The organism is Lelliottia sp. 489, from assembly GCF_050435885.1.
In the GTDB taxonomy this organism is placed as follows: Bacteria; Pseudomonadota; Gammaproteobacteria; order Enterobacterales; family Enterobacteriaceae; genus Enterobacter; species Enterobacter nimipressuralis.
Window position 1 is genome coordinate 1 of record NZ_JBNDLC010000004.1, and the last position, 57,671, is coordinate 57,671.

Here is a 57,671-nt window from a genome sequence, read left to right on the forward strand (position 1 = left end):
CTGATAAATTGTTAAAGAGCAGTGCAACGCGGCTTTCGCTCACCGTTGCGAGGTGGCGTATATTACGCTTTCCTCTTTCAGAGTCAACCCTGAATTTCAGGATTTTTTCTCTTCAACCGAACCGGCTGTTTGTGTGAAGTGATTCACATCTGCCGTGTCGATGGAGGCGCATTATAGGGAGCTTCAGAGGAATGACAAGCGGAAAAATACATTTTTATTTCAACCGCTCATTTTTTCAACGTGACGCCTATTTTTGCTGCATTTTGAGCGCTTTTGGCAGGTCTGCAAGGCTATTCAGTACCAGATCTGCCGCGCTTTCAGCTTCTGGGGTAACCGGCTTACCGGTGCGAACTAATACTTTAGTGCCCACGCCTGCTGCTGTTGCCGCCTGCATATCTTCCAGTTTGTCGCCCACCATATAAGAAGAGGCCATATCAATGTGCAGGAATTCCTGCGCAGAGATAAACATCCCAGGATGAGGTTTACGGCAATCACATGTCTGGCGGTATTCTTCGACGGTCCCTTGCGGGTGATGCGGACAATAATAGATACCGTCCAGCTCTACATCCCGATCGGCCAGTGACCAGTCCATCCACTCGGTCAGCGTTTCGAATTGCGCTTCGGTAAATTTACCCCGGGCGATCCCCGACTGATTGGTCACCACCACCAGCGCATAACCCATCGCTTTAAGTTCGCGCATGGCGTCAATAACGCCGTCGATGAATTCGAACTCATCAATCTCATGCACATAACCGTGATCGACATTAATGGTGCCGTCACGATCGAGAAAAATTGCGGGTACTGATTTTGCCACGGGTTTGCTCCTGAAAAAGGCATGTGCCGCTATTATCTCATGTTTCACCGCGCAAGAAAGTGCTCATCGCGCACTGTTGGATTGATTTAGACGTCTGGATGCCTTAACATCCATTTTGTTTACGGTTGAACCCCGTATCTGGCAGAACAAAATGCCACGGCTAACTTACATACGATAAAAATAATCTAATGATTAAACTTTCCAATATCACCAAAGTGTTCCAGCAAGGAACCCGAACCATTCAGGCGCTGAACAATGTCAGCCTGCATGTTCCGGCTGGACAGATTTATGGCGTCATTGGCGCATCGGGTGCCGGTAAAAGTACGCTCATCCGTTGCGTTAACCTGCTCGAGCGTCCGACCGAAGGTAGCGTCCAGGTTGGCGGCCAGGAGCTGACCAAACTTTCCGAAAAAGAATTAACTCAGGCCCGTCGTCAGATAGGCATGATTTTCCAGCACTTTAACCTGCTGGCATCACGCACTGTTTTTGGTAACGTCGCACTTCCGCTGGAGCTGGACAACACGCCAAAAGAAGAAGTGAAACGCCGGGTAACCGAGCTGCTGGAGCTGGTTGGCCTGTCTGATAAGCATGACAGCTACCCGGCTAATCTGTCCGGTGGCCAGAAACAGCGCGTGGCGATTGCCCGTGCGCTGGCAAGCAACCCTAAAGTGCTGCTCTGCGATGAAGCCACCAGCGCACTGGATCCGGCAACCACCCGCTCTATTCTGGAATTATTGAAAGACATTAACCGTCGCCTCGGGCTGACCATCCTTCTTATTACTCATGAGATGGATGTCGTTAAGCGCATCTGCGACTGCGTTGCGGTAATCAGCAACGGTGAACTGATCGAGCAGGACACCGTCAGCGAAGTGTTCTCGCATCCGAAAACGCCCCTTGTCCAGCAGTTCATTCAGTCCACTCTGCACCTGGATATCCCGGAAGATTATCTGGCGCGTTTAAAAGTGGAATCAGCTCCTGACAGCGTTCCAATGCTGCGCATGGAATTCACCGGTCAGTCCGTTGATGCCCCTCTGCTTTCCGAAACCGCACGTCGCTTTAATGTGAATAACAACATTATTAGCGCTCAGATGGATTACGCCGGTGGCGTGAAGTTCGGCATCATGCTGACGGAAATGCACGGAACACAAGAAGAGACGCAAGCCGCAATTGCCTGGCTGCAGGAACACCATGTAAAAGTAGAGGTACTGGGTTATGTCTGAGCCGATGATGTGGCTGCTGGTTCGCGGCGTTTGGGAAACGCTGGCAATGACCTTCGTATCAGGATTCTTTGGTTTTGTGATTGGCCTGCCGGTTGGCGTGCTGCTGTACGTCACGCGTCCAGGGCAAATTATTGAAAACGCGAAGCTTTACCGCACGCTCTCTGCGCTGGTAAACATCTTCCGTTCGATTCCTTTTATTATCCTGCTGGTGTGGATGATTCCATTTACTCGTGTCATCGTGGGGACATCGATTGGTCTGCAGGCTGCCATTGTGCCGCTGACCGTAGGCGCCGCGCCGTTTATCGCGCGTATGGTTGAAAATGCCCTGCTGGAAATTCCAACCGGTCTGATCGAAGCCTCTCGTGCCATGGGCGCGACGCCAATGCAGATCGTACGCAAAGTACTGTTGCCCGAAGCGCTGCCAGGTCTGGTGAATGCGGCAACGATTACCCTTATCACGCTGGTCGGGTATTCCGCCATGGGCGGTGCTGTCGGGGCGGGAGGTCTGGGTCAGATCGGCTATCAATATGGTTATATTGGTTATAACGCTACCGTAATGAACACCGTTCTGGTATTGCTGGTTGTGCTGGTTTATCTCATTCAATTCTCTGGCGATCGCATCGTCCGGGCTGTTACTCACAAATAACGTTACACAACGCAAACTCGACGAATTAAGGATATAACATGACGTTTAAATTGAAGACCTTTGCTGCGGTAGGCGCACTGATCGGCTCCCTGGCTCTGGTGGGTTGCGGTCAGGATGAAAAAGATCCAAACCATATCAAAGTGGGCGTCATTGTTGGCGCTGAACAGCAGGTTGCAGAAGTTGCGCAGAAAGTCGCAAAAGAGAAGTATGGCCTGGACGTTGAGCTGGTAACCTTTAACGACTATGTTCTGCCGAACGAAGCGCTGAGCAAAGGCGACATCGATGCTAACGCCTTCCAGCACAAACCATATCTGGATCAGCAGATTAAAGATCGTGGCTACAAGCTGGTTGCCGTAGCGAACACCTTCGTTTACCCAATTGCTGGCTACTCTAAAAAAATCAAATCTCTGGAAGAGCTGCAGCCGGGTTCTCAGGTCGCGATTCCTAACGACCCAACCAACCTGGGCCGTTCCCTGCTGCTGCTGCAGAAAGTGGGTCTGATCAAACTGAAAGATGGCGTGGGCTTGCTGCCAACCGTGCTGGATGTGACTGAAAACCCGAAAAACCTGAAGCTGGTTGAGCTGGAAGCACCACAGCTGCCACGCTCTCTGGACGATGCGCAGATTGCGCTGGCCGTGATCAACACCACTTACGCCAGCCAGATTGGCCTGACGCCGGCAAAAGACGGCATCTTTGTTGAAGACAAAGACTCCCCGTACGTTAACCTGATCGTGAGCCGCGAAGATAACAAAGACGCGGAAAACGTGAAAAAATTCGTTCAGGCATACCAGTCTGAAGAAGTTTACCAGGAAGCCAACAAAGTGTTTAACGGCGGCGCTGTTAAAGGCTGGTAATCTGACCTTTCTGTAATATCATTCAAGACGGGCGAAAGCCCGTCTTGTCATTTATGCAGGCAACTGATTCAATAACTGACGATTTGATTATTCATTGAGGAAATATTATGCGTGCTTTACCGATCTGTCTTTTAGCACTCATGCTGAGCGGCTGTTCAATGCTAAGCAGATCTCCTGTTGAACCTGTTAAAAGCACTGCAACCCCACCGAAGGTGGAGCCAGCAAAACCAAAACCGCCGCGTCCTGCGCCGGTAAGAATCTACACCAAAGCTGAAGATCTGATTGGCAAGCCATTCCGCGATCTGGGTGAAGTCACCGGCGAATCCTGCCAGGCCAGCAATCAGGACTCTCCGCCAAACATCCCAACGGCGCGTAAACGCCTGCAGATTAATGCCGCCAAAATGAAAGCCAACGCCGTCTTGCTGCACAGCTGTGAAGTTACCAGCGGTACGCCAGGCTGCTATCGTCAGGCTGTGTGTATGGGCAACGCCCTTAACGTCACGGCTAAATGAGTGCATTTCAGTTTGAGCAGATAGGTGTTATCCGCTCGCCTTATAAAGAGAAGTTTGCCGTGCCACGCCAGCCTGGTCTGGTCAAAAGCTGCGGCGGCGAACTTCACTTAATAGCCCCTTATAACCAGGCCGATGCGGTGCGTGGCCTGGAGGCATTCAGCCATCTGTGGGTGCTGTTTATCTTTCATCAAACGATGGAAGGTGGCTGGCGCCCGACGGTACGCCCTCCCCGACTGGGCGGGAATGCCAGAATGGGGGTGTTTGCCACGCGTTCGACCTTTCGCCCAAATCCTGTAGGCATGTCGCTCGTGGAGCTACAAGGCATTCGCTGCCAGAAGGATCAGGTGATTCTGCAGTTAGGCAGTCTGGATCTGGTCGACGGCACGCCCGTGGTGGATATCAAACCCTATCTGCCCTTTGCCGAAGCGCTGCCCGACGCTCGTGCGAGCTATGCCCAGCAGGCCCCATCGGCAGATATGCCCGTTGGATTCACCGCAGAGGTCTGCGCACAGCTCCTGCATCTGGAAAAGCGTTACCCTCGCCTGAAAGATTTTATTGTAGACGTTCTGGCGCAAGATCCGCGACCCGCCTACAGAAAAGAGGAAGAGGCAGGCAAAACATACGCCGTCCTGTTGCTCGATTTTAACGTACGCTGGCGCGTCACCGAGGCAGGTTTTGAAGTCTTTGCGCTGGAAGAGCGCTAATTTTATTTTTCCTCTCTTTTGGCATCTTTGCCACACTGGTAAACTAAACCACTTTTTTTGTGTCAGTCTGACGTTTCAGCCTGGTCCAATCGTCGAAATGGAACCGTAACAACATGCGTACTAGCCAATATCTGCTCTCCACACTGAAGGAGACACCTGCCGACGCTGAAGTCATCAGCCACCAGCTGATGCTGCGCGCCGGGATGATCCGCAAGCTGGCCTCCGGGTTGTACACCTGGTTGCCGACCGGCCTGCGCGTCCTGAAAAAAGTCGAAAACATCGTGCGTGAAGAGATGAACAACGCCGGTGCTATCGAGGTGTCCATGCCTGTGGTTCAGCCCGCTGACCTGTGGATGGAAAGTGGTCGCTGGGAGCAGTACGGCCCGGAACTGCTGCGCTTTGTTGATCGCGGCGAGCGTCCGTTTGTGCTCGGCCCAACGCATGAAGAAGTGATCACTGACCTGATCCGTAACGAGCTGAACTCGTACAAACAGCTGCCGCTGAACTTCTTCCAGATCCAGACCAAGTTCCGTGACGAAGTTCGCCCGCGTTTCGGCGTGATGCGTTCCCGCGAATTCCTGATGAAAGATGCCTACTCTTTCCATACCTCACAGGAATCCCTGCAGGAAACTTACGACGTGATGTACGGTGCCTACAGCAAAATCTTCTCCCGTATGGGTCTGGATTTCCGCGCTGTACAGGCTGATACCGGTTCAATCGGCGGTAGCGCCTCCCACGAATTCCAGGTGCTGGCTCAGAGCGGCGAAGATGATGTGATCTTCTCCGATACCTCTGACTACGCGGCGAACATCGAATTTGCCGAAGCGCTGGCACCAGCCACTCCGCGCGCAGCGGCGACCGAAGAGATGAAACTGGTCGACACGCCAAACGCGAAAACCATCGCCGAGCTGGTTGAGCAGTTCAATCTGCCGATTGAGAAAACGGTGAAAACGCTGCTGGTGAAATCCGTTGAAGGTAGCGCGTATCCGCTGGTTGCCCTGCTGGTTCGTGGCGATCACGAGCTGAACGAAGTGAAAGCCGAAAAACTGCCGCAGGTCGCAAGCCCGCTGACATTTGCTACCGAAGCGGAAATCCGCGCGGTGATTAATGCAGGTCCAGGTTCGCTGGGTCCGGTTAATCTGCCGGTTCCAGTCGTTATCGACCGTACCGTTGCCGCCATGAGCGATTTCTCTGCTGGCGCGAACATCGACGGTAAACACTACTTTGGCATCAACTGGGATCGCGACACTGCGACGCCAGAAGTGGCGGATATCCGTAACGTGGTTGCCGGCGATCCAAGCCCGGACGGCCAGGGTCATCTTCAGATCAAACGCGGTATCGAAGTGGGCCATATCTTCCAGCTAGGGACGAAGTACTCCCAGGCGCTGAATGCAGCCGTTCAGGGTGAAGACGGTCGCAACCAGACCCTGACCATGGGTTGCTACGGTATCGGTGTGACACGCGTTGTGGCTGCTGCCATTGAGCAGAACCACGACGAGCGCGGGATAGTCTGGCCAGACAATATCGCGCCGTTCCAGGTCGCGATTTTGCCAATGAACATGCACAAGTCTTACCGTGTTCAGGAACTGGCTGAGAAACTGTACAGCGAACTTCGCGCGCAGGGCATCGAAGTGCTGATGGACGACCGTAAAGAGCGTCCGGGCGTGATGTTTGCGGATATGGAACTGATCGGTATCCCACACACAGTCGTCATCGGCGACCGTAACCTCGACAGCGACGAGATTGAATACAAATACCGACGCAGCGGCGAGAAGCAGATGATCAAGACTGGCGACATTCTTGATTACCTGGTGAAAGCCATCAAAGGTTAAGACATAAAAAACCCCGCCTCGGCGGGGTTTTCTTTTACGTCTGATTCAGTCTTACTTACTGTCGCAGTCTTTACCCGCCACAAACTTCGCATTCTTATCCGTTACCAGCGTTTTGACCATCTCACCGCTGTCCGGGTTCGGCTCCAGCGTGAAGTGACCGTCCACCGTCAACAGTACCGGCTTGCTGTCATTCCCGCGCGCCACGGCATAATCACGTTCCAGCTGGGCATTATTCGCCACACTCACTTTTTTGCCCGTGACACAGTCGGTGAAGACCGCTGCATCCGCCATGTAGAAATACATGCCGCGCATTGCCATTGGGGTGGACGGCAGCGCTGCTTTAACTGGCGCAAGCGTGTAATTAAACTGGGACTCGATTGGATTCCCTTCTCGATCCAGCATCTCCATGCCCTCGCCTTTGGCACGGAAATAGGTTTTCTCACCTTCAGCATCCGTCAGCACCAGCTTCTCAGCCGTGCGCGCCCATTTGCCGTAAGACGCAAAGGAAGAGGGCTCTTTCGCGCCCTGATAGCGCTGGTTCATCACCCATGAACCGTCTTTTTCCAGGAACAGAGTCGTTTCAATACCTTCACAGTCTGCGCACGGCAGAACGCCGCGCCAGCTCTGCTGCATCGGCTTTAACTCTTCCGAATGCGCCGGTTGCAGAGTCTGCATCTCGGCGCGGTTGTTACACCCTATTAATGCAAACAGTGTGGACGCGGCCAACACTGACAATATCGCTTTATTCACGATGAATTCCTTATAACAATGTAATCCTGGTACGTTATTCCTGGGGCCGACGTACTTTTCCACGCAGTGATTTTACGGTGGATTTCTGCGCTTTTGATGACAATCGGCGCTCTTTCGACGCCCGCGTCGGTCGCGTGGCCCGGCGGCTTTTCTGCACCGCCGTAAGCTCCTGTATGACCGCCACCAGCCGGGAAAGTGCGGCTTCGCGATTCAAATCCTGGCTGCGGTACTCTTGCGCCTTAATAATGATGACGCCATCGCTGGTAATCAGATGATGGCTAGCGGCCAGCAGGGCTTCTTTATAGGACTCTGGCAGGCTGGAGGCCCGAATGTCAAAGCGCAGATGAATCGCCGTTGAGGCTTTATTTACATGCTGGCCGCCCGCCCCCTGAGCCCGGATCGCGGTAATTTCAAGCTCATTATCAGGAATGGTAACGGTTCGGGACACCACAATCATGACGGGGATTGCCACGCAGTCAGATGAATTTCCAGATTATTCTGAGCATCAGACAGCCAGATTGCCCCATCCTGAATCGTCGCCTGCAGTGCCATCGTACGGGTGGCAAACGCGGTCAGTTGCGCCAGCTGTTCGTCATCCAGATACCATACCGACAGGTGCGAATACTGCGCGCATTTACGTTGGTTTTGCTGCCACCAAATCTCCGCAGCACGTTGATTATAGGCGAAAATCGCGACTTCAGCCGCCTGAGTGCAGGCCTTTTTGATACGACGCTCGTCCGGCAGACCCAGTTCGATCCACAAATCGATACCCATATGATCGTTACGCAGCCAGGCTTCCGGCTCTTCTTCAGCGCTCAAACCACGCGTAAATTGCAGGCGTTCATTGGCGTACTTAATCCACGCCAGCAGGCGTAGCATCATGCGCTCCTGCGTTTCGGACGGGTGACGGGCCAGCGTTAACGACGCATCGAGAAACTGGTTGCGGTCAAGGTCAGCTACGTTGACTACCGCTTTATAAATTGTCGCTTTCAGCGCCATGAGAGAACTCCATTCGAATCAGGTGCCCATTGTAGCGAAATTCCGGCCAAAAGGCTGTTATGCAGCGGCGAATCTCAGCAATATCAAGGCGCTGATATTGCTTGAATGAGTATGGTATAGTCACCTTGCTAAACCGAGTTTATCTTCGTAGGCTTAAGTGTATCTCACAGTAACGTCAGTGCGCTGGCAGGAGGGGATGTGGAAAATTATTGTGAGTTAATTCGCAAAAGGTATGCGGAAATTGCCAGCGGAGATCTGGGGTATATCCCGGATGCGTTGGGCTGTGTATTGAAAGTGCTGAATGAAGTGGCGTCGGACGCCAGCCTTTCAGAATCGGTCAGGGAAAAAGCGGCGTATGCTGCTGCGAATTTACTGGTGAGCGATTATGTCAATGAATGATACCTATCAACCCATCAACTGTGATGACTACGATAACCTCGAGCTTGCCTGCCAGAATCACCTGATCCTGGCGCTGGCCTTAAAAGACGGCGAGGAGTTGAAAGCAAAAGCGAGTGACCTTGTATCACGTAAGAACGTTGAATATCTGGTCGTCGAAGACGCAGGTGCAACGCGTGAACTTCGTCTCGATAAAATTGCCAGCTTTAGTCATCCGGATATCGGCACCGTCGTGGTGAGCGAATCCTAATTCCTTTTAACGGGCAGCTCACTGCCCGTTACGCTTTCCGCTCGAAACTCATACCCTGTTCCGCCCAGCCTTCCTGCGTGATAAACACGCCCGCCGCCGCAATCAACTTTTCGCCATAAAAAAGCAGAGGCGTGGAATCACGTCGCCAGGGCGGGATATGGCACTCCTGCCAGATTTTTTTCAGCTTGCGCCCGCCGTTGCGACCCACAATGTGTAAATTCCCGCTGGCCTTAAAGCGGATCGTTACCTTTTCACCCGCTTCCGGCAGCCGTACATTCCCGGCACCTTCAAGACAAACCTGGCCCGCGCCCTGCGGCAATTCCAGTGGCTCACGGATATTACTCCACGGAAGGATTTCATCGGCCAGGGACGGCTGATGCTTGATCCACCAGAGCTGCTCTTTGTAACGTCTCAGTTCAAAATCGTTAAAGCGTAAGCACGGATTGGCATCTTCGCGCGCCTGCACGACCTCTTCCCAGATGCGGTTGAGCATGTCGCGCGAGGGCATCTGGGCATTATGACCGGCCAGCCAGCGTCGCAGCAGCGCTCCACGGCGCACCGCGCTCATCGCCTGCAGCGGCGCAATGCGCAGCGCTCGCTCTTGTGACATCAGGCTTTCCAGCTCATCGCTGAGGAGTTCATCCAGCAAGCTCTCCTGCTCTGCGCATAATTTCGCACTCCTTGCCGTCGCCTCGACAAAGTGCGGCCAACGCTGAGAAAGTTCGGGCAAAATGCGCAGGCGCAGGAAGTTCCGGTCGTAGGCGTCATCCTGATTGCTTTCATCTTCAATCCAACGAAGATTATGTTCCTGCGCCCAGTGCTCCAGCGAAGCGCGGGTTTCCCCCAGCAGTGGGCGTAATAAGTGCGTACCGGCAAATTCACTGCACTCAGCCATCGCGGATAATCCTGCCGGGCCGCTGCCACGTTTGAGCGCTAATAAGAAGGTTTCACACTGATCGTCGAGATGCTGTGCCGTGACAATCGCTTCGCCGGGCAGAAGTGATTTCTCAAAGGCAGCATAGCGCGCTTTCCGTGCCTGAGCTTCAGTCCCGAGACCTTCCTCCAACAGCGTCACGCGTTCAATCAAAAGCGGGATGTTCCAGGCCAGGCAAAGCGACGCGCAGTGAGCGACCCACTCATCGGCAAAGGGACTCAGCCCGTGATGAATATGAATCGCGCGGATTTGCACGTCCGCTTCCTGTTCGCGCCATAGCATCAGTCGGTGCAGCAGGACGGTTGAATCCAGGCCACCGCTAAAGCCCACCAGCAGCTGGCGGTAAGGAGAAACTGACTGGGCAATCGCAGGTTGGGTCATAGCGGAATTCACAGTGAGACAATGCCCGGAAAATTACCGAGCATTGTCATGGATGGCAAGCTTTACTGCTGATAAAGCTCCAGCGGCAAACCGTCCGGATCGTTGAAGAACGTAAAGCGCTTGTCGGTAAAGGGATCGATGCGAATGGCTTCCCACTTCACACCATGCGCGTCGAGATGCTGCACCGCCTGCTCAATATCTCCTACGCTAAAGGCCAGATGGCGAAGCCCACAGGCTTCAGGCCTCGACGGGCGTGCTGGCGGGAAAGGAAAAGAGAACAGCTCAATCACATATTGCCCGTTCAACGCCAGGTCACCTTTCCACGAATCACGCTCGGCGCGATACGCTTCGCTCATCAGCGTGAACCCGAGAATGTCGCAATAAAATGCCTTACTTTTGGCATAGTCAGTCGCAATGATCGCAATATGGTGAACCTGTTTTAAACCCAGCATAGCCTCTCCTTTTTATGAGGAGTAAACGTTACAACCGAGCCCCCTGGCACGCAAGGGCTCAGCTATTTTTTAAGACTCGCACCCAGTAGCCGCCGTTTTCATCGCGTTTCGCCCCGTGAATATCGGTCTCAAATCCGGGATAGTGCCGCCCCACCGAGCACAGCATCAGCAGGAAATCGAGCACAGCCCGGCTTTGTTCGGTAATCATCTCGCCCGGCATCAAAAGCGGAACGCCTGGCGGATAAGGCAGGATCATATTCGCCGATATGCGTCCCACCAGATTTTCCAGCTCGATAGTTTCCAATTCCCCTTTCACCTGACGTTGCCAGGCTTTGTGCGGCGTCAGTTTCATTTCAGGTAAAACGTCAAACGCCTGCAGCATCAACCGGGGCAGATCGTGCTGGCGGATCAGCTTGTGGATCCCCTGAGCCAGATCCTGGATCCGCATATTGCGATAGAAATCAGGATCCTCGGCATACAGATCCGGCAGCATATTTTTTACCCGCAGATTAAGATCGTAGGCGCGTTTGAACTCCATCAGTCCACGCAGCAGCCCCATTGCGCGGGTTTTATCGATGCCGATACTGAACAAAAACAGCAGATTGTACGGCCCGGTTTTCTCTACCACCACGCCTCGCTCATCGAGGAATTTCGCCACCAGCGCCGCGGGAATGCCGTCATCGCTCATCGTCCCCTGCTCATCCATTCCCGGCGTCAGAATGGTGACTTTTACCGGATCGAGGAACATATGATCCGCATCGGCATCGCGGAATCCATGCCAGCTCTCGCCTGGCGCGACGGACCAGCACTCCGCTTCATCAATCTCCTCCGGCTGCCAGATATCAAAGAACCAGCCGTCGGCTTCGTCTTTGAGTCGCTGGACCTCTTTGCGGAAATGGAGCGCTCGCTCTACCGAACGATTGATCAAGCGTTTGCCCGAATTCCCCCTCAGCATCGCGGCTGCCGTTTCAATCGAGGCCACCAGCGGATAGCTCGGCGATGTGGTGGTGTGCATCATAAAGGCTTCGTTGAAGGTCTCTTCGTCGTATTCACCCTTAATGTGGATCAACGATGCCTGCGAGAACGCCGCCAGCATCTTGTGCGTCGACTGGGTTTCGAAGAACACTTTACCCGGCACCCGCTCACCGCTCATTCCGCTTTTGCCCGCATAGATCGGGTGGAAATTCGTGTAAGGAACCCAGGCGGAATCAAAGTGGATCGAGGGGACATCCAGCGTCTGCTTTATCCAGTTGGTGTTGTATAGCAGCCCGTCGTAAGTCGAGTTGGTGATCACGGCGTGAATGGGCCAGCTCGCCCCCTCAACAGATGCGACTTTTTGTTCAATGGCGGCGTGGGAAAACTCCCTGCGTGGAATGCCCCCCAGGATGCCTAACGCATTTCGCGTCGGCGACAGCCAGAGCGGGACGACATCGCTCATCATTAGCAGATGGGCCAGCGATTTGTGGCAGTTGCGATCAATCAGCAGCGTACTTCCGGCCGGTGCGGCGTACATCCCGACAATCTTATTGGAAGTCGACGTGCCGTTCGTCACCATATAACTCTGCTCGGCGCCGAAGGTGCGGGCAATATACTCTTCCGCCTCCAAATGCGGGCCGGTGTGATCCAGCAGCGATCCCAGCTCTGTGACCGAAATCGAGACATCCGCTTTCAGCGTGTTGCCGCCAAAGAAATCGTAGAACAGGCAGCCCACCGGGCTTTTCTGATACGCCGTACCCGCCATATGGCCCGGCGTGCAGAAGGTGTATTTGCCCTCTTTTACGTAATTGAACAGCGCGCGGGTGAAAGGAGGCGTGATGTTATCGAGATACTCGTGCGTGTATTGCTCGATGCGCGTCGCAATGTCGTCGGCAGCGCCGAGGGCATACTCAAAAAACCACAGCGCCATGCGCATATCGTGAGCGCTGACGTCCATCGTCGAATGGGTATTGATAAAGGCGTAGAGCGGCAGATATTCATTCAGTTGATTGATATCGCTGCACAGCTCCAGATCGTACTCATCCCAGTCGAAAACGACGCCACAGATGCGTGGATTGTGTTCGATAACCTTCAGCAGATCGGCGCTGTTGTTCGGCCAGATAAGCTGAAATCCGCGGGACTGCAGTGATTTTTCCAGCTCCTTGATGGGCTCGTCTTTATAAAAGACGCCATGTGGACCCATGATGGCAATGATGTTCATGGTCTACCTCCTTGAAAAACATTAGATAAGCATAGCCGAGGTAAACGGCAGGTATAAAAAAAGCCGCAACAGTGTGCGGCTTTTAAGATTTATGTGTGCAACTTACGCGTAACCGTAGCTCATCAGGCGCTGATAGCGACGGTTGAGCAGGTCTTCTTTGCTCAGCACATCGAGATCGGCCAGGTCAGCCAGCAGCTGCGCCTTAAGGGAAGCGGCCATCACTTCCGGCTTACGGTGCGCGCCACCCAGTGGTTCTGGGATCACGGTATCGATCAGTTTCAGCTCTTTCAGGCGTGGTGCGATGATACCCATTGCTTCCGCTGCCAGCGGCGCTTTGTCTGCACTCTTCCACAGAATGGAGGCACAGCCTTCAGGGGAGATAACGGAATAGGTGCTGTACTGCAGCATATTCACTTTATCGCCCACGCCGATAGCCAGTGCGCCACCGGAACCGCCTTCACCGATCACGGTACAAATCACCGGAACGGACAGACGCGACATTTCACGCAGGTTACGTGCGATAGCTTCAGACTGACCGCGCTCTTCTGCACCAACACCTGGGTATGCACCCGGGGTGTCGATAAAGGTCACGATAGGCATGTTAAAGCGCTCTGCCATTTCCATCAGGCGCAGGGCCTTACGGTAGCCTTCCGGCGCTGGCATCCCAAAGTTACGACGGATTTTCTCTTTGGTTTCACGGCCTTTCTGATGACCAATGATCATCACCGGGCGACCATCCAGACGTGCGATACCGCCAACAATGGCTTTGTCGTCAGCATAAGCGCGATCGCCTGCCAGTTCGTCAAATTCATCAAACGCCAGGCGGACATAATCCAGGGTGTACGGGCGCTGTGGATGACGAGCCAGCTGGGCAATCTGCCATGCGCCGAGATCGGCAAAGATTTTGCGCGTCAGTTCTACGCTTTTTTCACGCAGACGATGCACTTCTTCGTCGATGTTAATATCCAGTTTTTCATCCTGACGGCTTACCGCTGTCAAAGAATCGATTTTCGCTTCCAGCTCTGCAATCGGCTGTTCGAAATCAAGGAAATTCAGACTCATAGTATTCCTGTATTAGTCAAACTCCAGTTCCACCTGCTCCGAACCAATGAGGCCACGGAGATCGTTAAGTAAACGATCGCTCGGAGAGACACGCCACGTTGCACCAAAGCGCAACCGCGCGCGTGCATCCGCCCTCTGATAGTAGAGATGTACTGGAATGGTCCCCGATCGATGGGGTTCCAGAGACTGACGGAGTCGGTTTAAAAGCTGGTCATCAATTTGCCTGTCCGTCAGCGAGATAGCAAGCCCGCGAGCATATTTTTCACGGGCTTCGTCAATATCCATCACTTCACGGGCCATCATTTTAAGCCCGCCGCTGAAGTCATCAAAGCTGACCTGTCCGCTGACGATAAGTATGCGGTCGTTTTCCAGCAAATGCTGGTATTTTTCCAGCGCTTCGGTGAATAACATCACCTCCAGCCGCCCGGAACGGTCATCCAGCGTACAGATGCCGATGCGATTACCGCGCTTGGTGACCATAACCCGCGCAGCAATGACGAGCCCCGCCGCCGTGGTCATTTTACCACGTTCTGTCGGATGCATGTCTTTTAGCCTGTAGCCTCCGACATAACGCTCAATTTCTTTCAGATACTGGTTGATCGGATGCCCCGTCAGGTACAACCCTAACGTCTCACGCTCCCCTTCCAGCACCGTATGTTCCGGCCACGGCTGGCAGTTGGCATATGATTGCTCAATTTGCTCAGGCTCTTCTGCCAGCACGCCAAACATATCCGCCTGACCGATAGCTTCCGCTTTTGCATGCTGATCGGCGGCTTTCAACGCATCGCCGAGGGAATTCATCAGCGCTGCGCGATGCGGCCCGAGGCGGTCAAACGCCCCGGACATTATCAGTTTTTCCAGCACCCGGCGGTTCAGCTTTTTGGTGTCGGTACGGGCACAGAGATCGAAAAGCTCGCGGAAGTAACCGCCATTGTTACGCGCTTCGATAATGGCTTCGATTGGGCCTTCGCCTACGCCTTTGATGGCGCCAATCCCGTAAACAATTTCGCCGTCGTCGTTGACGTGGAAATGGTACATCCCGGCGTTAATATCAGGAGGCAGGATTTTCAGCCCCATGCGCCAGCATTCATCGACCAGGCCGACCACTTTCTCGGTGTTATCCATATCGGCGGTCATTACGGCCGCCATAAATTCTGCCGGGTAGTGCGCTTTCAGCCACAGGGTTTGATACGAGACCAGCGCGTAAGCAGCAGAGTGCGATTTGTTAAATCCGTAACCGGCGAATTTCTCTACCAGGTCGAAGATTTTTATCGCCAGCTCACCGTCAACGCCACGGCTTTTCGCACCCTCTTCAAAGGTGCCGCGCTGCTTGGCCATCTCTTCCGGCTTTTTCTTACCCATCGCACGACGCAGCATATCCGCGCCGCCAAGGGTGTAGCCGGAGAGCTCCTGAGCAATCTGCATCACCTGTTCCTGGTACAGAATAATGCCGTAGGTTGGCTCAAGAACGGGTTTCAGACACTCGTGCTGCCACTGGACGTCAGGGTAAGAGATCTCTTCGCGACCATGCTTACGGTCGATAAAGTTATCTACCATCCCTGACTGCAACGGCCCCGGACGGAACAGGGCCACCAGTGCGATCATATCTTCGAAGCAGTCGGGCTGAAGACGTTTAATCAGATCTTTCATGCCGCGCGATTCAAGCTGGAATACCGCTGTGGTTTCCGAGCGCTGCAGCATGTCGAAGCTTTTCTTATCATCGAGCGGGATGGCGGCGATATCAATCGGCTCCAGGCCCTGTTTGGCCCGGCGCGGGTTGATCATCTTCAGCGCCCAGTCGATGATAGTGAGCGTTCGCAAACCAAGGAAGTCGAACTTCACCAGGCCCGCGTACTCTACGTCGTTCTTGTCAAACTGCGTGACCGGATGTTGCCCTGATTCATCGCAATACAGCGGGGCAAAATCGGTGATTTTAGTCGGCGCGATGACCACGCCACCGGCGTGTTTACCGGCGTTACGCGTGACACCTTCCAGCTTGCGCGCCATGTCGATCAGCGCTTTCACCTCTTCGTCAGCTTCGTAGATTTCCGGCAGCTGAGGTTCCGCTTCAAAGGCTTTCGCCAGCGTCATACCTGGATCAGGTGGCACCAGTTTGGAGATGCGATCGACAAAACCGTACGGATGGCCGAGGACGCGCCCCACGTCGCGGATAACCGCTTTCGCCGCCATCGTACCAAAGGTAATAATCTGCGATACCGCGTCACGACCGTACATGTCCGCAACGTGCTCAATCACCTGGTCGCGTTTCTCCATGCAGAAGTCAACGTCGAAGTCGGGCATCGAAACACGTTCCGGGTTAAGGAAACGTTCAAACAGCAGGTCGAATTCCAGCGGATCGAGGTCGGTGATTTTGAGCGCGTAGGCGACAAGCGAACCCGCACCGGAACCACGCCCAGGGCCGACCGGCACGCCGTTATCCTTCGACCACTGGATAAACTCCATAACGATCAGGAAGTAGCCGGGGAACCCCATCTGGTTGATCACCTGGAGTTCAATATCCAGACGCTCATCGTAGGCCGGACGTTTTTCGGCGCGTTCGGCCGGATCCGGGAACAGGAATTCGAGACGCTCTTCCAGACCCTCTTTCGATTTCACCACGAGGAAATCTTCGGTGGTCATATCACCGGTCGGGAATTGCGGCAGGAAGTATTCGCCTAAACGAACAGTGACGTTACAACGGCGGGCAATTTCGACGCTGTTTTCCAGCGCTTCCGGAATGTCGGCAAACAGCTCACACATTTCGTCTTCGTTGCGCATGTACTGCTGCGACGAATAGTTACGCGGACGCTTGGGATCGTCGAGAGTAAAACCATCGTGGATGGCCACGCGGATCTCGTGCGCATCAAAGTCGCCAGGCTCAAGGAAACGCACGTCGTTGGTCGCGACGACGGGCAGACCGCGTTCTTCCGCAAGGGCCACCGCCGCATGCAGGTAGCTTTCTTCATCAGGACGACCGGTGCGGATCAGCTCAAGATAGAAACGATCCGCGAAGTGTTCTTCATAAAATGCAACGCACTGATCCACCAACGCGCTGTTGCCGCGCAGCAGGCTTTTGCCCACATCACCCAAGCGGCCACCGGAGATCAGCAGTAATCCTTCGTTCAGCTCTGCCAGCCACTCGCGATCGATCCACGGACCCGCCGCGCCGTAGCCGCGCTGGTAGGCGCGGGAAATCAGCAGCGTCAGGTTCTGGTAGCCGGTGTTATTCATGGCTAACACGGAAATCTGCGTCAGCTCATCGCCGATCAGATCGCACTGGACGTGAAAATCCGCACCGACAATCGGCTTCAGGCCGGAGCCGTGCGCCGTTCCGTAGAACTTCACCAGACCGCATAAGTTGGTGAAATCGGTGATCGCCAGCGCAGGCATGCCAAGGGAGGCCGCCTTTTTTACCAGCGGCCCGGTCTTCGCCAGCCCATCAATCATGGAGTAGTCGCTATGCACCCGCAGGTGTACGAAACGTGGTTCAGCCATCTTCAGATTCCGCGTTACTTAATTACTTGCGTATTGATTCAGGACACCAGTCCCAGTGCGCGTTTCACCGGACCAAAACTGCGCCGATGATGTTCAGTTGCGCCGTGTTCAGCCAGTCTTTCCAGATGGAAAGCGGTTGGATACCCCTTGTGCTGGGCAAAGCCATACTGGGGAAAGGTGAGGTCCAGCGCGGCCATTTCGGCATCGCGCGTGACTTTGGCAATAATAGACGCTGCGCTGATTTCAGCCACACGGCTATCGCCCTTCACCACCGCCATCGACGGCATAGGCAGCGCAGGACAGCGGTTTCCGTCGATCAGCACATATTCAGGGACAATATTCAGCCCGGCAACGGCACGCTGCATCGCCAGCATCGTGGCATGCAAAATGTTCAGCGTGTCGATCTCTTCTGGCTCGGCGCGGCCTAAGCTCCACGCCAGCGCTTTTTCTTTGATCTCATCGAACAGCGCCAGGCGGCGTTTTTCAGACAGCTTTTTTGAGTCGTTCAGCCCGACAATCGGGCGAGCCGGATCGAGGATCACGGCAGCGGTCACTACCGCACCCACCAGCGGACCGCGTCCAACTTCGTCCACACCCGCAACCAGGTGCGTGTGAGGATAAACAAATTCCATCATTTTGCTAACTCCAGCACCGCATCAGCCGCCTGCTCATCGGCATTACAGCGGATCTGCTGATGCAACTCCCGGAAAGTGTCATGCATCTGGTGGCTGGTTTTGCCGTCTGCCAGCAAGGGCAGCAGCGCATCAGCTAATGCCTGAGGCTGACACTCATCCTGCAGTAACTCTTTCACCAGCTCGCGCCCGGCAAGCAGGTTTGGTAATGAGACATAATCCGTTTTCACCAGACGTTTCGCCAGCCAGAAGGTGAACGGCTTCATGCGATAACCCACTACCATCGGACATTTCGCGAGCATGCATTCCAGCGCCGCAGTTCCCGAGGCCAACAGCGCAGCGTCGCTGGCGAACATCGCCTCGCGGCCTTTGCCATCCAGAAGGTGGATGTGAAGATCAGGGGCCACTTCGGCTTTAATACGCTCGAACTGCTCGCGGCGTTTGGCGTTTACCAGCGGCACAACGACTTCAAGATCGGGGTAAGTCTGGCGAAGGATTTGCGCCGTTTTCAGGAAATCGGCGCTGAGCATTTCCACTTCAGCACCGCGGCTCCCTGGCAACAGGGCCAGACAGTGGGCGTCGTGCGGAATGCCAAGAATATCGCGCGCCGCATTTTTATCCGGATCCAGCGGCATGGCGTCTGCCATGGTATGGCCGATAAAGCGGCAAGGAACATTGAATCTATCGTAAAACGCTTTTTCGAAAGGCAGAAAAGCAAGCACCAGATCGGTCGATCTGCCTATTTTGAAAACACGTTTCTGTCGCCACGCCCAGACGGACGGACTGACGTAATGGATCGTTTTGATACCCTGCTTTTTCAGGTTCCCTTCGAGGGTAATATTGAAATCAGGGGCATCGATCCCGACGAACACATCGGGTTTGAGATCGGTAAAACGACGGGTGAGATCGGCACGGATGTGCAGCAGGCGGCGCAAACGGCCTAGCACTTCAACAATGCCCATCACCGCCAGCTCTTCCATTTCATACCAGGCTTCACAGCCTTCGGCCTGCATCAGCGGGCCTGCCACGCCGACAAAGCGGGCATTAGGTACGCGAGCCTTGAGTGCGCGGATAAGACCTGCACCAAGAATATCGCCGGAGGTTTCTCCGGCGACCAGGGCTATCGTTAATGGACGAGTGTCGACCATTAACGGATCAGACCACGAGTTGAGCGTTCAAAGAACTCGGTGAACGCTTTCACTTCAGGATGCTGTTCTGCCAGCTCTGCAACTTCTGGCTTGGCCTCTTCCAGCGTTTTGCCGCTACGGTACAACAGTTTATACGCGTTGCGGATCGCGGTAATCGCTTCGCGGCTAAAGCCACGACGCTTGAGACCTTCAATGTTGACGCCAAACGGCGTCGCATGGTTGCCCTGCGCAATCACATACGGTGGGACATCCTGCGCCACACCGGAGCAACCGCCGACCATCACGTGTGCACCAATGATGCAGAATTGATGGACTGCGGTCATGCCGCCAATGATTGCGAAATCGTCAACCGATACGTGTCCTGCCAGCGTTGCGTTGTTGGCGAGGATACAGCGGCTGCCCACAGTACAGTCGTGCGCGATATGCGCGTTGACCATAAAGAGGTTGTCGCTGCCCACCTTCGTCAATCCACCACCCTGTACTGTGCCACGATGAATGGTGACGCTTTCGCGAATGCGGTTGCGATCGCCGATTTCCACACGGGTCGGTTCGCCAGCATATTTCAGATCCTGGTTCACTTCGCCAATGGAGGCAAACTGATAGATCTCATTATCGCGGCCAATGGTCGTATGACCATTCACCACCACGTGAGATTTCAGTACGGTACCCTCGCCAATAACGACATGGGGTCCGACAATACAAAAAGGACCAATGTGGGCGTTAGCACCAATTACGGCGCCCTCTTCCACAATGGCGGTTGGATGAATAAAGGCGGATTTATCAATCACGTATCAGGCCTCCCGGCTACGCGCACACATCATGGTCGCTTCGCAAACAACTTTGCCGTCAACCAGCGCAACGCCTTTGAAGCGCGTCAGGCCACGGCGCGTTTTTTCAAAAGTCACTTCCATGATCATCTGATCACCAGGCACGACTGGGCGCTTAAAGCGCGCTTCATCAATACCCGCGAAGTAATACAGTTCACCTGGCTCCAGTTTACCGACGCTTTTAAACGCCAGAATACCGGTAGCCTGTGCCATCGCTTCCAGGATCAACACACCCGGGAAGATAGGTTTACCAGGGAAATGTCCCTGGAAGAATGGCTCATTCACAGAGACATTTTTCACTGCGCGCAGAAAACGACCTTCTTCAAAATCCAGCACACGATCTACCAGCAAAAACGGGTAGCGGTGCGGCAGAAGCTCTAAAATCTCTTCAATATGCAGAGTATGAGTGTCGGTAGTCAAAATACTCTTCCTGTCAAAATTTACTGAATAGCAATAATAACACGGCCTGCCGGTTTATAAGAAAGCCGACAGGCCGGGAAATTTAGCGTTATAGGGATGAACGTTTAGTCTTGTTGATCGATTTTGCGCTCAATCGCTTTGAGACGCTTGCTCATATCATCAATGTTCATCACCAGAGCTGCGGTTTTACGCCACACTTTGTTCGGTTGCAGCGGAATGCCGGAGGAGTAGACACCAGGCTCAGTGATAGGACGCATCACCATACCCATGCCTGTCACCGTGACCTTGTCGCATATTTCCATATGCCCGTTGATCACGCTGGCACCACCGATCATGCAGTAACGGCCAATTTTCAGACTGCCTGCCATGATCACGCCACCTGCAACAGCTGTATTGTCGCCAATCACAACGTTATGCGCAATCTGACATTGGTTATCAATGATAACACCATTACCAATGATGGTGTCGTCGAGGGCACCGCGGTCAATCGTTGTGCATGCGCCGATCTCAACGCGATCGCCGATAATTACCCGGCCGAGCTGAGGGATCTTAATCCAGTTACCCCGATCGTTGGCATAACCAAACCCGTCCGAACCGATCACGGTACTGGACTGGATCAGGCAATTTTCGCCGATTTCGATCTCATGATAGACGGTCACATTGGCCCACAAACGGGAGCCTGCACCAATTTTAGTCTGTTTACCCACGAAACAACCCGCGCCAATCACCACGTTATCACCGAGAACAACATCGGATTCGATAACGGCATTCGGGCCAATTGCAACGTTATTACCCAGCTTCGCCGTCGGATCAATGACTGCACTGGCAGCAATGTTCTGCGCCGGCTGTGGCGTGGTATCAAGAATTTGAGCCATACGCGCGTAAGTCAGGTAGGGATTTTTTACTACCAGTGCGCTTGTCGTGGCAAACGGAAGGTCGTCCTGCGTCAGAACGACAGCAGACGCCTGGCATTGAGCCAGGTGCTCACGGTACTTCGGGCTTACCATGAACGTTATTGTGCCTGCTTTAGCAGATTGCATGGACGCAACAGCGGTGATGACGATATCGCCATCACCGTGTAATTCTGCATCCAACTGCTGAGCGAGATCAGCCAGTCGAATTGAAGGCATTACTTATTTAACCTGTTTCAGTACATCAGCAGTGATGTCTTTCACATCGCTACTGTTGAAAGCAACGGCATTCGCATCAACAACCAGATCGATGTTCTGATCCGCTGCAACAGCTTTCACAGCAGACTGAATACGAGTTACCAGTTTGCCACGCTCTTCGTTAGAACGACGCTGACGATCCTGCTCGAAAGCCTGTGCTTTCTGAGAGAAAGTCTGACGCTGAGCCATTACGTCTTTTTCCAGCTTGCTACGGTCGCTCGCTTTCATGGTAGAACCATCACGCTGCAGACGCTGCATTTTGGACTGAAGATCGTTTTCCATACCTTGCAGTTCACCAGCACGGCCTTTGAATTCGTTTTCCAGAGTCGCAGAAACACCCGTTTTCTGGGCTACCTGCTGGAAAAGATTACCCATGTTGACGATTGCAATTTTGTCCGCTGCCTGAGCAGAAGTCACCATTGCCAAACCCAGACCTGCAGCTAATAACCACTTTTTCACAATAAACTCCTTACCATCCCATTGGTACCCAAAGGTACCGTTCTTTGCGTGGCAAGGCGATCGTCTATGCGATCGCCGGTTGTCAGCGCTACACTGCCAACGCATTCCATTGCAACGGATAATTACCAGGTTTTACCAATGTTAAACTGGAACTGTTCCGCTTTGTCTCCATCGTATTTCTTAAACGGCTGGGCGTAGGAGAAGACCAACGGCCCCAACGGTGACATCCATTGTAATGCGATACCTGCAGACATGCGAATGTTGCTCGGATCGCTGTAATCCGGCACACCTTCTGCTTTCATCTGAGCGGTGTTATCCCAGTTGGTATCCCACACGGTACCCGCATCCCAGAAGAACGAGGTACGCACAGAGTTCGCATACTTATCGCTGATGAACGGCGTAGGCGTAATGATCTCCAGGCTGGCGACGCCCATGGCGTTACCGCCCACCGCGTCATCAGAGCTACAGACTTCTGACGAAGACTTCTTATCACAGTTATCAGAGTCGTTGCCGCCGTAGTACACCGCTTTCGGACCAATGTTATTGGACTGGAAACCACGTACTGTGCTGGAACCACCGGCATAGAAGTTCTCATAGAATGGCAACTCTTTGCCACCTAAGCCATCACCGTAACCCCAACGTGTACGACCCAGCACAACCCACTTGTGATCCTCATCAATTGGGAAGTAAGACGCCGTGTCCAGCGTAACTTTGTAGAACTCGTTATCAGAACCTGGAACGGTCACTTTACCGTTCAGGTTGACGCGAGAACCCGCTGTCGGGAAGAAACCACGGTCAAGGCGGTTATACGTCCAACCGTAGTTGAAGGTGAAGTCATCTGCAGCGAAACCGTTGTTGTCGCTGGAGGTGCTCGCCGACTGACCGATAGAGTCCAGATAACGCCACATTGCCACCTGCGGTTGCATATTGGACAGGTCGTTATGCACGTAACCTAAACCAGCACGCAGGGTGTTGTATTCGTTAATCGGGAAGCCAAGCGTGCCATCAACACCGTAACTTTTGTTGGTGTACGAGGACAGGTCCGCATCGTCTGCTTTAAAGTCGTTATAGAAAATACGACCGCCCAGGCTCACACCGTCAACGGTGAAGTATGGGTTAGTGACAGAGAACTCGGAATAGGTCTGGTAGTCGTTCTTGGTACCGTTGATACCAACGGAATAGCCCGTACCTAACCAGTTATCCTGCTGAACGCCGACCTGGAAGCTCACGCCACTTTCGGTGCCGTAACCCACGCCGAAGTTGAAGCTACCGGTGTTACGCTCTTTCACCTTGTAAACCACGTCTACCTGATCCGGGCTGCCTGATACACGCTGTGTATCGGTATCGACCGTTTCGAAGTAACCCAGACGGTTCAGACGCTCTTTACCCTGGTCAACGAGGTCGCTGCCCAACCATGCGCCTTCCATCTGGCGCATTTCGCGACGCAGTACGGAATCTTTGGAGGTATCGTTACCTTCAAAGCGAATTTTACGCACATAGAAACGGTTACCCGCATCCACGTTAACGTGGAGCTTAACGGTTTTATCCGTGTCGTTGATTTCTGGCTGAGTCTGTACGCGCGGGTAGGCATAACCATAACGGCCGAGCAGCTTTTTAATGCCGTCTTCCATTTTGGTCACTTTCGCGCCGCTATAAAGTTCACCCGGTGCAAGCTTGGTCAGACTCTCGATCTCAGCGGAATGACCCGCCAGGTTTCCGCTTACTTCAACACCGGAAAGCTTGTACTGATCGCCTTCAGTGATGTTAACCGTAATGTAGATACCTTTCTTGTCCGGAGTCAGACTGACCTGAGTAGAGTCAATGTTGAAACGGGCATAACCGCGGTCCAGATAGTAGCTACGCAGGGTTTCGAGATCGCCCGCCAGCTTCTGTTTCTGGTATTTACGATCGCCGACTACGTTCCACCACGGCACTTCATCGCGCAGCTGGAAGGTAGAGATCAGCTCGTCCGTACTGAACGCGTGGTTGCCCACGATGTTGATCTGCTGGATCTTCGCTGAAACGCCTTCCTGGAAGACGAGTTTCAGATCGACGCGGTTACGCGGCAACGGGGTGACAACGGCTTTGACGCTCGCGCTGTACTTACCGACGCTGTAGTAGAAATCTTCCAGTCCTTTTTCGATGTCGGACAGGGTTGTGCGGTCCAAAGATTCACCCACACGAACACCAGATGCTTCAAGGTTTTGCTTGAGCATATCGTCTTTCACCGATTTGTTACCGGAGAAAGTGATACTGGCAATCGTCGGGCGTTCTTTCACCTGAACCAGCAGCGTATCACCATCGCGCAGGACGCGAACGTCCTCAAAGTTGCCAGTGGCAAACAGTGCACGAATGGTATTACTGATATCTTCATCATTAACCGTGTCGCCCTGGCGAACTGGCATACTGAGGAGGGCCGCACCGACGGCGACACGCTGAAGACCTTCGAAATGAATATCCTTCACTACGAAACCTTCAGCACCGTATACGGTTGCGCTGCTAAACAGCAGCGACGCTATGAGCAACTTTTTCATCGCCATCGTTATTATGCATTCTTCCTAACTATCTCTCTTACAACCGAGAGAAATCATTGAAAAGCGCAAGCCCCATTAACAGCACTAGCAGTATCGAGCCAATGCGATAACTAAAGTCTTGAACTCGCTCGGATACCGGTCCACCTTTTAGCTTTTCGATCGCTAAAAACAGCAGATGCCCCCCGTCTAATACGGGAAGCGGGAACAGGTTGATTATCCCGAGGTTCACGCTAATGAGCGCGAGAAACATGAGATAGTAAATCACCCCGAATTCCGCTGACATCCCAGCCCCTTGAGCGATAGAAATCGGCCCACTGAGGTTGTTCAGTTTTACGTCACCGGTAATCAATTTCCCCAACATGTTGACCGTCAGCTTCATCAGTTGCCATGTTTTATCCGTGGCTTCAAGGATGGCGCTGAACGGCCCATACTGGCGTATTGTCTTGTACTCATCTGGCAGCGGAATCACTTTGGGCACTACGCCCGCAAATCCTTCTGCCTTACCACCACCCGGCTTGGTGTCCGGGATTAGCGTCAAGGAGAGCGGACTCCCCTGTCGTTCGATCTCAACTGCCAGCGGTGTGCCAGGATTATCGCGCACCAGAATAACAAACGTCATCCATTGTGTTAACGGTTGACCATCGACTTTAACGATCCTGTCGCCCGCTTGCAAACCTGCTTTACTCGCCGCCGAATCAGCCTGCACTTCAGCTAACACCGGTTCGATCTGCGCACCGCGTGGGCGAATGCCCAATGCCGCAACCGGATCTTCTTTATCTGGCTCAAAAGCCCAGTGACGCAAGTCGAGGACTTTATCCTGCCGCTGACTGGCACCAAAGGGTGAAACAGTGATGGTGGTCTGATCATCGCCGATTTTAGAAACCAATTGCAGCCTGACAGCTTCCCAATCAGGGGTTTCGATACCATCGATCGCTTTAAGTTCCATGCCTGGTGCAATTTGCGCCGTCGCGGCGATGGAGTTGGCGGTTATTTCACCAACAACCGGACGAACACCAGGGACACCGATGATAAACACCAGCCAATAGGCGAAAATGGCGAAGATGAAGTTCGCTACCGGACCGGCAGCAATGATGGCGGCGCGCTGGCCGACGGTTTTGTTGTTGAAGGCGTAGTGTCGCATCTCAGGCGCAACAGGCTCTACGCGCTCATCCAGCATTTTTACGTAGCCGCCGAGCGGGATCAGCGCAATAACAAACTCAGTACCATGGCGATCTGTGCGACGCCAAAGCGCTTTACCGAAGCCAATCGAAAAACGCTCGACCCGCACACCGCAACGCCGCGCAACCCAGAAATGGCCAAATTCGTGCACAGTGATGAGTACACCAAGTGCAACAATGAACGCCGCCAGATTCCATAGGATGCTCAGCATAAAACCTTCCGTTAAATCGTGCCAAATACCAGCAACAACAGGCATGCGAAGACCGGTACCGCAGCCGTCAGGCTATCGATGCGATCCAGTATTCCACCATGTCCTGGGATAAGGTGACCGCTGTCTTTGATACCTGCTTCACGCTTGAACATGCTCTCGGTTAAATCCCCAAGAACGGACGCCAGCGCGGCAAAAATAGAACAAATCAGCAGCGTGGTCGGTGCGACGTCAAGATTCGCCCACACGCCATATCCCCAGGAGATAATCGCCGCCGTAAACAGACCGCCGATGAATCCCTGCCAGGTTTTGCCAGGCGACACTTTCGGCGCCAGTTTATGTTTGCCAAAGAGTTTACCAAACATATAGGCCCCGGAGTCAGCACCCCAGACGAGAATCATCACATAGAGCAGCCACAGTGAGCCGCTGTAGTGGTTGTCGTCGTAGTGCCAGACACGCAGCACAAGCATACCCCAGAAAAAAGGAACAATTGTGAGCAGGCCGAAAATCAGGCGCAGCGTTTTAGAGTTGCGCCAGAATGTTGCAGAGCCGGGATAAAAAAGCACCAGCAGCAATGCGACAACCCACCAGCCCAGCGAGGCCCACAGGGAACCCTCAATCAATGGCTGATGGATATTGTGATGGTACTCAGGCAACAACAACAGCATCAGCGCCAGTAACAGGCCACAGAGTACAGCCAGCCATACCCGCTGAGTGCGCGAAGTAAAGCCGCTAAGCTGCCCCCATTCCCACGCGGCGAGCATACACACCACCAGCGTGACAATGGCAAATCCCACCGGCGGCAGTAAAAACAGCGCCGCGATAACGATGGGTATTAATACAAAAGCGGAAATCAGGCGATACTTCAGCAAAAGCTACCCCCATCAGACTTTTTCGGCGCCTGGCTCAGTGCCGCCGAAGCGACGCTCACGATTGGCAAAGGCATTCAGCGCACCTTCAAAGTCTTGTTCATCAAAATCGGGCCAAAGAACATCCGTAAAGTAAAGTTCGGCATAGGCAATTTGCCAAAGCAAAAAGTTACTGATTCGATGTTCTCCCCCTGTCCTAATAACCAAATCCACAGGTGCCAGTTCGTTCATGCAGATTTGCTGACCCAGCGCCTCTTCATCAATTTGGTCGGGTCTTAACAGCCCTTCCTGAACTTGCTCAGCCAGATGCCGAACACCCTGGATAATGTCCCAACGTCCGCCGTAATTCGCCGCGATATTGAGCGTCAGACCGGTATTGTTTTCGGTCACCGCTTCCGCTTTACGAATGCGTTCCTGCAGACGTGAGTTGAAACGACTGGTATCACCGATAATGCGCAAGCGGACGTTGTGGCGGTGCAGGCTTTTTACTTCGCTGTCGAGCGCCCACACAAACAATTCCATCAACGCAGTCACTTCCTGCGGCGGTCGATTCCAGTTTTCACTGCTGAAAGCATAGAGCGTTAACGCATCAATGCCGTTATTGGCGGCAAAAGATACGGCGCGGCGAACAGATTTCGCCCCAGCTTTATGCCCAAAGGCTCGTATCTTCCCTTGTCTTTTCGCCCAGCGGCCATTGCCATCCATGATGATTGCTACATGGCGACAGCCATGAGCTGGCAAGTTTTCGCTTATTGGTTGATTCGCAGACAACATAACGCGTTTTTAGTCCCTGAAAGGATTTAACGGTACTCAGGAATACTGAAGCCTTTCCACAAAAAAGCCGTGTAAACCACGGCTTACCTGACCACTCTACGTCAAATACCAGCGATCAGGTGGCGCAGACTATATCACCGAAGCCCAACGCTAACAAATAGCACGACGACTCGTGGGTGGATTATCGCCCGCTTGCGAGATGCGTCACTTGTTCGCGTGCAACGACGCGCGCTTGCGCATCGACTGCCAGCACCTCTTCCACGCTCTGCGGTTCACGCAAATCCATCGCCTCAAGCACCGAAAGATTGAGTGCCGCGATATCCGTAAAGCGGATGTGCTGATTCAGAAATGCCTCAACGGTCACTTCATTGGCGGCATTGAGCGCGGTAGTCGCCGCTTGTCCCTGATCGAAGGCGTTCATCGCCAGTTTCAGACAAGGGTAGCGATCGTAGTCAGGCTCGCTGAAAGTCAGTGAGCTGATTTTGCAAAAGTCGAGCGGTTTTACCCCTGAGACTACACGGTTCGGCCACGCCATCGAATGGGCGATAGGCGTGCGCATGTCCGGTTCGCCCAGTTGCGCCAGCACGCTACCGTCCTGATAGCGCACCATCGAGTGAATCACCGACTGCGGGTGGATCAGCACTTCCATCTGTTTCGCCGATGCATTAAACAACCAGCGAGCTTCAATGTATTCCAGACCTTTGTTCATCATAGTGGCGGAATCGACGGAGATTTTACGTCCCATCGACCAGTTCGGATGCCGACAGGCCTGATCGGGCGTCATTGCGGCCAGTTCAGACAGCGGCGTTTCACGGAATGGGCCACCAGACCCGGTAAGCAAAATTGACACCACGCCATTCTGCTCAAGTGAAGCGTACCCCAGGTTTTCCTGAAAAGGTTGCGGTAAACTCTGAAAAATCGCGTTATGTTCGCTATCTACCGGTAAAAGTCGCGCACCTCGCGCTTTCACGGCTTCCATAAACAGGCGGCCGCAGGTCACCAGCGACTCTTTATTTGCCAGCAGTACCGTCTTACCGGCATCGATAGCAGCAAGCGTTGGCAGTAAACCCGCTGCCCCCACGATGGCCGCCATGACCTGGTCCACGTCACTTAGCGCAGCCATTTCGCATGCGGCCTGCTGACCACTTAAAACCGCGGTGCGGCTGCCATTCTCTGCCAGTAACGTTTTGACCTGGCGAGCACTTTCCTCGTCATCCATCACCGCATAGCGGGGAGTAAACTCCAGACACTGTTCAACCATGCGCTGCACGTTCTTACCGGCCACGAGGGCGATTACCGTGTACTGGTCAGGGTTGTGACGAACAACGTCGAGAGTGCTGCAACCGATAGAGCCGGTCGAGCCGAGAAGAGTTAAATGCTTCATGAGATGCCCGGAAGAAAAGTTAGACCATATAAAAGCAAAACGCCGCCAGCAAAGTCACAGGACTTTCTGAACGGCGTTTTATCAGATGACGTCAGAAATCAGAACTGCATCAGTTCCGCTTCTTTATCTGCCAGCGCCGCGTCAACTTTCTTGATCGCAGCGTCAGTCATTTTCTGCACGTCGTCCTGAGAACGACGATCGTCATCTTCGCTGATTTCTTTCTCTTTCAGCAGCGCTTTCACTTTATCGTTCGCATCACGACGCACGTTGCGCACGGCAACGCGAGCGCCTTCAGCTTCGCCACGCACGACTTTGATCAGCTCTTTACGGCGTTCTTCTGTCAGTGGAGGCAGCGGAACGCGGATATCAGTGCCCGCAGAGCTTGGGTTCAGACCCAGATCGGAAGCCATGATGGCTTTTTCAACAGCCGGGCCCAATGAACGATCGAAAACGTTGATTTTCAGGGTACGGGTGTCTTCAACCGTTACGCTCGCCAGCTGACGCAGCGGAGTTGGGGTACCGTAGTATTCCACTACAATGCCATCCAGCAGGCTTGGGGAAGCACGACCAGTACGCACTTTGCTGATTTGGTTTTTGAACGCTTCTACGCATTTTTCCATGCGTGTTTCAGCATCTTTTCTGATGTCGTTAATCACGTTACGAATCCTTGAACACTAGTCTCAGGCAGACTATCCGCCAGCACAGCCGCTATAGGTGTGCTAAGTATAGTCGCGTTTAATTCATGACAACGCCAAAGGCGCGTCCAGGTAACAAACCCACTACAAAAGTAATGCGGAATCTTACCTGTATTTGTCGTCAACGGAAATTATTCCGTGATCAAAGTGCCTTCTTTTTCACCCATCACTACGCGACGCAGTGCACCAGGCTTATTCATGTTGAAAACACGAATCGGTAATTTGTGGTCACGAGCCAGCGTGAAGGCGGCAAGATCCATCACTTTCAGCTCTTTATCCAGCACTTCGTTGTAGCTCAACTGATCATACATGGTCGCAGTCGGATCGGTTGCTGGATCGGCAGTAAACACGCCGTCGACTTTGGTGGCTTTCAGCACCACGTCTGCTTCGATCTCGATCCCGCGCAGGCACGCTGCGGAGTCGGTCGTAAAGAACGGGTTACCGGTACCGGCGGAGAGGATCACGACGCGATTATTGCGCAGCAGGCTGATCGCCTCTGCCCAGCTGTAGTTATCACATACGCCATTCAACGGAATAGCGGACATCAGGCGGGCGTTCACATAGGCACGGTGAAGCGCATCACGCATCGCCAGGCCATTCATCACGGTTGCCAGCATACCCATGTGGTCGCCCACAACGCGGTTCATACCCGCTTTCGCCAGACCAGCGCCACGGAAGAGGTTGCCACCGCCAATAACTACGCCAACCTGGATACCCAGTTCAACCAGTTCTTTGATTTCCTGTGCCATGCGGTCAAGAATGCTTGCGTCAATACCGAAGCCTTCCGTTCCCTGCAGTGCTTCGCCACTCAGCTTAAGCAGAATGCGTTTGTACACGGGTTTTGCATTGGTAGCCATGTTTCTTTCCTGAGACTGTCAACGATTAAGATGGGGGTTAATTCTGGCGACATAGTATGCCGCTTATCAGTACAGAAACCAGAGGGCTCTGTCTGATTTACACATGAGGGGCAAAAAGAAGCCGCCCTCAGGCGGCTCCTTCGCAATCATTAAGACTGCTTGGACATTGCAGCAACTTCTGCTGCGAAGTCAGTTTCAACTTTCTCGATGCCTTCGCCCACTTCGAAGCGGATGAAGCCAGTTACGTCAGCGTTGTGCTCTTTCAGCAGCTGAGCAACAGATTTGCTTGGATCCATAACGAAAGGCTGGCCAGTCAGAGAAACTTCGCCGGTGAATTTCTTCATGCGGCCTTCAACCATTTTCTCTGCGATTTCTTTAGGCTTGCCAGACTGCATGGCGATGTCCAGCTGAACCTGGTACTCTTTTTCTACTACTTCAGCAGACACGTCTTCTGGTTTCACGAATTCTGGCTTGCTTGCAGCGATGTGCATAGCCAGCTGTTTAACCAGCTCTTCGTCAGCGCCTTTAGCCGCAACCAGAACACCGATACGTGCGCCGTGCTGGTATGAACCCAGAACGTCGCCTTCCAGTGCAGCAACACGACGGATGTTGATGTTCTCACCGATTTTAGCAACCAGAGCAACACGTTCTTCTTCGAACTGTGCTTTCAGAACGTCAACGTCAGTGATTTTGCCAGCAACCGCTGCGTCCAGTACTTTGTTTGCGAAAGCCTGGAAACCGCCGTCTTTAGCGACGAAGTCAGTCTGGCAGTTAACTTCCAGAATGATGCCGTAGGTGCCGTCGATCTTAGTGATGATCACGCCGTCAGCTGCAACGTTACCTGCTTTTTTCGCCGCTTTGATTGCGCCGGATTTACGCATGTTTTCGATTGCCAGCTCGATGTCGCCGTTCGCTTCAGTCAGCGCTTTTTTGCAATCCATCATGCCTGCGCCAGTACGCTCGCGCAGCTCTTTTACCAGGGATGCGGTAATTTCAGCCATTCTTTAATCCTCGGGAGAGATGTCCTGCCCGGTTTAAGAAACCAGACAGGCTTAAAAGTGAAAAAGGGGCCAGATAGAGGCCCCTATTTATACACGGTACTAAATAAGGGACAGAACCTTATTATTCAGCTTCTACGAAGCTTTCTTCCGCCTGGGAAGCCAGATCCTGGGAACGGCCTTCACGAACGGTAGCAGCAACAGCGCTCAGGTACAGGCTAACAGCACGGATTGCATCGTCGTTACCCGGGATAACGAAGTCAACGCCGTCCGGATCGGAGTTGGTATCAACGATAGAGAATACCGGGATACCCAGGTTGTTAGCTTCTTTGATTGCGATGTGCTCGTGATCAGCGTCGATAACGAACAGAGCGTCTGGCAGACCGCCCATATCTTTGATGCCGCCCAGGCTGTTTTCCAGCTTGTCCAGCTCACGAGTACGCATCAGCGCTTCTTTTTTGGTCAGCTTATCGAAAGTACCGTCCTGAGACTGGGTTTCCAGATCTTTCAGGCGCTTGATGGACTGACGAACAGTTTTCCAGTTGGTCAGCATGCCGCCCAACCAGCGATGGTTCACGAAGAACTGATCGCAGCTGTTTGCAGCTTCTTTCACAGCTTCGCTTGCAGCGCGCTTAGTACCAACGAACAGAATCTTACCTTTACGGGAAGAGATCTTGTTCAGCTCAGCCAGGGCTTCGTTGAACATTGGTACAGTTTTCTCAAGGTTGATGATGTGAACTTTGTTACGCGCGCCGAAGATGAAAGGCTTCATTTTCGGGTTCCAGTAACGGGTCTGGTGACCGAAGTGAACACCAGCCTTGAGCATGTCGCGCATGGAAACAGTTGCCATGTTTAAAACCTCTATTTAAAAGTTGGGGTTATGCCTCCACGTATCCCATATTACCGACCCCGAAGGGCACCCCGGAATATGTGCCGATACGTGTGTGTTATTTACACAATGTGAGAGTTGTCGCCTCTGGTCCATCTTGTGTATTACAAATGGATCGGAAGTCCGGCGCGCTTTATACCACAAAACGCCACCATAAACCAATAATTGTTGGCGGTGTGTGCTGTTAATGATTCTCAATTTGGCAGGCGACGCTCCAGACTGGTACCATTGACAACACTTAGACTAGTATTGTCGAAAAAATCGACACCGATGGACAGATTACATGGCTATCTCTATTAAGACCCCTGAAGAAATTGAAAAAATGCGCGTCGCCGGTCGTCTGGCTGCTGAAGTGCTGGAAATGATCGAACCGTACATCAAACCGGGCGTCAGCACCGGCGAGCTGGATCGCATCTGTAACGACTATATCGTCAACGAGCAGCACGCGGTCTCCGCCTGCCTCGGCTATCACGGTTTCCCGAAATCCGTCTGCATCTCTATTAATGAAGTGGTGTGTCACGGTATTCCGGATGACGAGAAGCTGCTGAAAGATGGCGACATCGTTAACATCGACGTGACCGTCATCAAAGACGAGTATCACGGCGACACCTCCAAAATGTTTATCGTCGGCAAACCGACCATCCTCGGCGAGCGCCTGTGCCGCATCACCCAGGAGAGCCTCTACCTGGCGCTGAAAATGGTTAAGCCGGGCATCCGCCTGCGTACCATTGGTGCCGCGATCCAGAAATTCGTGGAAGCGGAAGGTTTCTCCGTCGTGCGCGAATACTGCGGTCACGGCATTGGCCGCGTGTTCCACGAAGAGCCGCAGGTTCTGCATTACAATGCGGATGACGGCGGTGTGGTGCTGCAAAAAGGCATGACCTTCACTATCGAACCGATGGTGAACTCCGGCGACTACCGTATCCGTACCATGAAAGATGGCTGGACGGTAAAAACCAAAGACAGAAGCTTGTCTGCGCAGTACGAGCATACTATTGTGGTAACAGACAACGGCTGCGAAATTATGACGTTGCGAAAGGATGACACCATCCCGGCGATACTCTCGCACAACGAATGATAAGAAGCCGGCAAATGCCGGCTTTTTTAATGGCTATAGCTTTTACTTATGGGTGGCGCACGAGATGAGTAACCTTTTACCCGAACAGTATCCGAACACGGCACTCCCCACCCTGCCCGACCAACCGGACAACCCAGGAGTCTGGCCACAGCGCGAGCTCACGGTGGCGGATATAAAAGCGCATATCGACGTTTTTCAGCGCTGGCTGGGTAAAGCCTTTGACGAGGGTATTTCGGCGGAAGAGCTCATCGAAGCGCGCACCGAATTTATCGATCAGCTGCTGCAACGCCTGTGGATCGAGTACGGTTTTGGTCAGATAAGCGACGTCGCGCTGGTCGCCGTGGGCGGCTACGGGCGCGGTGAACTGCACCCGCTTTCCGATATCGACCTGCTGGTGCTGAGCCGCAAAAAGCTGCCCGACGAACAGGCGCAAAAAATTGGCGAGCTCCTGACGCTCCTGTGGGACGTGAAGCTGGAAGTTGGTCACAGCGTCCGCACGCTCGAAGAGTGCCTGCTGGAAGGGTTATCGGATCTCACGGTCGCCACCAACCTGATTGAAACGCGCCTGCTGATCGGCGACGTCGCCCTGTTCCTTGAGCTGCAAAAACATATCTTCAGCGACGGTTTCTGGCCGTCGGAGCGCTTCTTCGCCGCAAAAGTAGAAGAGCAAAACGTACGCCACCAGCGCTATCACGGCACCAGCTATAACCTCGAGCCGGACATCAAAAGCAGCCCCGGCGGCCTGCGCGACATACACACTTTACAATGGGTCGCCCGTCGCCATTTTGGCGCGACGTCTATGGATGAGATGGTCGGTTTTGGCTTTTTAACCGAAGCCGAACGCAACGAGCTCAACGAATGCCTGCATCTGCTGTGGCGCATCCGTTTTGCCCTGCATCTGGAAGTGACCCGCTACGATAACCGCCTCTTGTTCGACCGCCAGCTCAGCGTCGCCCAGCGCCTGAACTACAGCGGCGAAGGCAACGAGCCGGTTGAACAGATGATGAAGGATTTCTTCCGCGTCACCCGCCGCGTCTCTGAGCTTAACCAGATGCTGTTACAGCTTTTTGATGAAGCCATCCTGGCGCTGACCACCGATGAAAAACCGCGTCCAATTGATGACGAATTCCAGCTGCGCGGCACCCTCATCGACCTGCGCGATGAAACGTTGTTTATTCGCGAGCCGGAAGCGATCCTGCGGATGTTCTACACCATGGTGCGCAACAGCACGATCACCGGGATCTACTCCACCACGTTGCGTCATCTGCGCCATGCGCGCCGCCATTTGACGCAGCCTCTGTGCTATATCCCGGAAGCGCGTTCGCTCTTTCTGAGCATGTTACGCCACCCCGGTGCTGTCAGCCGTGGTCTGCTGCCGATGCACCGCCATAGCGTGCTCTGGGCCTACATGCCTCAGTGGTCGCACATTGTCGGCCAGATGCAGTTTGACCTGTTCCACGCCTACACGGTGGACGAACACACCATTCGCGTGATGCTGAAACTGGAAAGTTTCGCTAAAGAAGAGACACGGTCGAAGCACCCGCTGTGCGTTGAGCTTTGGCCGCGCCTCAGCCACCCGGAACTGATTCTGATTGCTGCCCTGTTCCACGATATCGCCAAAGGGCGCGGCGGCGACCACTCGGTGCTCGGTGCCCAGGACGTGCTGAAATTTGCTGAACTACACGGCCTGAATTCGCGCGAAACCCAGCTGGTCGCCTGGCTGGTACGCCATCATCTGCTGATGTCCGTCACCGCCCAGCGCCGCGATATTCAGGACCCGGAAGTGATCAAGCAGTTCGCCGAAATCGTTCAAACCGAAAACCGCCTGCGTTTTCTGGTCTGCCTGACGGTCGCGGATATCTGCGCCACCAACGAAACCCTGTGGAACAGCTGGAAGCAGAGCCTGTTGCGCGAACTCTATTTCGCGACCGAAAAACAGCTGCGTCGCGGGATGCAAAATACGCCGGATATGCGTGAACGCGTGCGTCACCACCAGCTTCAGGCGCTGGCGCTGCTGCGAATGGACAACATTGATGAAGAAGCGCTGCATCAGATCTGGTCGCGCTGCCGGGCCAACTACTTTGTCCGCCACAGCCCAAATCAGCTCGCCTGGCACGCGCGGCATCTGCTGAAGCATGATCTGAAAAAACCGCTGATCCTGCTAAGCCCACAGGCAACGCGCGGCGGGACCGAAATCTTTATCTGGAGCCCGGATCGGGCCTATCTGTTTGCCGCCGTCTGCGCAGAACTCGACCGGCGCAATCTGAGCGTTCACGACGCGCAAATTTTCACCACCCGCGACGGCATGGCGATGGACACCTTTATCGTGCTGGAGCCGGACGGCAGCCCGCTCTCATCCGACAGGCACGAAGGCATTCGCTTCGGTCTGGAACAGGCGATTACCCAGCACAGCTGGCAGCCGCCACAGCCGCGTCGCCAGCCGGCGAAATTGCGCCATTTTACCGTCGATACGGAGGTCAATTTCCTGCCAACTCATACGGACCGGAAATCGTTCCTCGAACTGATCGCCCTTGACCAGCCGGGCCTGCTGGCGCGCGTTGGCCAGGTTTTTGCGGATCTGGGAATTTCGCTGCATGGCGCCAGAATTACAACCATTGGCGAGCGAGTAGAAGATTTATTCATAATCGCCACCGCCGACCGACGTGCCCTTAATAATGAGCTGCAACTTGAGGTACAACAACGGTTGACAGCAGCCCTCAATCCAAACGATAAAGGGTGACGTGTTTTTTAGTGAAATGGAAAGAGTAAAAACAATGCAGCAGTTACAGAACGTTATTGAGTCCGCCTTTGAGCGTCGCGCCGAAATTACCCCGGCAAATGTGGATACTGTCACCCGCGAAGCGGTGAATCAGGTGATTTCTCTGCTTGATTCCGGCGCGCTGCGTGTCGCGGAAAAAATTGACGGCCAGTGGGTAACTCATCAGTGGCTGAAGAAAGCCGTGCTGCTCTCTTTCCGTATTAACGATAACCAGGTTATCGACGGAGCAGAAAGCCGCTACTTCGATAAAGTGCCGATGAAATTCGCTGATTACGACGAAGCGCGTTTCCAGAAAGAAGGTTTCCGCGTGGTTCCGCCTGCGGCCGTTCGCCAGGGCGCGTTTATCGCACGCAACACCGTACTGATGCCGTCCTACGTGAACATCGGTGCTTACGTTGACGAAGGCACCATGGTGGATACCTGGGCAACCGTCGGTTCCTGCGCGCAGATCGGTAAAAACGTTCACCTGTCCGGTGGCGTCGGCATCGGTGGCGTTCTTGAGCCACTGCAGGCCAACCCAACCATCATTGAAGACAACTGCTTCATCGGCGCGCGCTCCGAAGTGGTTGAAGGCGTGATCGTAGAAGAAGGCTCAGTGATCTCAATGGGCGTCTACATCGGCCAGAGCACCCGCATTTACGATCGTGAAACGGGTGAAGTGCATTACGGTCGCGTTCCGGCCGGTTCGGTTGTCGTTTCCGGTAACCTGCCGTCTAAAGATGGCAAATACAGCCTGTACTGTGCGGTTATTGTGAAAAAAGTCGATGCGAAAACGCGGGGCAAAGTCGGTATCAACGAACTGCTGCGTACCATCGATTAATCGGGTATAACAAAAAGCGGGGGCCACCCCGCTTTTTTTACATCTGATGGTGGCAAAGATAGATTTTTTCGTTAATTATTCATAGGTTATGTTGAGCTCAAGGGTACCGCTATGTACGATAATCTGAAAAGTCTGGGCATTACCAATCCTGATGAAATTGATCGTTACAGCCTCCGCCAGGAAGCGAACAACGATATTCTGAAAATCTATTTTCACAAGGACAAAGGAGAGTTTTTCGCGAAGAGCGTGAAGTTCAAATACCCGCGTCAACGTAAAACCGTCGTCGCTGATGGCGTCGGCCAGGGGTATAAAGAGGTTCAGGAAATCAGCCCGAATCTCCGCTATGTCATTGATGAACTCGATCAGATCTGCCAGCGCGATCGCACCGAAGTCGATCTTAAACGTAAGATCCTTGACGATCTGCGTCATCTTGAAAGCGTTGTGACCAACAAGATCAGCGAAATTGAATCGGATCTTGAGAAGTTAACGCGCGGGAAATAAATGCAAAACGGCAACTCCCGGTTGCCGTTTTTTGTTTCTCACTCTTCTGTATAAGAGGCGCGGAGTTAAGGCGTCAGGCCGTACATCACCGCTGCTCATCCAGCTGCAACGCCACATACAGCAACAACCTGTCATCGAAATTCCCCAGATCCAGCCCGGTCAGTTCCGATATACGGTTCAACCGGTATTCCAGCGTATTGCGGTGAATAAACAACGCCTTCGAGGTCGCCAGCGGCTGAACGTTATGACGAAACCAGGCCTGCAGCGTACGGCGCAGTAGCCCGTTATTATCCATCGCTTTCAGGCGCACCAGCGGTCGCGCCAGCTCATTGGCCTGCCAGCCGCCGCGTAAACTGTCGAGCAGCACCGGCAACATTAAATCCTGATAGAAATAGCCCCGGCTTTCGGGCATCCGCTGCTTCCCCACCATCATGGTGGTGCGCGCCGTTCGCCATGAACGCGCGATGCTGCCCGGCCCGGTGAAATAGTTGCCGAGCGCGACGCGAAAACGCAGCTGCCCGTTCTCTTTCATGCGCGAGATAAGTTGCTCAACCCGACGCCGATGGTCTTCCGCATCCCAGCGGCCAAACGGGTTTAGCGCTGGTTTCAGCACCACCATTTCCGTCAGCGACACGATTGCTACCAGGTTATTCCGCTCCGGTGTCGCCAGCGCGTTTTGCAACTGCTGCAACTCCGCCATTGCGCTATCCACACCAAGCTGACCGCTGTCTACCTCAATCACCGCCACCACGCGCGGTTGATTGAGATCGATACCCAGACGCTGCGCCCACTCCGTGAGCGCCGGCGTGTGCTCTTCGGCCTGAATCAGGTTCATCACCAGCTCTTCGCGCAGACGGCTGTCCTGGGCCAGGAGGTGCATCAGTCGCGATTGCTCCAGCATCATCTCGGCGGTCATGCACACCAGTTCACCGTATTTTCTCAGTGATTCTGGCTCGCCGGTCAGGCCGATGACGCCCACGATCTCCCCTTCCAGGCGCAGCGGCAGGTTTATCCCTTGACGCACGCCGTGCAGGTGTCGCGCCACCGCATCGTCGATATCCACCACCCGCCCCTGGGAAAGCACCAGAAGCGCGCCTTCGTGCAATTCCCCAATGCGCTCGCGATCGCCGCTGCCGATAATTCGCCCACGGGCATCCATTACGTTGATATTGGTATCGATGATGCGCATGGTTCGCGCCACGATTTCCTGCGCCATTTTGGTATCAAGATGCCAGCCAGCCATGTAACCCTCCTGTGAGCTGAGCTCAAGCATAGGGGAGTTCAAAGGGTGTCGCATTGTGCGGATGCACAAAGTCAGGGGGAGAAGTATGGACTTGTGGAAAGGGTCACAGAAACGAAGAAAGCCCCTGCCTGATAGCAGGCAGGGGCTGAGGGGATTACTGCATCAACAGGTACAGCGTAGTGTCACCACGCTGAATATTCAGCGCCAACACCGTTGGTTTGCTGTCGAGAATTTTGCGCAGTTCCGCGATGTTTTTCACCGGCTGCTGGTTTGCGCCGATAATCACATCGCCTTTTTTCAGGCCAATACGCGCCGCCGGAGTGTTAGCTTTGACATTGCTCACCACCACACCTTTATCCGCGCCTTTGTTGCTCATATCCGCACCTTCAATACCGCTGAAGATAGTGCTGGAGTCGACCTGATTTTGGCTGCTCTGCTGCAGTTCCAGACTCACGTTCACCGGTTTGCCATCGCGCAGCAGACCCAGGTTCACTTTGCTGCCGACCGGCATAGAGCCGACTTCAGCACGCAGCGCCGCGAAGCTGCTGATTGGCTTGCCGTTCAGGGTGGTGATAACATCACCGGCCTTGATACCGGCTTTCGCCGCAGAAGAGCTCGGCATGACCTGGCTGACGAATGCGCCGCGCTGAGCGTCAACTTTCATTGCTTTCGCCAGCTCGGAGTTCAGTTCTGTACCCAGAATACCCAGCTCACCGCGTTTTACCTGGCCAAACTCAACCATCTGACTGGTCAGGTTTTTCACCATGTTGCTTGGGATCGCAAAGCCGATACCGATGTTGCCGCCGTCCGGTGCCAGGATCGCGGTGTTAATCCCGATCAGCTCACCGTTCAGGTTCACCAGCGCACCGCCGGAGTTACCACGGTTAATCGCCGCATCGGTCTGAATGAAGTTTTCGTAGTTTTCCGCATTCAGGCCGCTACGACCCAGCGCAGAAACGATACCGGAGGTTACGGTTTCACCCAGACCAAACGGGTTGCCGATTGCCACGGTGTAATCACCGACGCGCAGAGCATCGGAGTCAGCGAGTTTAATCGCCGTCAGGTTTTTCGGATCCTGAATCTGGATCAGAGCGATGTCAGAGCGGGGATCTTTACCCACCACTTTGGCATCAAATTTACGGCCATCGCTCAGCTGCACTTTGATGGTGCTGGCGTTGTCCACCACGTGGTTGTTGGTCACGACATAGCCTTTCGCGGCATCAATAATGACACCTGAGCCGAGCGCCATGAATTTCTGCTGCTGACCGCCGCCGTTACCCGCACCTGGGCCATCATCGCCCGCGCCGCCACCCTGACAGAATGGCGAACTCTGGAACGGGGAACCGTCCTGGCAGAACGGTGAGTTGTCACCGAAGAACTGCTGGAAGTTGCGCGGCATGCGCGGTGTATTAACGGTTGTGCTCCCCTCAACGTTAATACTCACCACCGATGGCATCACTTTTTCGAGCATCGGGGCAAGGCTTGGCATCTGCTGCGCCGTGGCGGCCGAAGAGGCGGTCTCGGCTGCGGTAGCAGTCAGAGGGGATAACGCTAAACCTAAACTCAGAGCCAGTGCACTCATTGCTAATGTGGTTTTTTTCATGTTCTCAATCTCGATTTACAGATAACGCAAAATTGCTGTGTACATCAGATTCGTTTTATAGCCCGAAGTTCCGGGATTAAGTTTTTGGAAAAAGTAAAAATTTATTGTTCGTCTTTACAAAACTCATTCATTATTCCACTGCCATTAGGCGACGGTATTCATCCCATGCATACAAATCGGTCATTCCGCTGATATAGTCCTGAATAAGACGGCAGCGATAATAATATTCCAGCACCGGCCACTGGACGGTATCGCGTTCAATTTTACTCACCGCTTCGACGTAGGCAAGACGATGGCGTGTCGAGAGTTTATGCAGCATCCGCGTTTCTATCGGCAGACGCTTAATACGATCTTTTTCCACTAGCTCGGTAAAATCGTCGACGGATAATTGCAACAGCGGTCGATAAATTTCCAGCAGGCCGCTGATCACCCGGTAACCCTGCAATTCCAGCTGTTCGACGTCGGGATGGCTGAATACATGCCGCATCGCAACGTTCTTATACAACTCAAGCAGTTGGCTGAAACCGCTGTCATCTTCCAGCAGCGCGTGATTAAACTCACCGCTAAAAATCGCCGGCAAATTATCGATAAAACGTGATGCCGCGTAGGGCACCAGTTTATTTAATGTATTGACGCGCAAATACATAAAGAACTGATCTTCGGTGCTGCGACTCAATGAATTAGAACGCGATTTATCCCACGCGTTTTCGACCACTTGAGAAAACAGAGAGCCTTTCTCATGCGTGCCCCAAGCCTCGTAAAGATGCTGGTAAAGCTCTTCAACGCTGAATATTCTTTTCTCAACCGCGTCTTCCAGATCGGCCACGCAATAGGAGATATCGTCTGCGGCTTCCATAATCCAGGTCAATGGAAAGCGGCCATGCGGCGTCAGCGAAAGTTCTTTACGCAGCCTTTCAATATAGCGTTCTTCGGATAAATAATAGCCGGGCTTTTTCATTAAATAGCTGTGTGTCGCGGGCGGTTCACCCATCCACCACGCCGGGCGAGTGTATTTCAGAATGCAGCCGACCTGCGCCCACGTCAGGTTCATGCGCATCAGGGAGTGCACCAGCCGAATCCCCTGCGCGTTGCCTTCGAACTGGCAAAGATCCTGCCGCACCTTGCGACGCAAATCGTTTAAGGTCTCTTCGCCTTCGCGCAGACGAAGCGCCCTGACGATACAACGGTCATCGCTCAGCGGCTGGCTTGCCGCATCGGAGGGGAACAGTTTCTGTTTGAACCAGTCGTTTATCGCCGCCTCGCCAAAATGACCAAACGGCGGGTTGCCAATGTCATGCATCAGACAGGCCATCTCAACGATGCTCTCGAACGGTCCGGTCAGTTCATCCAGACCGTAGGTTTCGAGCAAACGCTGCTCTTTCAGGCGACTTAAAATCTCTTTGGCGATGTAACGCCCGACCTGCTGTACTTCCATGGAATGGGTGAGGCGCGTGCGAACCGCGGCATTACGCTCCAGCGGGAACACCTGGGTTTTTTGTTGCAGGCGGCGGATCGCCGGGGAGTTCACAATGCGCCCGCGATCGCTTTCGAAGATACGCAGGATCTCGTGCTCGCTCTTTTCTCCCTGCGGAGAACGAAAACGACGATGCCAGTTAATTTTGTTGCGAAAATCGATTGGTGCCATGAGCTCCCCCGCCTGAGAATGCGTTTCCCCTGATGCGCATGATAGACTATGCATCTTAACAAGGCACATCGCGAGTAAATCTATGAAAATCGGCATTATTGGTGCAATGGAAGAAGAAGTTACGCTGCTGCGTGACAAAATTGAGAACTGTCAGACGCTCTCTCTGGGTGGGTGTGAAATCTACACCGGCCAGCTGAACGGAACTGACGTCGCTCTGCTGAAATCAGGCATCGGTAAAGTGGCGGCAGCACTGGGCGCGACCCTGCTGCTTGAGCGCTGCAAACCGGACGTAATCATCAACACCGGTTCTGCGGGCGGTCTGGCTCCTACGCTGAAAGTGGGCGATATCGTGGTCTCCGATGAGGCGCGCTATCACGATGCCGATGTCACGGCATTCGGTTACGAATATGGCCAGCTGCCTGGCTGCCCGGCAGGCTTTAAAGCCGACGATAAGCTGATTGCCGCCGCAGAAAGCTGCATCGCCGAGCTGAACCTGAACGCCGTGCGCGGTCTGATTGTCAGCGGTGATGCGTTCATCAACGGCTCGGTCGGTCTGGCGAAAATCCGCCACAACTTCCCTCAGGCGATTGCCGTAGAGATGGAAGCGACCGCTATTGCACATGTGTGCCACAACTTCAGCGTGCCGTTTGTGGTGGTTCGCGCCATCTCCGACGTGGCCGATCAGCAATCCCACCTGAGCTTCGACGAGTTCCTGGCCGTTGCCGCCAAACAGTCCACCATCATGGTCGAAACCCTGGTGCAGAAACTGGCGCGTGGCTAAGTATGTAAGGGCGCTGGTCGCCCTCTTCTTACTTACACCGGCGTGGCTTGTGGCCGCGCCGCGTGTTATCACCCTCTCCCCCGCCAATACGGAACTGGCTTTTGCCGCCGGGATCACCCCCGTGGGTGTGAGCAGCTTTTCTGACTATCCCCCGGAAGCGAAAAAGATCGAAGAGGTCTCGTCCTGGCAGGGGATGAATCTCGAGCGCATCGTGGCGCTAAAGCCGGACCTGGTGCTTGCCTGGCGCGGCGGGAATGCCGAACGTCAGGTCAATCAGCTCTCATCGCTGGGGATAAAAGTGCTGTGGGTCGATGCCATCAGCATTGAGCAAGTGGCGCAGGCGTTACGCGATTTAGCCCCCTGGAGTCCGACGCCTGAAAAAGCGCTGCAGGCCGCACAGCAAATGCTGAACGACTACGCTGCACTGAAGAAAAAATACGACACGCCGGTGAAAAAGCGCGTCTTCCTGCAGTTTGGCAGCCAGCCGCTGTTTACAACCGGAAAAGGGTCGATACAGAATCAGGTTCTGGAAGTGTGTGGCGGTGAAAATATCTTCGCAGCAAGCCGCGTTCCCTGGCCTCAGGTCAGCCGCGAACAGGTACTGGCGCGTCAGCCACAGGCCATTGTGGTGATAGGGAATGCGAGTGAGATTCCGAAAATTGAAAATTTCTGGCAAAGCCAGCTAAAAATTCCCGTTATTGCCCTACACAGTGACTGGTTTGAACGGGCAAGCCCGCGTATTATCCTCGCCGCAAAACAACTCTGCTCTGCCCTGGCGCAGAGCCATTAATTAGGCCCTCATCCTCTGAGGATTGAAAAATGCTCGTTTATTGGCTGGATATCCTTGGCACAGCCGTTTTTGCTATCTCCGGCGTTCTGCTTGCGGGCAAATTACGCATGGACCCCTTTGGCGTATTAGTGCTCGGCGTGGTGACGGCCGTCGGCGGGGGCACGATCCGCGATATGGCGCTCGATCATGGCCCGGTATTTTGGGTCAAAGATCCCACCGATCTGGTGGTCGCGATGGTGACGTGCCTGCTGACGATCGTGCTGGTGCGCCAGCCACGCCGGTTACCAAAATGGATCCTGCCGGTGCTCGATGCCGTGGGCCTGGCGGTGTTTGTCGGGATTGGCGTCAATAAAGCCTTCATGGCAGGTACCGGCCCGCTGGTGGCAATCTGCATGGGCGTATTGACCGGCGTCGGCGGCGGGATTATCCGTGATATTCTGGCGCGTGAAATTCCAATGATTCTGCGCACCGAAATCTACGCCACCGCCTGTATTATCGGCGGAATTGTCCACGCAACCGCGTTCTACACCTTTGGTGTCGAGCTGGAAACCGCAGCGATGATCGGCATGGTGGTGACCCTGGTGATCCGTCTGGCGGCGATACGCTGGCACCTGAAGCTGCCGACGTTTGCACTGGATGAAAACGGAAGGTAAAAGCAAAACGGCAACCCAAGGTTGCCGTTTTTGGTGTTCGTACCCTCTCCTGGTCGGAAAAGGCCGCATCACAGTTAAATACTGAACGAAGATCCACACCCACAGGTGCTTTTCGCGTTCGGGTTAGTCACCACAAAGCGCGAACCTTCAAGGCCTTCGGTGTAATCCACCGCGCCACCGACCAGATATTGCAGGCTCATCGGGTCAACGACCAGCGCGACACCCTGCTTCTCAATGGTCATGTCACCGTCGTTGATCTGATCGTCAAAGGTGAAACCATACTGGAAGCCGCTGCAACCACCGCCGGTAATATAAACACGCAGTTTCAGCTCCGGATTATTTTCATCCGCAATCAGGCTTTTCACTTTAATGGCTGCTGCTTCGGTAAACTGCAACGGCAGCGCTACGTCATCACTCATTTTTTGCTCCCATGAATACTGCTACTGAATCGGATTAAAAAACATCCAATTCTTTTTTTCATTATCTAATACCCTGGTAATTCATTCAAGTATTCTGCTTCTCAGCCAGTGCCGCCTCCTGCTTCGCCAGGGTACGCGCAAGAATGGTGGAGTATAACGGCTTTCCGCCCAGGAATTGGGCTAATAGTGTCGCGCCGAGACAGGTAATGATCATTGGCAAAATGAGCTGATAATTGTCGGTCATCTCCAGAACCAGCACGATGGCGGTCAGCGGCGCGCGCAACGACGCCGCCAGCAGCGCCCCCATTCCGGCAACGGCAAAGGTCCCGGCCTGCAACTCATACGCCGGGAATCCCGCTGCGGCGGTCATTCCAAAAGCGGTGCCGAGCAACATTCCCAGCGCCAGCATCGGCGCAAAAATTCCGCCCGGGGCGCCCGAGGAAAAACAGAGCAGCGTCGTCACCACGCGGGAGATAAACAGAAACAGCAGCATTCCCAGGCTAAAATTGCCGGCCACGGCGATGGGAATCAGGTTGAATCCGCCGCCAGCTGCACCCGGTTCGATCACGCCCAGCACACCGCACATCCCGCCGAGCAGACCGCCGATCAACACCCATTTCGTGATATTACCGCCGTGAATGAGCTGGAACATATCCTGTGTTTTGAGTATCAGGAAATTAAACAGCGGCCCCAGCACGCCAAAAATCATCCCCAGAATCAGATACAGCCACAGCGTGTTCACCGGCGCATTGGTGAGCTTACCCACCTCAATCACTGCGGATTCGCCGTTGAAGATGCGAAACACAATGCTCGACATGATCACGCCAGTGAAGACAGCCTTGATCGAGATAAGGTTGTAGCGAAACTGCGGGCGCATCTCTTCGATGATAAACAGTATCCCGGCCAGCGGCGCGTTGAAGGCCGCCGAAAGCCCCGCCGCGGCCCCTGTCGCCAGCAGCGTATGGCGTGCTTCGCCGCTGCGCATGCGGAAAATATCTGCCACCATCCGCCCGATATTTCCGCCGAGCTGCACCGTTGGCCCTTCACGGCCTAACACCATGCCTGCCCCGAGCGTCCCCATACCACCGATGAATTTCACCGGAATCACGCGCCACCAGCGCACCGGACGCAACTCTTCCAGCGCGCCTTCGATCTCAGGAATACCCGATCCGCCCGCCTCCGGGGCAAATTTGCGTACCAGGAAATAGCCCAGCATTGCCAGAAGCGCCGACAAGCCAAAAGCCATCGACCACAGCAGCCACGGGTTATCGGCCACACCGCCCAGCGTGCCGATGCGCCAGTTTTGTACGCCATTGACGGCTTTCTCAAACGCCACGCCCACAAGCCCTGCGAGCGTCCCGACTACCGCGGCCATCACCAGGATCACCAGCGGCGTTTTGTCGCGATTCAATAAGCGTCGAACGCTGACCCGACGGCGCTGGCGGGCAAATTGCTGTTCTTCAAAAGAGGAGTTTTGTGCTGTCATCACGGCTTCTTTTATTGGTCATACAATTAACGCAGGGATTTTAATGCCCCTGACGCTGCCCGTCGCCTGAAAAATCCTAAACAATTGTTCAGGATCATTGGGGCAAAAATTTTATAACCTTCGGCGAATCCCTTAGAATAGCTGGCTAAACCCTTTTCTACGAACCAGGAACGACGCTATGAGTAAGTCTGAAAACCTCTACAGTGCAGCACGCGAGCTAATCCCAGGCGGGGTCAACTCTCCTGTTCGCGCCTTTACCGGCGTCGGCGGAACGCCGCTGTTTATTGAACGTGCGGACGGCGCGTATCTGTACGATGTGGACGGCAAAGCCTATATCGATTATGTCGGCTCCTGGGGTCCGATGGTGCTGGGTCACAACCACCCGACTATCCGCAATGCGGTAATTGAAGCGGCACAGCGCGGCCTGAGCTTCGGTGCACCTACCGAGATGGAAGTTAAAATGGCGGAGCTGGTGACCGAACTGGTCCCGACCATGGACATGGTGCGCATGGTAAACTCCGGTACGGAAGCCACCATGAGCGCTATCCGCCTGGCGCGCGGCTTCACCGGTCGCGACAAAATCATCAAATTCGAAGGCTGCTATCACGGTCACGCCGACTGCCTGCTGGTAAAAGCCGGTTCCGGCGCGCTGACCCTCGGCCAGCCGAACTCTCCGGGCGTACCGGCAGATTTTGCCAAACACACCCTGACCTGCACCTATAACGATCTGGAGACGGTTCGCGCCGCCTTCGAACAGTATCCGCAGGAGATCGCCTGCATCATCGTGGAACCGGTCGCGGGTAACATGAACTGTATCCCTCCGCAGCCAGAATTCCTGCCGGGCCTGCGCGCGCTGTGCGACGAATTTGGCGCGCTGCTGATCATCGACGAAGTGATGACCGGCTTCCGCGTGGCGCTGGCGGGTGCTCAGTCTTACTACGACGTGGTACCAGACCTGACCTGTCTGGGCAAAATCATCGGCGGCGGCATGCCGGTGGGCGCCTTTGGCGGACGCAAAGAGGTGATGCAAGCGCTGGCCCCGACGGGCCCAGTTTATCAGGCGGGTACCCTGTCCGGTAACCCGATTGCGATGGCGGCAGGTTTTGCCTGCCTGACCGAAGTGGCGCAGCCGGGTATTCACGAAACCCTGACCGATTTGACCACTCAACTGGCTAACGGGCTGCTGGAAGCCGCAGAAGAAACGGGCATTCCGCTGGTGGTGAACCACGTGGGCGGCATGTTCGGGATCTTCTTCACCGATGCGAAAACCGTGACCTGCTATCAGGACGTGGTGAAGTGCGACGTTGAGCGCTTTAAGCGTTTCTTCCATCTGATGCTGGATGAGGGTGTGTATCTGGCACCGTCAGCGTTTGAAGCGGGGTTTATGTCCGTGGCGCACAGCGAAGAAGATATCAATAACACCATCGACGCAGCGCGTAAGGTGTTTGCGAAGCTTTAATCGCCACGCGGCTAACAAAGTAAATGAAAAACGGCAGCCTCTCGGCTGCCGTTTTTTTTATCGGCTCTGCTTTCTCAGCAAATAAATAAAGTATGGCGCACCAATAAACGTCGACAGCAGCCCGGCCGGGATCTGATATGGGAACAGCACCATCCTGCCCAGCCAGTCGGCGATGACCAGTATCATCCCGCCCACCAGCGCGGAGATCACGATATGCGGCATCGTGCGGCGGAACCCCATCATGCGCGCGATGTGCGGCGCCATCAGACCAACAAAGCTGAGTGGGCCGATGGTCATGGTCGCGACGGCAGTCAGGCAGGCTGCCAGCAGCAGCAAGCCGACGCGCGATGGCGTCAATGCAATCCCGACCGCGCGTGCCGTTTCACCGCCCAGCGGCAGAATCGTCATCCAGCGGCGGCACAACGGCGTGATTGCCAGCAGCAAGATCATCGCAATCCCGGAATGCACCACCTGTGCCCCCGTCGCGCCGTAAGTCGAACCAGAGATCCAGGTCAGGATCTGCGCCATGCGCGGATCGCCGCTGGCCTGCAGCATCATCAACAGCATGGTAAATGCAGTGCTGAGCGCCATACCGGCAAGCAGCATCCGGTGTGGTGAAAAGCCCCCGCGCCCGGCGGCGATCATAATGATCATCAGCGTGGCGGCGGCACCGATACTGCCCGCAGGCATCAGCCAGCCAAACGCATCGCCCGGTACGAAGAACAGCATCATCACTACGCCAAACGCCGCGCCGGAGCTGATGCCCAGCACTTCCGGGCTGGCCATCGGGTTACCCGTTAGACGCTGGATAATGCACCCGGCGACCGCCAGCATCACGCCAGCGATCAGCGCCGAGAAAATACGCGGCCAGCGCCATTGCAGCAGTTCATCCAGCATCGAGCCTGTCGCCCAGTGCCAGCCGCTCGCATCGCGCCCCAGTGAGAGGGCAATCCACGCGACAATCAGCAACACGATCAGCCCGGTCAGCACAAACCACTGAATGTGCTGACGCTCGGCATAGACTTTATCCCCGGCGTCCATCGCGGGCGCGCTCATGCTGCGCAGACGTGGCAGTAGCCACAGCAACAGCGGCGCGCCAATCAATGCGGTGACGGAACCGGTGGAGACTTCCATCCACACGCGGGCGAGCCAGAGAATGATTTGATCCGACAGCCAGAGGATCAGCGCTCCAATCAGCGGCGCCAGCATCAGTCGCGACAGCAGGCGGCGCGCACCGAGCATTTTCGCCAGTAACGGTGCAAACAGCCCGATGAAGCCGATAATCCCGACCGCATTTACCAGCAGTGCGCTGAGCACAATCGCCAGCGTCAGCGCGGCGAGACGTGCCAGAGAAAGCGCCAGCCCGAGATTACGCGCCACGCCATCATCCAGCCCCATCAGCGTCAGCGGACGCAGCAGCAGCAGGGTCAGCACTACGCCGCCGATCAGCTGTGGCCACAGGCGTTGCACGATACTCCAGTCGGTCTGGGTCAGCGTCCCGGTGCTCCACAGGAACATGCTTTGCAGCTCGTCGTGATGGAACAGCACCAGCAGCTGGTTGATGGCCCCGCAGTAGAGGCTCACCACCAGCCCGGCCAGAATCAGCGTTACCGGAGAAAGACGTTTTCCCCACGCCACACCGAAGACCAGCGCACCGACCACACAGGCTCCCGCCAGCGCAGCGAACTGGCTGGTGAGTGCGCCAGGCAGCGCCCAGAGCGTGGTGATGGTGATACCAAGCTGTGCGCCAGTCGCGACGCCAAGCGTCGTCGGTTCCGCCAGCGGGTTACGCAGCACCTGCTGGAATAGAACGCCGACCAGCCCCAGCCCTGCGCCCACCAGCAATGAAATCGCCAGGCGTGGCAACAGGCTGTAGTGGAACAGCATCTGCTGGATGTTATCGATATCCGGTACGGAGAAGGCCTGGCCCCACTGCGCGCGCGGCAGCGCAATCGACAGATTTGACCAGGTTAAGAACAGTGCAACGACGAAAACGACGGTTAACAGCAGCGTCGGGAAAAGTGCGATCCGCGATCTCATGCTTTGCCTCCCAATGCGCCATCAAGCACGCGGGCAAAGTGCATCGCCGACAGCGTCGCTCCGTAGAACCACACCGCAGGCACACGCTGGAAACGCTGCTCGCGCACGAACGGCATCGCCTGCCACAGCGGCGTCGCCATCAGGGTTTGCATCTCACGGTCATTGCCATGATCGAAACAGAGCACATCCACATCGCGGAACTGCGCCAGACGATCGATGCCGACGGTGGTACTTCCCCAGAAGGTCATCTCCCCTTCCCAGGCATTCGTAATAGCGAAGCGATCGAGCACTTCCTGGAACAGGCAGTTTTTGCCAAACACCAGCACATGACGCGCATCCAGCAGCGTGACCATCAGCAACGGACGGTTGCCGCGCGCGGCAAAGCGGGGTTTGAGCGAATCGATACAACCGTCGAAATGGTCGAGATGCTGTTTTGCCGCCGCCTCGCGGTCCAGAAGCTGAGCCATTTCATTAATCGAATGACGCGCCATGGTCAGCGGTTTTTTACCGTCGCTGAAGGTGAACCCCCGGCCCGGTGCAATGCGCGCCAGCGTCTCCGGCGAAGGGCCGTAGCCCGCAGACCAGACCAAAAACGAGGGTTTCATCTGCGTCAGGAGTTCGAGATTCGGCTCGGTGCGCAGGCCGATGTCGATGGTTGACGCGGGGATCTTCGGCTCGTTGACCCACATGTTGTAGTTAGGAATATCCGCCACGCCGTACGGCGCGATACCCAGCGCCAGCATCAGCTCAACCGGCAGCCACTCCAGCGCCACGATGCGGTGCGGATCAATAGAAGCCGCACGCGCGGTATTCATTTTTAACAGCAGTGGCGAAAGCGCCAGCGCCGTCAGTAACCGACGGCGACTTATCAACGTTGGATCCAGCATCAATACACAAAGCTCACCGGTGCAGCCCCTGCCGGGTGAGGCAGGATACCCATTGGAATTCCGTAGATCAGTTCCAGCGTTTCGCCGCGCATTAGCTCAGACGGCGTACCTTGCGCAATCATCTCGCCCCCGCGCAGGGCCACCAGATAATCGCAGTAGCGCGCGGCCATATTGATATCGTGCAGAACGGCGATCACCGTTAGCCCTTTCTGCTGGCTGAGGCGATGAATCAGCGACAGCACATCCACCTGATGGGCGATGTCCAGCGCCGAGGTTGGCTCGTCCAGCAGCAGGCAGTTACTGTCCTGAGCCACCAGCATCGCGATCCACGCACGCTGACGCTCGCCGCCGGAGAGGCTATCCACCAGACGGTGCGCCAGCGGTTTTAACCCCACCAGCGCGATCGCCTCTTCCACTTTCTCTCTGTCAGCCACACCAAACCGCCCGAGCGCGCCGTGCCACGGATAACGTCCAATCGCCACCAGTTCGCGCACGGTCATCCCTTCAGCCTGCGGCAGTTGCTGCGGCAGATAGGCGACTTTGCGGGCAAAGGCTTTGCTTTTCCAGCTCTCAAGCGGCTGCCCGTCGAGCAGGATCTCCCCTTCGGACGGCGGCTGATGGCGACCCAGCATTTTGAGCAGCGTGGATTTACCCGAACCGTTGTGACCGATAAGGCCCGTGACTTTGCCGACAGGGAATGTCAAAGAGAGCGGATGCAGCAGCGTGCGTCCAGGGACGCGAAAGGAGGTGTTATTAAGCGCAAACGTGGTATCGGAGTGCGGTCTAATTTCCTGCATAGTGGCCAACTTGTTAAAGGGCACGGCGAACCGTGCCCGAAGAGAGATTAGAAGCGGAAGGTCGCCGTGGCGACAACCTGGCGTTCAGCACCCCAGAAGCAGCCGTAGGTGTTGAAGCAGCTTGCGACGTATTCACGATCCAACAGGTTGTTGACGTGAACCGCCACGTTGGAACCCGCCATACCGAAGCGCGCCAGATCGTAACGGACCAGGGCATCGACAACGGTGTAACTGCCCACTTTGAAGGAGTTCGCCGGGTCGCCATAGCTGGAGCCGGTCAGACGGCCGCCGGTCCCCAGGGTCAGACCAGACAGTGCGCCATCAAAGAAGGTGTAGTCACCCCACAGGGAAGCCATGTGTTTTGGCACCTGCGCAGGCGTGTTGCCTTTGTAGTTGGTGTCGGTGGTGTATTCCGCATCCGTGTAGGTGTAAGACCCTACGACGTTAACACTCGCAGACAGCGCCGCTTTAGCTTCAATTTCCACGCCGCGTGAACGAATTTCGCCACCCTCAACGGAGAAGAATGAGCCTGCCGGGTCAGCCATCAGGTTGTTGGTTTTGGTCAGCTGGTAGACCGCACCGGTCAACACGATAGGACGGTCGCTCGGCACATATTTCACGCCCGCTTCGTACTGCTTACCTTTAGACGGTGAGAACAGTTTACCCTGCGCATCGGTCTGAGACGCTGGTTCGAAGGATTCGCTGTAGCTGAAGTACGGGGTTACGCCGTTATCAAACAGGTAGTTAACGCCACCACGCCAGGTGAACTGGGTATCGTCACGTTTGGAGGTGGTATTGGCTACTCGGTTGTAGGATTCCTGATCGGCCCAGTCGTAACGACCGCCCAGAGTCACCAGCACTTTATCCCACTGCGCCTGGTCCTGAACGTACAGGCCCGTTTGCTTCTGACGGTTCAGGATCTGATACGGACCGGACGTAGCCGGATCTTTCGAATTGAAATCGAAATCGGTGTACACCGGATTGTAGAGATCCAGCAACGGCACGGAGTCGTCGTAGCCGAACCAGGAGTTGATGTCGTTACGCATACGCATAAAGTCAACGCCGGTCAGCAGGGTGTGGTCAACGGCACCGGTCGCAAATTTGCTTTGCAACTGGGTATCCACGGTGAAGTTTTGCAGCTTCTCATCATCAACCACGTATTTACGCGCCAGATAATGACCTTTGTCCGCCGGCGCTAAGGCCGCACACTGTTTGCTGCCCGCATTCGCCGGATCGGTACATACACCGTAACCGTAGACGCTGTTTTGCGAGGTTTTATTCTCAGCAAAGCGCAGGTTCTGACGCACGGTAAAGGTGTCGTTGAACGCGTGGTCGAAGCTGTACCCAACCATTTTCTGGTTACGGGAGTAGGTATTGTTCTTCGCACCTTCGTTGAAGTCGGTCGGCAGACGGCTGCCGTTTGGCAGTGGCTCAACCGTACCCTCTTTTGGCAACCAGCCGTAGTAGCCCGTTTCTGGCTCATTCTGGAAGTAAGAGAGGAAGGTGAAGTTTGTTTTGTCATCCGGACGCCATGAAAACGACGGCGCGATAGCATAACGCTGCTCTTCCGCACGCTCCTGCTGGGCGTTATTGGAACGCGCTACGCCGGTCAGACGGTAGGAGTAGACGCCGTCATCATCGATTGCATCGCTGAAGTCAAACCCGGTCTGGAACAGGCTGTCGGTGCCGACTTTGAACTGGATCTCTTTCAGCGGCTCCGTCATTGGGCGCTTGCTCACCATATTCAGCAAACCGCCTGGGCTGCTTTTTCCGTACAGCACAGAAACCGGACCGCGCATGATTTCAGCGCGCTCCAGCATGTAAGGGTCAATCACCGCGTCGTTGTAGAAGTTGCCCTGCATCTTCATACCGTCGAGGTAGTTGTTCTGGCTCTGATTATCGGCTGCAAAACCGCGAATGACCAGATAGTCATAGGTGTTTGATGCGCCACGCGTGCCAACTGCAACGCCTGGGGTGTAGCTCAACGCCTCTTTCACCGAGCGTGGCTGATGCAGCGCCATCTCTTCGGCGGTCACCACAGAAATAGATTGAGGGACTTTTTGAATAGGGGTATCGGTTTTGGTGCCGGTTGCGGACTGACGCGCCGCGATGGTTGCCGCCGGTCCCCATGCACTTTCTTGTGCCGCTGGGGCCGCCGTCACCGTAATGGTGTCTTCTTTTTTGGGGGTGTCAGCCGCATGTGCAAAAGCAGACATGCCGCCTACCGCTGTGGCTACAACGACCGCGATTTTACGCAGCGAAGGACTCTTTGGCTGAGCAGTTTTGAGCGCCATTGGTATATCTCTGATGAAAGAGTGAATGATAACGTAAACGAGAATTATTATTATGACCGCAGAATAATATGCGAAACGCTGGCGGCATAGCAAGCGATATGCGGCCCTACAAGAATTGAGGGTTTAAGAAATAACCAGAGGGAAAATGAGGAGTTAAAGCAGGATTAAATAAGGGTTAGGAATATGTTCTTTATGCGTGAATAAACTCCCTCTCCCGCAGGAGAGGGAATTCTCAGACTTAGTTACTGCCAAACATATCTTTGATCCAGCCCGCGACGCCGTCGCTGTCTTTCTTCTCATTCTGCGGCTGCTGCTGTTGTTGCTGCTGCGGCTGCTGTTGAGGCTGAGACTGCTCAAACGGATTGCCCGTCGGCTGTTCTGGCTGGCTTTGCTGACACAGTGATTCCGGTTTGTCCGTCCAGACCGGCAGGGAACGCATCCCGCCGCCGCAGACGAAGTTACCCGACTCATCCACGCCCATATCGACGATATCTTCCGGCGGCGTCAGGTTCAGCGGCACCGGCGACTGGTTGGTCAGGTAACGCTGGTAGATGGACATCGCGCCGCTCGCACCGTACAGACGGGTCGGCTGGTTGTTATCACGTCCAACCCAGGTGATCACCACTTCCCGGCCATCAATCCCGGCAAACCAGGTATCGACGTTGTTGTTGGTGGTCCCGGTTTTACCCGCCAGATGCAGGCCCGGATATTTCGCGCCCAGCTGGCGACCCGTACCGCGCTGCACCACTTGCTGCATGGTCCACAGGGTCATGTAAGCAGCCTGCGCGGGAACTACGCGCTCTGCCTGCGGGAAGCTCTGATAAAGCACCGTACCGTCTTCAGCAATCACCGAGCGCACCGCAGAGAGCTGCGCACGGTTACCGCCGCTGGCGATGGTCTGGAAGGCCTGCGCCACTTCGATAGGGGTCAGGTTCAGTGCCCCCAGAATCATCGCTGGCACCGGGTGCAGCTGATCTTTTGGCACACCCAGTTTCTGCCAGGTATCGGTGATCGCCGGCAGACCCAGCGCCATACCAAGGTTGACCGTCGGGACGTTCATCGAGCGCGTCAGTGCATCCACCAACATCACCTGGCCACTGAACTGTTTATCGTCGTTCTGCGGAGACCATACCTGGCCATTGGGCTGACGCAGCGCAATCGGCGCATCGGCAATCCAGGTATTGAGTCGATACTGATTCGGCTGGCTCAGAGCAGTCAGATAGGTCGCCGGTTTTGCCAGAGAACCAATCGAACGACGCGCCTGCATCGCACGGTTGTAGCCCGCAAACTGCGGCTCTGCCCCGCCCACCATCGCGCGCACTTCACCGCTATAACGATCGACGACGACCATTGCGGTTTCCAGATCGCTCAGCTTGCGCTGCTTTTTCAGCACCGGAATGCCGTCAACGGCAGCTTTCTCAGCGGCGTCCTGCGCCACGGAGTCAAAGGTGGTAAAGATCTTCACGCCGGAGAGATCTTTCACTTTGTCGCCGAGTTTGGTCTGCAGCTCCTGACGCACCATCTGCATAAATGCAGGCTGTGGCGAAATCACGCCACCGCGCGGTTGCACGCCCAGCGGACGCGCGCTCAGCATGTCGTACAGCTCCTGATCGATCACCTGCTGCTGTTGCAGCAAGCGCAGAACCAGGTTACGACGCTCCAGCGCCAGTTTCGGGTTGCGCCACGGGTTATAGATTGACGCGCCTTTCACCATCCCCACCAGCAGTGCCTGCTGGTCGAGGCTCAGCTCTTCCACCGGACGCCCAAAGTAGTAGAGGCTCGCCAGCGGGAAACCACGGATTTCGTTATCGCCGCTCTGACCGAGATACACCTCGTTCATGTACAGCTCAAGAATACGATCTTTGCTGTAGCGGGCGTCCATCAGCACGGCCATGTACGCTTCGTTGGCTTTACGCCAGTAAGAGCGTTCGCTGGAGAGGAACAGGTTTTTCACCAGCTGCTGGGTCAGGGTACTCGCCCCCTGCACCGTACGACCGGCCGTCAGGTTCGCCAGCACCGCACGCCCGATGGAGTAAAGGCTCACGCCATCATGCTCGTAGAAGTGGCGGTCTTCGGTGGCCAGCAGGGTATCAACCAGCAGATCCGGGAAGCCATTACGCGCGACAAACAGGCGCTGCTCGCCGTTTGGCGAGGAGAGCATTGTGATCAGACGCGGGTCGAGACGGAAGAAACCGAACTGACGGTTGCTGTCCAGGTTCTCGATGGTTTCCAGATGGTCGCCGTCAAAGGTCAGACGCGCGCGCACCTGCCCCTCTTTGCTGTCCGGGAAATCGAACGGACGACGGATCATCTCGATGCTGCTCGCCTGCACGGTAAACTCGCCAGGGCGGGTCATTTTCGACACCTGACGGTACTGCGTGGCTTCCAGCAGTTTGACCATTTCGTTCTTGCTGATGGACATGTCCGGCTCAAGGTTCACCATGCGACCGTACACCGCCGCAGGCAACTGCCAGACTTTACCGTCGATACGGCTGCGGATCTTCTGATCCAGGTACACACCGTAAATCGCCATCAGAACAACAAATACAATAAACAGCTTCAGCAGCAGCCAGAACCAGCCGCGCCTGCCACGAGGCTTCCGCCCTTTGCCTTTTCCTTTCCGCGGCATGGGTTCATCCTCATCATCGTCTTCATAGTCATCGTCATACTCCTCATCTCTGAGGCGACGACGGCTGATTTTTTCCTTCGCCGGACGCGCAGGTTTACCCTTACGTCCTATTGGCTCGCGGTCATTCCCCGCCATGCTTTCTCTCCGCAACATTCCAGGCGCAATGGCCCGATTCTCTTTTCTTCCACCCAACGGTGAAAGAAGAAATCTCTCAAAACCTATGAATACTTCTTCGTCCGCCGCGTCGGCGCGGTATTCGCCGGATCGTCCGGCCAGACGTGTTTCGGATAACGCCCTTTCATCTCTTTCTGCACATCGCGATAGCTACCAGCCCAAAAAGCACCGAGATCGCGCGTGATTTGCAATGGACGATGGGCGGGCGACAGCAGCTCCAGCACCAGTGGAACGCTCCCGTCGGCTATCGACGGCGTGGTGGCTTCACCAAACATCTCCTGCATCCGTACCGCCAGTGCCGGAGGATTATCCTCATGATAACGAATGGCGATCCGGCTTCCGGTCGGCACAGTGTAATGCGAGGGGAGCGAACTCACCAGTCGTTGACGTAATGACCAATCGAGTAAATTCTCAAGCGCGGCCTTCACATCCAGTGATTTCAGCGCTTTCAGGGAGTGCACACCGCCCATTTCTGGCAGTAACCAGGTTTCCAGGGAGGCCAGCAGCGCATCGTCGTCCACCTCGGGCCACGGGTACTCCGGCAGCCAGCGCGCGGCGCAGTGTAAGCGCAGGCGATACTGTTCCGCTTCCGGCGTCCAGTTCAGCACAGTCAGCCCTTTATCGCGAATACCGTTGAGCATCGCCTGATGCAGCTCGTCTTCCGACGGTTTTGCCAGCGGTTTAACGCTGACGGTCAGTTTGCCGATCTGGCTGCGGCGAAACGCTTTCAGGGTGCCCTGCGCGTCGTCCCACTCGATGGTGTCCGACTGCTGCAACAGCTGCGGGCAGTCGCGTGTGAGCGCGTCAATATCCACCGCTATCGCCTGTAAAATTCGCGCGTCCGGGGACGAACTGCCCTGCAACAGCAGCGGCGCTATCAGCCATTCGTGGCGAGTGAGCGCGTCATCGCTGTCAAGCATCGCGCCCATGCCGTTCGCCAGCTGGTAGCGGCCATCGATGCCCCGCCTGCGTGCGATGCGATCCGGGAAAGCCTGCGCCAGCAGGCCAGGGATCAGATCGCTGTCCAACGCTCCGCCACGGCAGTTCAGGCGC

General features: G+C 54.8%; 51 protein-coding genes (1 of these 51 running past the window's edge). 16 read left to right on the forward strand and 35 right to left on the reverse strand.

Annotated features, from left to right (window positions below; genetic code table 11):
* Positions 1-247 precede the first annotated feature (247 nt).
* On the reverse strand, positions 248-814 hold the full coding sequence (gene gmhB / locus ABIE11_RS13730; protein ID WP_107702211.1) for a D-glycero-beta-D-manno-heptose 1,7-bisphosphate 7-phosphatase: 567 nt from the start codon (positions 812-814) through the stop codon (positions 248-250).
* 188 nt (positions 815-1,002) lie between these two features.
* Between gmhB and metN the strand changes: the two genes are divergently transcribed.
* The 6 genes from metN (at position 1,003) to proS (ending at position 6,582) form a co-directional block, all read left to right on the forward strand.
* Positions 1,003-2,034, forward strand: a complete 1,032-nt coding sequence (gene metN / locus ABIE11_RS13735) for a methionine ABC transporter ATP-binding protein MetN (protein ID WP_429184718.1) — start codon at positions 1,003-1,005, stop codon at positions 2,032-2,034.
* The gene (locus ABIE11_RS13740; protein WP_003856130.1) at positions 2,027-2,680 is read left to right on the forward strand and encodes a methionine ABC transporter permease MetI; all 654 of its coding nucleotides are present in this window, start codon (positions 2,027-2,029) and stop codon (positions 2,678-2,680) included. Before metN ends, ABIE11_RS13740 begins: the two co-directional genes overlap by 8 nt.
* A gap of 38 nt (positions 2,681-2,718) precedes the next feature.
* Entirely contained in the window at positions 2,719-3,534 is an 816-nt protein-coding gene (metQ, locus tag ABIE11_RS13745) for a methionine ABC transporter substrate-binding lipoprotein MetQ (RefSeq protein ID WP_100777535.1), read from the forward strand.
* A gap of 107 nt (positions 3,535-3,641) precedes the next feature.
* Positions 3,642-4,046, forward strand: a complete 405-nt coding sequence (gene rcsF, locus ABIE11_RS13750) for an Rcs stress response system protein RcsF (protein WP_100777536.1) — start codon at positions 3,642-3,644, stop codon at positions 4,044-4,046.
* Positions 4,043-4,750 carry a tRNA (N6-threonylcarbamoyladenosine(37)-N6)-methyltransferase TrmO gene (gene tsaA, locus ABIE11_RS13755; protein WP_429184719.1) on the forward strand — a complete coding sequence of 236 codons (708 nt, stop codon included), beginning with the start codon at positions 4,043-4,045 and terminating at the stop codon, positions 4,748-4,750. The genes rcsF and tsaA overlap by 4 nt, the downstream gene beginning before the upstream one ends.
* A gap of 113 nt (positions 4,751-4,863) precedes the next feature.
* A complete protein-coding gene (proS, locus tag ABIE11_RS13760) occupies positions 4,864-6,582 on the forward strand; it encodes a proline--tRNA ligase (RefSeq protein WP_420171388.1) in 1,719 nt (572 codons plus the stop codon).
* Positions 6,583-6,633: 51 nt separating this feature from the next.
* On the opposite strand, the gene nlpE is transcribed toward proS, so the two are convergent.
* The 3 genes from nlpE to ABIE11_RS13775 are packed head-to-tail and all read right to left on the reverse strand — an operon-like array spanning position 6,634 to position 8,331.
* Positions 6,634-7,332: an envelope stress response activation lipoprotein NlpE gene (gene nlpE / locus ABIE11_RS13765; protein ID WP_429184720.1), complete on the reverse strand. Its 699-nt coding sequence runs from the start codon at positions 7,330-7,332 to the stop codon at positions 6,634-6,636.
* A gap of 34 nt (positions 7,333-7,366) precedes the next feature.
* Complete coding sequence (gene arfB / locus ABIE11_RS13770; protein WP_100777540.1) at positions 7,367-7,789, reverse strand: alternative ribosome rescue aminoacyl-tRNA hydrolase ArfB; 423 nt, start codon at positions 7,787-7,789, stop codon at positions 7,367-7,369.
* Complete coding sequence (locus ABIE11_RS13775) at positions 7,786-8,331, reverse strand: YaeQ family protein (protein WP_100777541.1); 546 nt, start codon at positions 8,329-8,331, stop codon at positions 7,786-7,788. Before ABIE11_RS13775 ends, arfB begins: the two co-directional genes overlap by 4 nt.
* A 198-nt stretch (positions 8,332-8,529) precedes the next feature.
* Between ABIE11_RS13775 and ABIE11_RS13780 the strand changes: the two genes are divergently transcribed.
* On the forward strand, positions 8,530-8,730 hold the full coding sequence (locus ABIE11_RS13780) for a YaeP family protein (RefSeq protein WP_095280858.1): 201 nt from the start codon (positions 8,530-8,532) through the stop codon (positions 8,728-8,730).
* Positions 8,717-8,977 (forward strand): Rho-binding antiterminator, encoded by a 261-nt coding sequence (gene rof, locus ABIE11_RS13785; RefSeq protein WP_100777542.1) that lies wholly within the window; start codon positions 8,717-8,719, stop codon positions 8,975-8,977. Before ABIE11_RS13780 ends, rof begins: the two co-directional genes overlap by 14 nt.
* A gap of 28 nt (positions 8,978-9,005) precedes the next feature.
* Here rof and tilS read toward each other — a convergent pair whose 3' ends face one another.
* The 20 genes from tilS to rpsB form a co-directional block, all read right to left on the reverse strand.
* The gene (gene tilS, locus ABIE11_RS13790; RefSeq protein ID WP_429184721.1) at positions 9,006-10,292 is read right to left on the reverse strand and encodes a tRNA lysidine(34) synthetase TilS; all 1,287 of its coding nucleotides are present in this window, start codon (positions 10,290-10,292) and stop codon (positions 9,006-9,008) included.
* Between the two features lie 62 nt (positions 10,293-10,354).
* Complete coding sequence (locus tag ABIE11_RS13795) at positions 10,355-10,744, reverse strand: VOC family protein (RefSeq protein ID WP_429184722.1); 390 nt, start codon at positions 10,742-10,744, stop codon at positions 10,355-10,357.
* 58 nt (positions 10,745-10,802) lie between these two features.
* Positions 10,803-12,941: a lysine decarboxylase LdcC gene (locus ABIE11_RS13800; RefSeq protein ID WP_429184723.1), complete on the reverse strand. Its 2,139-nt coding sequence runs from the start codon at positions 12,939-12,941 to the stop codon at positions 10,803-10,805.
* Between the two features lie 102 nt (positions 12,942-13,043).
* Positions 13,044-14,003, reverse strand: coding sequence for an acetyl-CoA carboxylase carboxyl transferase subunit alpha (accA, locus tag ABIE11_RS13805; protein ID WP_100777546.1), 960 nt, complete (start codon positions 14,001-14,003; stop codon positions 13,044-13,046).
* Between the two features lie 12 nt (positions 14,004-14,015).
* Complete coding sequence (gene dnaE / locus ABIE11_RS13810) at positions 14,016-17,498, reverse strand: DNA polymerase III subunit alpha (protein WP_123429456.1); 3,483 nt, start codon at positions 17,496-17,498, stop codon at positions 14,016-14,018.
* A gap of 38 nt (positions 17,499-17,536) precedes the next feature.
* Positions 17,537-18,133 carry a ribonuclease HII gene (rnhB, locus tag ABIE11_RS13815; protein ID WP_102104634.1) on the reverse strand — a complete coding sequence of 199 codons (597 nt, stop codon included), beginning with the start codon at positions 18,131-18,133 and terminating at the stop codon, positions 17,537-17,539.
* Positions 18,130-19,278, reverse strand: coding sequence for a lipid-A-disaccharide synthase (gene lpxB / locus ABIE11_RS13820; protein WP_181827358.1), 1,149 nt, complete (start codon positions 19,276-19,278; stop codon positions 18,130-18,132). The genes rnhB and lpxB overlap by 4 nt, the downstream gene beginning before the upstream one ends.
* The gene (lpxA, locus tag ABIE11_RS13825; protein ID WP_100777550.1) at positions 19,278-20,066 is read right to left on the reverse strand and encodes an acyl-ACP--UDP-N-acetylglucosamine O-acyltransferase; all 789 of its coding nucleotides are present in this window, start codon (positions 20,064-20,066) and stop codon (positions 19,278-19,280) included. Before lpxA ends, lpxB begins: the two co-directional genes overlap by 1 nt.
* A gap of 3 nt (positions 20,067-20,069) precedes the next feature.
* Positions 20,070-20,525 (reverse strand): 3-hydroxyacyl-ACP dehydratase FabZ, encoded by a 456-nt coding sequence (gene fabZ, locus ABIE11_RS13830; RefSeq protein WP_007373234.1) that lies wholly within the window; start codon positions 20,523-20,525, stop codon positions 20,070-20,072.
* Between the two features lie 104 nt (positions 20,526-20,629).
* Entirely contained in the window at positions 20,630-21,655 is a 1,026-nt protein-coding gene (lpxD, locus tag ABIE11_RS13835) for a UDP-3-O-(3-hydroxymyristoyl)glucosamine N-acyltransferase (RefSeq protein WP_100777551.1), read from the reverse strand.
* A gap of 3 nt (positions 21,656-21,658) precedes the next feature.
* A complete protein-coding gene (gene skp / locus ABIE11_RS13840; RefSeq protein ID WP_100777552.1) occupies positions 21,659-22,153 on the reverse strand; it encodes a molecular chaperone Skp in 495 nt (164 codons plus the stop codon).
* Positions 22,154-22,275: 122 nt separating this feature from the next.
* Positions 22,276-24,693 (reverse strand): outer membrane protein assembly factor BamA, encoded by a 2,418-nt coding sequence (gene bamA, locus ABIE11_RS13845; protein WP_102104632.1) that lies wholly within the window; start codon positions 24,691-24,693, stop codon positions 22,276-22,278.
* 31 nt (positions 24,694-24,724) lie between these two features.
* Positions 24,725-26,077: a sigma E protease regulator RseP gene (rseP, locus tag ABIE11_RS13850; protein ID WP_102104631.1), complete on the reverse strand. Its 1,353-nt coding sequence runs from the start codon at positions 26,075-26,077 to the stop codon at positions 24,725-24,727.
* An 11-nt stretch (positions 26,078-26,088) separates the two neighbouring features.
* Positions 26,089-26,946 (reverse strand): phosphatidate cytidylyltransferase, encoded by an 858-nt coding sequence (gene cdsA / locus ABIE11_RS13855; RefSeq protein ID WP_107702222.1) that lies wholly within the window; start codon positions 26,944-26,946, stop codon positions 26,089-26,091.
* 12 nt (positions 26,947-26,958) lie between these two features.
* Positions 26,959-27,717, reverse strand: a complete 759-nt coding sequence (gene ispU, locus ABIE11_RS13860; protein WP_100777556.1) for a (2E,6E)-farnesyl-diphosphate-specific ditrans,polycis-undecaprenyl-diphosphate synthase — start codon at positions 27,715-27,717, stop codon at positions 26,959-26,961.
* 181 nt (positions 27,718-27,898) lie between these two features.
* Positions 27,899-29,101: a 1-deoxy-D-xylulose-5-phosphate reductoisomerase gene (gene ispC, locus ABIE11_RS13865; protein ID WP_429184724.1), complete on the reverse strand. Its 1,203-nt coding sequence runs from the start codon at positions 29,099-29,101 to the stop codon at positions 27,899-27,901.
* 98 nt (positions 29,102-29,199) lie between these two features.
* Positions 29,200-29,757, reverse strand: coding sequence for a ribosome recycling factor (gene frr / locus ABIE11_RS13870; protein ID WP_095280841.1), 558 nt, complete (start codon positions 29,755-29,757; stop codon positions 29,200-29,202).
* 170 nt (positions 29,758-29,927) lie between these two features.
* Positions 29,928-30,653, reverse strand: coding sequence for a UMP kinase (pyrH, locus tag ABIE11_RS13875; protein WP_100777558.1), 726 nt, complete (start codon positions 30,651-30,653; stop codon positions 29,928-29,930).
* Positions 30,654-30,802: 149 nt separating this feature from the next.
* Entirely contained in the window at positions 30,803-31,654 is an 852-nt protein-coding gene (gene tsf, locus ABIE11_RS13880) for a translation elongation factor Ts (RefSeq protein WP_100777559.1), read from the reverse strand.
* Positions 31,655-31,775: 121 nt separating this feature from the next.
* A complete protein-coding gene (gene rpsB, locus ABIE11_RS13885) occupies positions 31,776-32,501 on the reverse strand; it encodes a 30S ribosomal protein S2 (protein WP_100777560.1) in 726 nt (241 codons plus the stop codon).
* A 322-nt stretch (positions 32,502-32,823) separates the two neighbouring features.
* Between rpsB and map the strand changes: the two genes are divergently transcribed.
* The 4 genes from map to ABIE11_RS13905 all read left to right on the forward strand — a co-directional run bounded on the left by map (position 32,824) and on the right by ABIE11_RS13905 (position 37,718).
* Positions 32,824-33,618, forward strand: coding sequence for a type I methionyl aminopeptidase (gene map, locus ABIE11_RS13890; RefSeq protein WP_429184725.1), 795 nt, complete (start codon positions 32,824-32,826; stop codon positions 33,616-33,618).
* 64 nt (positions 33,619-33,682) lie between these two features.
* Positions 33,683-36,358, forward strand: a complete 2,676-nt coding sequence (gene glnD / locus ABIE11_RS13895) for a bifunctional uridylyltransferase/uridylyl-removing protein GlnD (protein ID WP_107702225.1) — start codon at positions 33,683-33,685, stop codon at positions 36,356-36,358.
* A gap of 34 nt (positions 36,359-36,392) precedes the next feature.
* Positions 36,393-37,217 carry a 2,3,4,5-tetrahydropyridine-2,6-dicarboxylate N-succinyltransferase gene (dapD, locus tag ABIE11_RS13900; RefSeq protein WP_008501915.1) on the forward strand — a complete coding sequence of 275 codons (825 nt, stop codon included), beginning with the start codon at positions 36,393-36,395 and terminating at the stop codon, positions 37,215-37,217.
* Between the two features lie 111 nt (positions 37,218-37,328).
* Complete coding sequence (locus ABIE11_RS13905) at positions 37,329-37,718, forward strand: DUF3461 family protein (RefSeq protein ID WP_100777563.1); 390 nt, start codon at positions 37,329-37,331, stop codon at positions 37,716-37,718.
* Positions 37,719-37,803: 85 nt separating this feature from the next.
* Here ABIE11_RS13905 and cdaR read toward each other — a convergent pair whose 3' ends face one another.
* From cdaR to dgt, 3 genes are all read right to left on the reverse strand, one after another.
* Positions 37,804-38,961, reverse strand: coding sequence for a DNA-binding transcriptional regulator CdaR (gene cdaR, locus ABIE11_RS13910; protein ID WP_100777564.1), 1,158 nt, complete (start codon positions 38,959-38,961; stop codon positions 37,804-37,806).
* A 154-nt stretch (positions 38,962-39,115) separates the two neighbouring features.
* Complete coding sequence (gene degP, locus ABIE11_RS13915) at positions 39,116-40,564, reverse strand: serine endoprotease DegP (RefSeq protein ID WP_100777565.1); 1,449 nt, start codon at positions 40,562-40,564, stop codon at positions 39,116-39,118.
* Between the two features lie 130 nt (positions 40,565-40,694).
* Positions 40,695-42,209 (reverse strand): dGTPase, encoded by a 1,515-nt coding sequence (gene dgt, locus ABIE11_RS13920; protein WP_429184726.1) that lies wholly within the window; start codon positions 42,207-42,209, stop codon positions 40,695-40,697.
* 82 nt (positions 42,210-42,291) lie between these two features.
* Here dgt and mtnN point away from each other — a divergent pair, with 82 nt between their 5' ends.
* From mtnN to ABIE11_RS13935, 3 genes are read left to right on the forward strand one after another with little or no spacing between them, the layout of a single operon-like run.
* Positions 42,292-42,990: a 5'-methylthioadenosine/S-adenosylhomocysteine nucleosidase gene (mtnN, locus tag ABIE11_RS13925; protein WP_100777567.1), complete on the forward strand. Its 699-nt coding sequence runs from the start codon at positions 42,292-42,294 to the stop codon at positions 42,988-42,990.
* Positions 42,983-43,780: a vitamin B12 ABC transporter substrate-binding protein BtuF gene (gene btuF, locus ABIE11_RS13930; RefSeq protein WP_429184727.1), complete on the forward strand. Its 798-nt coding sequence runs from the start codon at positions 42,983-42,985 to the stop codon at positions 43,778-43,780. Before mtnN ends, btuF begins: the two co-directional genes overlap by 8 nt.
* Positions 43,781-43,809: 29 nt before the next feature.
* Positions 43,810-44,433: a TRIC cation channel family protein gene (locus ABIE11_RS13935; RefSeq protein WP_100777569.1), complete on the forward strand. Its 624-nt coding sequence runs from the start codon at positions 43,810-43,812 to the stop codon at positions 44,431-44,433.
* Between the two features lie 74 nt (positions 44,434-44,507).
* On the opposite strand, the gene erpA is transcribed toward ABIE11_RS13935, so the two are convergent.
* Positions 44,508-44,852 (reverse strand): iron-sulfur cluster insertion protein ErpA, encoded by a 345-nt coding sequence (erpA, locus tag ABIE11_RS13940; protein ID WP_100777570.1) that lies wholly within the window; start codon positions 44,850-44,852, stop codon positions 44,508-44,510.
* Positions 44,853-44,937: 85 nt separating this feature from the next.
* The gene (gene clcA / locus ABIE11_RS13945; RefSeq protein ID WP_429184728.1) at positions 44,938-46,338 is read right to left on the reverse strand and encodes a H(+)/Cl(-) exchange transporter ClcA; all 1,401 of its coding nucleotides are present in this window, start codon (positions 46,336-46,338) and stop codon (positions 44,938-44,940) included.
* A 178-nt stretch (positions 46,339-46,516) separates the two neighbouring features.
* Here clcA and hemL point away from each other — a divergent pair, with 178 nt between their 5' ends.
* Positions 46,517-47,797, forward strand: coding sequence for a glutamate-1-semialdehyde 2,1-aminomutase (hemL, locus tag ABIE11_RS13950; protein ID WP_429184729.1), 1,281 nt, complete (start codon positions 46,517-46,519; stop codon positions 47,795-47,797).
* A 57-nt stretch (positions 47,798-47,854) separates the two neighbouring features.
* Here hemL and fhuB read toward each other — a convergent pair whose 3' ends face one another.
* From fhuB to hrpB, 6 genes are all read right to left on the reverse strand, one after another.
* Positions 47,855-49,837 carry a Fe(3+)-hydroxamate ABC transporter permease FhuB gene (gene fhuB, locus ABIE11_RS13955; RefSeq protein WP_429184730.1) on the reverse strand — a complete coding sequence of 661 codons (1,983 nt, stop codon included), beginning with the start codon at positions 49,835-49,837 and terminating at the stop codon, positions 47,855-47,857.
* Positions 49,834-50,724 (reverse strand): Fe(3+)-hydroxamate ABC transporter substrate-binding protein FhuD, encoded by an 891-nt coding sequence (fhuD, locus tag ABIE11_RS13960; protein WP_429184857.1) that lies wholly within the window; start codon positions 50,722-50,724, stop codon positions 49,834-49,836. The genes fhuB and fhuD overlap by 4 nt, the downstream gene beginning before the upstream one ends.
* A complete protein-coding gene (gene fhuC, locus ABIE11_RS13965) occupies positions 50,724-51,521 on the reverse strand; it encodes a Fe3+-hydroxamate ABC transporter ATP-binding protein FhuC (protein ID WP_429184731.1) in 798 nt (265 codons plus the stop codon). The genes fhuD and fhuC overlap by 1 nt, the downstream gene beginning before the upstream one ends.
* Before the next feature lie 47 nt (positions 51,522-51,568).
* A complete protein-coding gene (fhuA, locus tag ABIE11_RS13970; RefSeq protein ID WP_429184732.1) occupies positions 51,569-53,815 on the reverse strand; it encodes a ferrichrome porin FhuA in 2,247 nt (748 codons plus the stop codon).
* Positions 53,816-54,053: 238 nt separating this feature from the next.
* Positions 54,054-56,579 (reverse strand): bifunctional glycosyl transferase/transpeptidase, encoded by a 2,526-nt coding sequence (mrcB, locus tag ABIE11_RS13975; RefSeq protein WP_312070011.1) that lies wholly within the window; start codon positions 56,577-56,579, stop codon positions 54,054-54,056.
* 83 nt (positions 56,580-56,662) lie between these two features.
* On the reverse strand, positions 56,663-57,671 hold the end of the coding sequence (hrpB, locus tag ABIE11_RS13980) for an ATP-dependent helicase HrpB (protein WP_429184733.1). It continues 1,421 nt past the right edge of the window; 1,009 of the gene's 2,430 nt are visible here — the last part of the coding sequence; its start codon lies beyond the right edge, outside the window; its stop codon occupies positions 56,663-56,665.

Coding starts and splice junctions, on each gene's coding strand:
- rseP (WP_102104631.1), bottom strand. CDS start 26,077: ATGCTGAGCATCCTATGGAATCTGGCGGCGTTCATTGTTGCACTTGGT.
- tilS (WP_429184721.1), bottom strand. CDS start 10,292: ATGACCCAACCTGCGATTGCCCAGTCAGTTTCTCCTTACCGCCAGCTG.
- lpxD (WP_100777551.1), bottom strand. CDS start 21,655: ATGCCTTCAATTCGACTGGCTGATCTCGCTCAGCAGTTGGATGCAGAA.
- dnaE (WP_123429456.1), bottom strand. CDS start 17,498: ATGGCTGAACCACGTTTCGTACACCTGCGGGTGCATAGCGACTACTCC.
- mrcB (WP_312070011.1), bottom strand. CDS start 56,579: ATGGCGGGGAATGACCGCGAGCCAATAGGACGTAAGGGTAAACCTGCG.
- pyrH (WP_100777558.1), bottom strand. CDS start 30,653: ATGGCTACCAATGCAAAACCCGTGTACAAACGCATTCTGCTTAAGCTG.
- glnD (WP_107702225.1), top strand. CDS start 33,683: ATGAGTAACCTTTTACCCGAACAGTATCCGAACACGGCACTCCCCACC.
- fhuB (WP_429184730.1), bottom strand. CDS start 49,837: ATGAGATCGCGGATCGCACTTTTCCCGACGCTGCTGTTAACCGTCGTT.
- bamA (WP_102104632.1), bottom strand. CDS start 24,693: ATGGCGATGAAAAAGTTGCTCATAGCGTCGCTGCTGTTTAGCAGCGCA.
- metN (WP_429184718.1), top strand. CDS start 1,003: ATGATTAAACTTTCCAATATCACCAAAGTGTTCCAGCAAGGAACCCGA.
- dapD (WP_008501915.1), top strand. CDS start 36,393: ATGCAGCAGTTACAGAACGTTATTGAGTCCGCCTTTGAGCGTCGCGCC.
- tsaA (WP_429184719.1), top strand. CDS start 4,043: ATGAGTGCATTTCAGTTTGAGCAGATAGGTGTTATCCGCTCGCCTTAT.
- ABIE11_RS13905 (WP_100777563.1), top strand. CDS start 37,329: ATGTACGATAATCTGAAAAGTCTGGGCATTACCAATCCTGATGAAATT.
- proS (WP_420171388.1), top strand. CDS start 4,864: ATGCGTACTAGCCAATATCTGCTCTCCACACTGAAGGAGACACCTGCC.
- fhuC (WP_429184731.1), bottom strand. CDS start 51,521: ATGCAGGAAATTAGACCGCACTCCGATACCACGTTTGCGCTTAATAAC.
- hemL (WP_429184729.1), top strand. CDS start 46,517: ATGAGTAAGTCTGAAAACCTCTACAGTGCAGCACGCGAGCTAATCCCA.
- accA (WP_100777546.1), bottom strand. CDS start 14,003: ATGAGTCTGAATTTCCTTGATTTCGAACAGCCGATTGCAGAGCTGGAA.
- ABIE11_RS13800 (WP_429184723.1), bottom strand. CDS start 12,941: ATGAACATCATTGCCATCATGGGTCCACATGGCGTCTTTTATAAAGAC.
- erpA (WP_100777570.1), bottom strand. CDS start 44,852: ATGAGTGATGACGTAGCGCTGCCGTTGCAGTTTACCGAAGCAGCAGCC.
- map (WP_429184725.1), top strand. CDS start 32,824: ATGGCTATCTCTATTAAGACCCCTGAAGAAATTGAAAAAATGCGCGTC.
- ispC (WP_429184724.1), bottom strand. CDS start 29,101: ATGAAGCATTTAACTCTTCTCGGCTCGACCGGCTCTATCGGTTGCAGC.
- lpxB (WP_181827358.1), bottom strand. CDS start 19,278: ATGGTCGACACTCGTCCATTAACGATAGCCCTGGTCGCCGGAGAAACC.
- tsf (WP_100777559.1), bottom strand. CDS start 31,654: ATGGCTGAAATTACCGCATCCCTGGTAAAAGAGCTGCGCGAGCGTACT.
- degP (WP_100777565.1), bottom strand. CDS start 40,564: ATGAAAAAAACCACATTAGCAATGAGTGCACTGGCTCTGAGTTTAGGT.
- rof (WP_100777542.1), top strand. CDS start 8,717: ATGTCAATGAATGATACCTATCAACCCATCAACTGTGATGACTACGAT.
- rpsB (WP_100777560.1), bottom strand. CDS start 32,501: ATGGCAACTGTTTCCATGCGCGACATGCTCAAGGCTGGTGTTCACTTC.
- mtnN (WP_100777567.1), top strand. CDS start 42,292: ATGAAAATCGGCATTATTGGTGCAATGGAAGAAGAAGTTACGCTGCTG.
- fhuA (WP_429184732.1), bottom strand. CDS start 53,815: ATGGCGCTCAAAACTGCTCAGCCAAAGAGTCCTTCGCTGCGTAAAATC.
- clcA (WP_429184728.1), bottom strand. CDS start 46,338: ATGACAGCACAAAACTCCTCTTTTGAAGAACAGCAATTTGCCCGCCAG.
- dgt (WP_429184726.1), bottom strand. CDS start 42,209: ATGGCACCAATCGATTTTCGCAACAAAATTAACTGGCATCGTCGTTTT.
- ispU (WP_100777556.1), bottom strand. CDS start 27,717: ATGTTGTCTGCGAATCAACCAATAAGCGAAAACTTGCCAGCTCATGGC.
- cdaR (WP_100777564.1), bottom strand. CDS start 38,961: ATGGCTGGCTGGCATCTTGATACCAAAATGGCGCAGGAAATCGTGGCG.
- fhuD (WP_429184857.1), bottom strand. CDS start 50,724: ATGCTGGATCCAACGTTGATAAGTCGCCGTCGGTTACTGACGGCGCTG.
- rcsF (WP_100777536.1), top strand. CDS start 3,642: ATGCGTGCTTTACCGATCTGTCTTTTAGCACTCATGCTGAGCGGCTGT.
- ABIE11_RS13935 (WP_100777569.1), top strand. CDS start 43,810: ATGCTCGTTTATTGGCTGGATATCCTTGGCACAGCCGTTTTTGCTATC.
- metQ (WP_100777535.1), top strand. CDS start 2,719: ATGACGTTTAAATTGAAGACCTTTGCTGCGGTAGGCGCACTGATCGGC.
- ABIE11_RS13740 (WP_003856130.1), top strand. CDS start 2,027: ATGTCTGAGCCGATGATGTGGCTGCTGGTTCGCGGCGTTTGGGAAACG.
- rnhB (WP_102104634.1), bottom strand. CDS start 18,133: ATGATGGAATTTGTTTATCCTCACACGCACCTGGTTGCGGGTGTGGAC.
- arfB (WP_100777540.1), bottom strand. CDS start 7,789: ATGATTGTGGTGTCCCGAACCGTTACCATTCCTGATAATGAGCTTGAA.
- ABIE11_RS13775 (WP_100777541.1), bottom strand. CDS start 8,331: ATGGCGCTGAAAGCGACAATTTATAAAGCGGTAGTCAACGTAGCTGAC.
- ABIE11_RS13795 (WP_429184722.1), bottom strand. CDS start 10,744: ATGCTGGGTTTAAAACAGGTTCACCATATTGCGATCATTGCGACTGAC.